The sequence below is a fragment of the Pseudoxanthomonas japonensis genome, assembly GCF_010093445.1.
Taxonomy (GTDB): Bacteria; Pseudomonadota; Gammaproteobacteria; order Xanthomonadales; family Xanthomonadaceae; genus Pseudoxanthomonas_A; species Pseudoxanthomonas_A japonensis.
In genome coordinates this window covers 1-52,863 of the sequence record NZ_PDWW01000029.1, presented here as the reverse complement: position 1 = coordinate 52,863, position 52,863 = coordinate 1, and the positions used below count along the sequence as shown (strand labels likewise).

Sequence of the window (52,863 nt, the reverse complement as noted above, 5' to 3'; positions counted from 1 at the left end):
CCCCGCCCCGATGAACCTGCCTGCCTCCCCTGCCACGGCCGCGGCGACCGCGCCCCTGTTCGAACTCGACCGTGCCACCGTCGTGCGTGGCGCCACCCGCGTGCTGCACAACCTGTCGCTGACCATTCCGCTGGGCCAGCACACGGCGATCCTCGGGCCGAACGGCGGCGGCAAGTCGACTTTCATCAAGCTGATCAACCGCGAGCTGTATCCGCTGGCGCGCGAAGGCGATGCGCCGGTGAAGGTGTTCGGCCTGCGCCGCTGGAACGTCAACGAGCTGCGCAACCGCCTTGGCGTGGTGACCAGCGACCTGACCCGCGACCTGCAGCAGATGCCCTACCTGTGCGTGGAGGATGCGGTGGTCACCGGCTTCTTCTCCAGCTTCGTGGTGCCGCCGCACCGACAGATCGACGCCGGCATGCGCACGCGGGCGCGCGATGCGCTGGAGCAGGTGCGTGCGTCCACGCTGGCCGACCGCCCTGTCGCGGAGCTGTCCACCGGCGAGATGCGGCGCGTGCTGATCGCGCGTGCGCTGGTGCACGAACCGCAGGCGCTGCTGCTGGACGAACCCACCGCCGGCCTGGACCTGGTGGCGCGGCAGCACTTCCTGGGGCTGATGCGCCTGCTGGCGCAGCGCGGGATCACCCTGGTGCTGGTGACGCACCACATCGAAGAGATCATTCCCGAGATCGACCGCGTGCTGCTGTTGCGCGACGGCGCGGTCCATGCCGACGGCGACCGCGCGGCGACGCTGACCGATGCGCATCTCAGCCATGCGTTCGGCGGACCCGTGCGCGTGCGCTGCGAGGACGGCTTCTACAGCGCGGTGCCCGGTCATGCCTGAGCTGCCCGAGGTCGAGACCACCCGCCGCGGCCTGGCGCCGCACATCGAGGGGCGCCGCGTCCAGGCGGTGACGCTGCGCCGCCCGGACCTGCGCTGGCCGATCCCGGCGGAGATCGTGCAGGACCTGCCCGGCCAGCGCATCGACGCCGTGCGCCGGCGCGCCAAGTACCTGCTGGTGGACACGGCCGCCGGCAGCGCGCTGCTGCATCTGGGCATGTCCGGCAGCCTGCGCGTGCTGCCGGCCGACACGCCGGTGACCGCACACGACCACGTCGACATCGCGCTGCAGGGCAAGGAACACCGCGTGCTGCGCTTCAACGATCCACGCCGCTTCGGCTGCCTGCTGTGGCAGCCCTCCGGTGAGATCCACCCGCTGCTGCAGGGGCTTGGACCGGAACCGCTGTCGGACGACTTCGATGGCGACTACCTCTTCGAGCTGAGCCGCGGCCGCAAGGCACCGGTGAAGACCTTCCTGATGGACCAGGCGGTGGTGGTGGGCGTGGGCAACATCTATGCGGCCGAGAGCCTGTTCCGCGCCGGCATTTCGCCGCTGCGGACGGCCGGCAAGGTCTCGCGGGACCGGTACGTGGCGCTGGCGGCGGCGGTGAAGGACATCCTGGCGTACGCGATCACCCGGGGCGGCACCACGCTGCGGGACTTCCTGAGCCCGGACGGGGCGCCGGGCTACTTTGAGCAGGAGCTGTCGGCGTACGGCCGGGGCGGCGAACCCTGCCCGCGCTGCGGCCGGCCGATGAAACAGGCCAGCATCGGCCAGCGGGCCACGGTCTGGTGCGGGCATTGCCAGCGCTGACCCCCCCTGAGGGGCTGGCCCCGTCCTCACGTCATGTGAGGTAAATGACGTTATATTCCCGCCCTTGGCTCGTGGGGAAGACGGATGGCCGACGCACCTGACATCACCTTGTGGCTGGATTCGGCCCGTGGCGGCGACCGCGCCGCGCTGGACCGCGTGCTGGCCACGCTGTACCAGGAACTGCACACCATGGCGCGCCGCCAGCTGTCGGGACAGCACGGCTACACGCTGGACGCGACCGCGCTGGTGCACGAGTCCTACCTGAAGCTGCTCGGTTCCACCGGCACGGCCAAGTTCGAGGACCGCGCCCACTTCTTCGCCTATGCCGCCTCTTCGATGCGCAGCGTGGTGGTGGACTACGCCCGCAGCCGGCTGGCGCGCAAGCGCGGTGGCGACCTCAAGCGCGTGGCCGACATTCCGGAAGAAGTCGAAGGCAACCTGCGCCTGGACGAGGACATGCTGGCGCTGAACGACGCGCTGGAGAAGCTGGCCGCCGCCGACGAGCGCCTGGCCCAGGTGGTGGAGATGCGCTATTTCGCCGGCCTGTCGGAACTGGAGATCGCCGAGCTGCTGCAGCGCTCCGAGCGCAGCATCCGCCGCGACTGGCAGAAAGCCCGCCTGTTCCTGCTGTCGGCGATGGCGGACAGCTGAGCCCGCTCCACCCGCACCGCGCCGATGGACGTCGAACGCTGGAAACGCCTGTCCCCGCTGCTGGACGTCCTGCTCGAGCTGGAGCCCGAGGCGCGTGCGGAACAACTCGAGATCCTGCGCGCGGATGATCCGGACACCGCTCAAGAACTCGAGAAGCTGCTCGCGCTGGAGGAGGAAGGCGACGGCTTCATCGACCAGCCGCTGGTCGACAAGCCCGGCCAGCTGAAGCCGGGCACCCGCGTCGGCCCCTACCAGCTGGAATCGCTGCTCGGCGAAGGCGGCATGGGCATGGTGTGGCTGGCATCGCGTGCCGACGGCCTGTACCAGCGCCGCGTCGCGCTGAAACTGCTGCGCCCCGGTCTGGCCGACCCCAACCTGCGCCTGCGCTTCACCCGCGAACGCGAAATCCTGGCGCGGCTGGAACACCCCAACATCGCGCGCCTGCTTGATGCCGGCGTCGGCAGCGAGGGCCAGCCCTACCTGGCGCTGGAGTACGTGGAAGGCGTGTCGATCACCGACTACTGCCTGGCCAACAACATCGGGCTGGAAGCGCGGCTGGCGCTGTTCCTGCAGGTCTGCGAAGCGGTCAGCCATGCGCATGCGAACCTGATCGTCCACCGCGACCTCAAGCCGTCCAATATCCTCGTCACACCGACCGGCGACGTGCGCCTGCTGGACTTCGGCATCGCCAAGCTCCTCGACGACCCCGAGCCGGTGGCGGTGCATCCACGCACCGAGGTGCGCGCCTTCACCCTGCACTACGCGGCACCGGAACAGGTGCGCGGCGAGCTCGTCACCACCATGACCGACGTGTATTCGCTCGGCGTGGTGCTGTACGAACTGATCGCCGGCACCAAGCCGTACCGCCTGCGCCGGCAGACCGACGCCGAGTGGGAGCAGGCCATCCTGGCGGTGGAGCCGCTCAAGCCCTCGGTCGCCACACTGCGCACCACCGACGGCAGCCGCAACCAGGATCCGGATGCGCGCCGCACGGCGCGCAAGCTGGCGGGCGACCTGGACAACATCACGCTCAAGGCCCTGCAGAAGGCGCCGGAGCAACGCTACGCGTCGGTCGAGGCGCTGTCGCTGGACCTGCAGCGGCATATCGAAGGACGCCCCGTCCACGCGCGTCCGCAGAGCGTGGGCTATCGCGTGCACAAGTACCTGGTGCGCCACCGCTGGGCGCTGGCCATGGGTGGCCTGGCCACCACCGTGCTGGTCGCCGCGCTGGCGGCCAGCGTGTGGCAGGGACGCCAGGCGATGCGCGAGACCGCGCGCGCGCAGGCGATGCAGGACTTCGTGATCGGCCTGTTCGACAACGCCAGCGCGTCGCAGCAGGGCAGCACCTTCGATGCGCGCGAACTGCTGGCGGCGGGCGAGCGCCGCGGCGAACGCGAACTGGCCAACGAGCCGCGCGCGCAGGCGGAACTGCTGGGCGTGATCGCACGCCTGCGGCTGGGCCTGGGCGATTACCACGAATCGCTCGCCCTGCTGGAGAAACAGGCGCGCGTGCTGGCGGCGACCGACGATGTCCCCGACAGCCTGCGCCTGCAGGCGGCCACGCAGCACGGTCGCGTGCTGCGTCTGCTCGGCCGCTCGCGCCAGTGCGTGCAGGCCATGGTCCCGATGGAGGCACGCCTGGGCGCGCTCGAATCGCGGCTGCCCTTGCGCGTGGCCGAGTTCCAGTCGCAGAACGGGCGCTGCCGCGCGGATGCCGGCGAGAAGCAGGTCGCGCGCCAGATGTTCGACCGTTCGCTGGAGATCCGTCGTGGCCTGAAGGACGAAGCCGGGGTCGCCGAGAACATGCGCGATCTGGCGCAGCTCGATGTGGAACTGGGCAATGCCGAGGCTGGTGCCCGCGGCTACCGGGCGGCGCTCGCGCACCTGCAGGCGCATGGTCACGCGCGGCACCCGCTGGCCGTGGAGATCCTGCGCAGCCTGGCCATCCTCTATCGCAACCGCGGCGAGACCGACGCCGCGCTGGCGAATTTCGAGCGCGCGCGCGACCTGGCGCAGGACATCCACGGACCGCAACACCCGATCACCCAGGCCGTGCGCCGGCAAGTGGCGGCCATCCATGTCGATCTCGGGCAGCTGCACCGCGCCGAGGCGGAAATGCGCGAACTGCACGCGCTGACGCTGCAGACGGTAGGCCCGCAGCATCGCGATGCCGCGGCCAGCTGGAACTCGCTGGGCATCATCGCGTGGGAGCGTGGCGACTACCAAGCCGCCACGCGCGACGTCGGTCACGCCGTCGATATCCTGCGCCGCCTGGACAACGAGCAGCTCCTGCCGAGTAGCCTGTTCAATTACGGCATGGTGCTGCACGGCGCCGGTCGTGACGCCGAGGCGCTTGCCGCCCTGGAAGAAGCACGCCGGATCCGCGTCCGCACGATCGGCGCCAGCCATGCGCTCGTCGGCGAAACCGATCGCATGATCGGCGAAGTCCTGGCCGCGCAGGGCAAGCTGGAATCAGCGACGGAGCATTTCGATCGCGCCGTGCGGCTCACCCGCGTCGGCTTCGGTCCGAACCACCCACGCACCTGGTTCGCGGAACTGTCGATGGCACGCCACCTCACCCGCCTGGGCCGGCCGGCGGATGCCCTCGCCACGCTGCAGCGGCTGGCTCGCCACGAAGGCGGCGGCAGCGAGGCACCGAAGCTGCGCTGGCAAGCGCGCGCCTATCTCGGCGAAGCGCACTGCCGCCTCGGCGGGCGCGAACGCGACCGTGGCCGCAACGAGCTCGATGCCCTGGTGGGCGAGTTGCGCGCAGCGCAGCCGGATGGCGGCGTCATTCCCCGCGAAGCCGCCGACATCCGCGCCGCCTGCCACTGAGGCGGCTTACGCCAGCGGCAGCGACTGCTGCTGGGACTCGATGCGGCCTTTCCCGCGCGCGATCTTCTTGAACTCGGCACGGCTGACCGACACGTAGCGCTCGTTGCCGCCGATCTCCACCTGCGGCCCGTCCTGCACGGCCAGCCCCTGCTCGTTGACGCGCACGGTCATGGTCGCCTTCTTGCCGGTATGGCAGATCGTCTTGATCTCGCTCATCTCGTCGGCCCAGGCCAGCAGGTACTGGCTGCCCTCGAACAGTTCGCCGCGGAAATCGGTGCGCAGGCCATAACACAGCACCGGAATGCGCAGCGCATCCACCACGTCGCTGAGCTGCCACACCTGCGCACGGGTCAGGAACTGCGCTTCGTCCACCAGCACGCAGTCGAGCTTGCCGTGCGCGGCGATGTCGTCGCGCACCCACCGCTCCAGATCGTCATGCCGGTCGAACGCCACCGCTTCGGCGCGCAACCCGATGCGCGACGCCACCACGCCGCTTCCGGCACGGTCGTCCAGCCGCGGCGTCAGGATCGCCGCGCGCATCCCCCGCTCGCGGTAGTTGTGCGCGGACTGCAGCAGCGTGGTGGTCTTTCCGGCGTTCATCGCCGAGTAGTAGAAGTACAGTTTGGCCATGTCGTCATTGTAAGCGCGCTCCCCGGACCAGGCGCCTACTCGCCGGCCTGTCGGGGCACCTTCTCGATCTCGCCCACATCGACACGGCCCTTGGGCGGATCCTTCCACTGCGCGTCCTGCCAGGCCTGGTACTTTTCCGGTTCCCAGAACGCGGGGGCGTAGTACCGGCTCCCCTCGATGCGTGTCGGCACACCGTGCTCGTCGTAGATGACCACCCAGCGGGGGGGAGCCGCCGTCCAGGCCGAGCGCTTGATGTCCCATGCATGCCGCCGCATCTCCCTGGCCAAACGCTCCTTCGCCACCGCATCGCCGTAATCCGCCATGCGCCGCGCGCCTTCCTGCGCCACACGCTCCTTCTCCTCCTCGCTCAACTGGCGCCAATAGCGCTCGCGTACCGCGACGAACAGGACATAACCGCGCTGTGCCGCAAGGTCGGCCCACATGTATGCCGATGCCCGGTCGGCATCGGCGCCCTCGCCTTTCCACTCCATCTCCGCCAGCATGCCCTGCGACGGCTTGTCCCCGTACCAGGCAGCCTTCAGGAACTCGGCTCGCGCCAGGACGAAATCTCCGGCCGCATACGCATCCCATCCGAGCTTCCGATGTTTCATGTCGGGATGGGCGTTGAGGAACGCCCTGCTACTGAACGCGAACTGCTGCTTGCGCGTGAACGGGCCGCTGGCGTCCTGCGCCCTTGCGACCCCGATGCTTGTCAATGCCAGGCCCGCAGACAGCAAGGCGCAGCACGAAGAACGTCCGATGCCCATGCATCCCTCCTGGATCCGTTTGCAGACCGCGCCAGCGTATCAATTCTCGGGAGCATCCACCGTTTCGACTTCCCCCACCCGCACCCGCCCTTCGAGCGGCGCTTTCCAGATGGCGTCCTGCAATCGCCAGTACTGCTCGGGCTGCCAGTACTTGGCGGCGTAGTACTGTTCGCCGGTCAACGTCATGCCGGTGCCCGCCAGCGGGCCCGTGTTGGGGATGATGGTGAGATTGCCGACGTAGCCGACGCGGCTTCCCGTGACATTCCGCTGCCCGTGGCGGAGAACCTTCTCCAGCCGCGGCTTGGCCATGTCGTCGCCGTAGTCCGCCAGGACGGCCTGTCCCCGCGTGATCGCGTCGCGCCGCTCCTCTTCGCTCAAGTCGGCCCACATGCCTTCGCGCCTCACCAGGAAATCGTGGTATTGGCGTTCGGCCGCAATATCCATCCAGGCATAGGCAAGCGGCCGATCCATCTCGACGCCGGTGCCGCTCCAGTACATCTCGGCGATCATCGCCTGGGACGCCTTGTCGGCGTAGTGGGCCGCACGCTTGAACTCCGTCAATGCGACGGCGTATTCCTTGCGGTCGTACGAGCGCACCCCCTCGGCCCGCCAACGCAGGTCCGGATGCGCGGCCAGGAAACCTTCGGTCAGCACGGCGGGATCGATCTCCGCGTCCCCGGCAAAGGCCTGCCCCAGCACCAGCATGGCGCCGAGAGCGGCGGCGGCGCAGCGTAAGAAGACGTTCATGGCGATCGACCTGCGTCCTGTGGCACCGGATGACGCATGCTAGGAGAAGCGCAACGCGGTTGTCTGTAAACTGATGGCCTACGCAGAAGTACGTCCCATGCACGGTCTCAACCCCCCCCAACGCGCCGCCGTCCTGCACAGCAAGGGCCCCCTGCTGGTGCTCGCGGGCGCCGGCAGCGGCAAGACGCGGGTGATCGTGGAGAAGATCGCGCACCTGATCGCGGGCAACCACTTCCCGGCGCGCCGGATCGCGGCGATCACCTTCACCAACAAGTCTGCCAAGGAAATGCGCGAGCGCGTCTCCAAGCGGATCAAGGGCGATGCGGCCGAAGGGCTGACCATCTGCACCTTCCACGCGCTGGGCCTGAAGTTCCTTCAGATCGAACACGCCGCGGTCGGCCTGAAGCGCGGCTTCTCCATCTTCGACGCCGACGATGCCCACGCGCAGGTCAAGGACCTGATGTACGGTGCCAAGCCCGACGACGTCGAGGCGGCGAAGAACCTGATCTCACGCGCGAAGAATGCCGGACTGTCGCCCGAAGAAGCGCTCGCCGAAGCGCGCACGAACCGCGAGAAGGGCGCGGCGCTGCTGTACCAGCGCTACCAGGACCGGCTGACCACGTTCAATGCGGTGGACTTCGACGACCTGATCCGGCTGCCGGTGCAGATCCTGGAAGGCAATCCGGAGATCACCGCGGCGTGGCGCGAGCGTATCGGCTACCTGCTGGTGGACGAATGCCAGGACACCAACGATGCGCAGTACCGCCTGCTGAAGGCGATCGCCGGCGAGCGCGGCGACTTCACCTGCGTGGGCGACGACGACCAGAGCATCTACGCCTGGCGCGGCGCGAATCCCGACAACCTGCTGCAGATGGCGAAGGATTATCCGGCCCTGCAGATCATCAAGCTGGAACAGAACTACCGCTGCAGCAACCGCGTGCTGCGTGCCGCCAATGCCCTGATCGCCAACAACCCGCACGAGCATCCGAAGGCGCTGTGGAGCGACCAGGCCGACGGCGAGCGCATTCGCGTGTGGGAATGCCGCGACAACGAGCACGAGGCGGAGAAGGTCGCCGCCGAGATCGCCTTCGTGCAGGTATCCAAGAGCGCGGCCTGGAGCGACTTCTGCATCCTGTTCCGCGGCAACCACCAGTCGCGTGCGCTGGAGAAGGCGCTGCAGCTGCTGCGCATCCCCTACCACCTGACCGGCGGCACCGCCTTCCTGGAACGCCAGGAAGTGAAGGACGCGATGTCGTGGCTGCGCCTGCTGGTGAACCCGGACGACGATGCGGCCTTCCTGCGCGCCGTGCAGTCGCCGAAACGTGAGGTCGGCGCGACCTCGCTGGCGAAGCTCGCCGAGATGGCCCAGCACGCGCACCTGCCGCTGTCGCGCGCGGCCGAATCGATGGGCGCATTGAAGGCCTTGCCGCCACGCGCGGCCAATGGTCTCAGCGCTTTCGTCGACATCGTGCGCGACCTGCGCCGGCATGCCGAGGAACTGCCCCCGGCCGACCTGGTCCGCCGCCTGAGCGAACGCTCCGGCCTGCTGGCGGACCTGCGTTCGCAGTGCAAGGACGAGGCCTCGTTCCAGCGCCGTCGCGCCAACCTCGACGAACTGGCCGACTGGTTCGAGGGCGGGCCGCGCGGCAGTTCGGCCGGCGACCTCGCCGCGCAGCTGGCGCTGCTGTCGCGCAACGACAAGGACGACGGCGGCAACCAGGTACGCCTGATGAGCCTGCACGCGGCGAAGGGACTGGAATTCCGCTACGTCTTCATCGTGGGCTGCGAGGACGGCACGCTGCCGCACGAGACCAGCGTCGAGGAAGGCAATCTGCAGGAAGAGCGGCGCCTGATGTACGTGGGCATCACCCGGGCGAAGGAACAGCTGTGGCTCAGCCACAACCGCGAGACGCGCCGCTTCGGCGAGCGCATGCGCCTGCAGCCGAGCCGCTTCCTCGACGAGCTGCCGGCGGACGAACTGCAACGCGACGGCGCCGATCCGGTCGCCGATGCGGAACGCAAGAAGGAGCGCGCCAGCGCCGGCCTGGCGGCGATCCAGGCGATGTTCGACTGACCCACAACGGCGGCGGTTGCGCTACGCTGCGCGGCATCGCACTCCGGTGGACCTGGGCATGACGCGCGACAGCAAGGCTTGGCGGTGGATCGGCTTCCTGATCGCCCTCGTCGGCGTTGGCTTTCCGTACTGGCAATTGCCGCCGGAACTGGCCGGCCTGCCGCGCGCACTCTATGGCCCAGGACTCGTCGCCGTCGGCGTGATCGCGATGCTGCTGCGGGCCTTCGGCACCGGACGTTTCCTGACGCTGTGGCTGCTGATCGCGCTGGCGGTGCCGGCCGCGGTACTCGTGCGGCTCGCGCTGGATGCCGCGCGCGGCGTCGCCGGTCCTGGACTGGCGGTCGCGGACGTGGTGGTCGGGTTCGGGCTCGGCCTCGGCGCATCGCTCGCGGGCATGCTCGTCGGCAGCCTGTTCCTGTTGCGTAGCAGCCGGCGGCCGAAGTGACGGCAGAAGGAGACGTAGCGATGGAGCCCCACCTCTCCCACATCCACCAGATCGCCATCACCGTCGGCGATGTCGATGCCGCGCTGGCGTTCTACCGGGACGCACTGGGACTGACTTTCCTGTTCCAGCCCGCGCCGACGCTCGCCTTCCTGCGAGCCGGCGATGTGCGCCTGATGCTGACCACGCCGCAGGGCGTAGGCGCCGTCGGCGCGAACTCGATCCTCTACTTCACCGTGAACGACATCGTCGCCACGCAGGCCGCGCTGGTCGCACGCGGCGCGACGGAAGAGCGTCCGCCGCAGCTCGCGGCGCGGATGCCGGACCACGAACTGTGGACCGGTTTCCTGCGCGATCCGGATGGCAACCTGGTGGGATTGATGGAAGAGAAGCGGTAGCGCGCCCGTGTCCGCTCAGCGCACCGGCACGGGGGACTCGCGTGCGGGCTCGACAGGTGACGCTTGCGGCAGCGTCATGTGCAACGGCTGCCCTTCGCGTGCCGCCAGCGCGCGCTCGACATCGGCCTGGAACTGACGCGCCCACGGACCGCTCAGATACTCCGAGACAACGGCAGACATCGGATCGCTTCCCATCACCGCCGCCGCACGCGAGGCCTGCTCCACCAGATCGTTGAGCCCGGGCCACGTGGAGCGGTCTCCCGCATCGGGCTGCATCACCTTATCCGGCGCCGGCGGTGATACCCCGGAGCGGCGTTCGAATTGCGCGTCGAGCGCTTCATCGATCGGTTCCTTGCGATTGCAGTCGTCCACCACGCCACGCCGGCAAAGCCGCTCCGGCGCCAGTGTGTTCACCTGGTCGCGGATGCCGTCGCGGTCGTAGCCGCGCGTGCCGTACAAGCCACCCATGTGCTGGTCGGAGCGGTGGATGACGTATTGCTCGGGATCGGTTGGAAGCGGACGCTTCTCCAGATAGGGCGTGTCGCTGAGCCGGTTGAGGAACTCGACGCTCAAATTGTAGTTCTCGATACCTAATCCATTACGCAAGCGCGTGTCCGCCATGTTTCCATGAGATCCGGGGCGGGCAAGGTTGAGGCTGCGATCGTCTTCACTGAACCCCAGCGGCACGTGCAGGGTGACCTTGAATAAATCACGACGCTCGTTTTCTGCCGTCAGCTGGAACGTTTTCAGGGTCGAGGGAGGCAAGCGGCGATCATGCTCCCCGACGCCCGTTTGAACGGGATCGATCAGCAGCGCCACTTGCGGCGTCAGGCCTGGCTGCACGAGCAGCGGTCGGTCGGCGTACTCGATGCGGGTGATCAGGTTCTCCCCATTCAACCGATACTCCGCGTCATCCGGATCGCGTATCCCACGCACATCAATCATGCGCTCCAGCGCCGCTATCTCTTCCGCGCCACGACTGAACCCGATACCGGCGACGCGGATCTGCGCTTCGGGATCCTCCCTAAGCCGTTCCTTGGCCTGCACGCAGAACTTGAAGTAAGCCGTCTCGACCCGCTCGTCGAAGGTGTGACCGAATGGCCCGTCAAACAACTTCTCTGGCGTCCTGAGCAATCCATTCTGCGTAAACGTACCTTCCACATAGCCCGCCGCCACTCCGGGCGGCCTGGCCTCTTCAATCCGCTTGTAGATCTTCGCGATCGTGCTCCATTGCGCGGGATCATCGTCAAACATGCTGTTCCCGGTACCGTCCATACCAGCGATATACAAACGCTCGTGTGGACTTCCGTCGCGGAGAAACAGGGGAACCCTCAGCTTGGCAAGATAAGCTTCGGCTTGACGAAAATTTTCGCGACCCGCGTCCCCGGTTCGCTCCACCTCGATCTTGCCGTCCCGATCCCGCGCCTCTTCACTCGACTGCATGGTGAGCACTCCTTGCTCAGTAGTTCCGACTGAATACCTTGATCAAATCGTTCCGGAAGTCGCTGTGCCGATTCCCTGGCGTTTGCAACTGCCTGGTGGATATGTGTGCCCTCATGTAGACGCTGATGGCGCGATCGTTGACCTCGAGGATGATGGCAGGCAGCGATCCCGGCCCCGGTCCTCGCTCAGATACTTCGTCTTCCTTGAGATTGTGCCGGATCAGCTCATCCCTGAAGATCTCTCCGATATCAATCTCGGCCTCGAGCGGCGTCCCATCCTTTGAGCGCCAGGTGACGCGGGCCGGAGGCGGGAAGTTCGGGATGGGGCCGCGCCCCGCACTCAGCAGCTTGTCGAGCGGTCGTCCATACGATTCGACCGAAGGCGATGGCCTGTCTTCCGCGCCATGCCTGAAACCCCGATAGAGGATTTCGCACGATTGGGTGTCGAAGCAGTGAGCACCGAAATAATGCGCCCTGAACCTAAGCGGCCATTCGGTGCCGACGTTGGTGTAGTGGCCTTCCGGCAGTGCGGAAGAAGAATCGGACGAGTTCGATGGGGCCATGGTGGCGTGGCATCCTGTCGTGGCGATGATGACTAGTGCGCTACCGGCAATGGTCCAGGGATTGTTTCGATTCATGGCGCTATCCCAACCCCCTGTTGACCCCATGCTATCGCGGCACCGACGTTCGAATGATCCGATTCTGGGATATGAAGACTGATCGAGTGCATGGCGAGCGCTCCTTGCTCAGTAGGTACGGCTGAACACCTTGATCAGGTCGTCGCGGAAGTCACTGTGCGGGCGATCCGGAAACTGCGGTTTCTTCAACGCGATCATGTCCCGCATGTAGACGTTGATGGTCCGATCATTGACCTCGACGATGATTCGCGGCGTTCCGCTGGTTGCAGGATCCAGAGCATCTTCACGCGCGACTTGGTGCCGGATCAGCTCATCCCGGAAGATCTCTCCGATATCGATTTCAGCCTCGAGCGGCGTTCCGTCCTTCGAGCGCCACGTGACGCGAGCGGGAGGCGGGAAGTTCGGAATGGGGCCACGGCCCGCACTCAGCAGCTTTTCGAGCGGTCGCCCATACGATTCGACCGACGGCGAAGGCCTGTCTTCCGTGCCGTGACGGAAGCCCCGATAGAGGATTTCGCACGATTGGGTGTCAAAGCAGTGAGCACCGAAATAATGCGCCCTGAACTTAAGCGGCCACTCGGCGCCGACGTTGGTGTAGTGGCCTTCCGGCAGCGCGGAAGAAGGACTGTCTGAGCTCGATTGAGCCATGGTGGCGTGGCATCCTGTCGTGGCGACGGAGATCAGCGCGCTGGTGGCGATGCTCCGCATGAGGTGTCGTTCCATGAAAACGTTCCGTGCCGGGGGCGAGGCGAACGTAGCGCGAGGGATCACTGCGCGCAACGTCCCTCCGCGCGTAAGCGCATGTAGTGCCTTTTTCGTGCCGGCGAATGGCCCGCGACCCCATCCATCATCAATGTGAACCAGCGCCGGGAGCGCGCAGGAACATGACAGGCGATACCCGATTCACGCTGCTCGCGTCCTACAACCGGTGGATGAACCGGCGCCTCTACGACACCGCGGCGACGTTGCCACATGAAGCCCTGGTGGCGGATCGCGGCGCGTTCTTCGGCTCCATCCTCGGCACGCTGAACCACCTGGTGGTGACCGATACGATCTGGCTGAAGCGCTTCGCCTCCGCACCGGAGGCACCCGGGGTACTCACCGCACTCGACGACACACCGATGCCGACTGCACTGGATGCGATCCCGTATCCCACGTTGCCGCTGCTGCGCGAACGCCGGGAATGGATGGACGCGCTGATCCTGCAGTGGGCGGCGACGCTCACGGCCGAACGGCTGGGCGGATCGCTGACCTATGCGAACACGAAGGGCACGGCCTTCACCCGCAGCGTGCTGGGCCTGGCGACGCACCTGTTCAACCACCAGACCCACCATCGCGGGCAGGTCACCACGCTGCTGTCGCAGGCGGGCGTCGACATGGGCGTGACCGACCTGCTGGCGCTGGTGCCCGACGAGGGCTGACGCTCAATTGCCCCGCGCGGCTAGCAGGGCGTCGAGCTGCGCGCGGAGCGTGGCGACGTCCGCCTCCAGCGCCGCGATGCGAGCCTCGAGTTCGGGCGACGCGGATTCTCCCGCGGACGCCGACGGCGCACGCGCGGTGATCGCCGCGACATCCACCGGCCCGCTCAACAGGTGTGCATAGCGGTCCTCGCGCTGGCCCGGACCACGCGGGATCTGCACGACGAGCGCGGCATCGCGCTGGATCAGCCGGTCGAGGTGATGGCGTACGTCGTCCGCGTCGTTGAACTTGAACAACCGCTCGCTGCGCGCGAGCAGCTCGTGCACGGTCTGTGCGCCGCGCAGCATCAGCAGGCCCAGCAGCACGGCCTGCTGCCGTGGAATGCCGAAGAACGCTGCCGTGCGATGTTCGTAGCGCTCGGCGCGCGAGGAGAACACCTGCTTCGCCAGGCCCTTCTGCTCCAGTTGCCGCAGCGCATGGTTGACCGCGCCCGGATCCAGCGTCATCACCGGCTCGCGCGCGGTCTTCTGGTTGGCGGCGGCCTGCGCGGCGTTGACCGTCAGCGGATAGGTTTCCGGCGTTGTCGCCTCCTTCTCGATCAGGCAGCCCAGCAGGCGGGCCTCGGCGGCATTCAGGACGGGCGCGGTGTCTTCCATGGAGGGATCGGGATCAGGAACGGGCCGGCAGGATAACCCGCGCACCGTCGTGCCAAACGACGCGTGTAACACCGGTCGGCTAGAATTCCCGCACATTCGAAATGGGATCTTCCATGCGCGTTTCCCTGCTTGCCGCCGGCCTGGCGGCGTCGTTGCTGACCCTGGCCGCCTGCAAACGCACCGAACCCGCCGCTGCGCCAGCCGATGCAGCCGCGCCCGCCGCCGCTGAAACGCCGTCGAAGCCCACCGGCACGCACGACAACCTCAATGCCGTGGCGTGGGTGCAGACGTCGGTCGAGTACCGCGCGATCACCACGCAGACCTTCCGCGCCGCCGCAGACCACCTGGACGTCGCGCTGAAGGAAAAGCACTGGGACGCGCTGGTGCCCAGCGAACGCGGCAACGCCGCCACCGGCCTGAAGCCGGCCGTGGTGATGGACGTCGACGAGACGGTACTGGACAACTCGCCCTACCAGGCGCGCCTGATCCGCGACGGCAAGGAGTACGACGAAATCAGCTGGGACCAGTGGGTGGCCGAGAAGAAGGCCAAGCCGCTGCCGGGCGTGGTCGATTTCGCCAAGGCCGCCGCCGCCAAGGGCGTGACCATCCTGTACATCTCCAACCGCGCCGTGCACCTGAAGGACGCGACGCTGGCCAACCTGCGCGACGCCGGCCTGCCGGTTGCCGACGACAGCGTGTTCCTTGGCCTGGGTACGGTGCTGGAGGGCTGCGAGCAGAACGGCAGCGAAAAGAACTGCCGCCGCCGCCTGGCCGGCCAGCAGTACCGCGTGCTGATGCAGTTCGGCGACCAGATCGGTGATTTCGTGCAGGTGGAAGCCAACACCCGCGACGGCCGCCAGGCGCTGTTCGACGAGTACGACGACTGGTTCGGCGAGCGCTGGTGGATGCTGCCCAACCCGACCTATGGCTCGTGGGAGCCGGCGCTGTTCAACAACGCCTGGGACCAGCCGCCCGCCGCACGCACGCAGGCCAAGCGCGACGCGCTGGACTACGCACCGTGAGTGCCGTCGGCCCCGTCGCGCTCAGCGCGCGCGAGCGCCTGATCTTCGCGCTGGACGCGCCGTCCGGCGCCGACGCGCTGGCGTGGGTCGACCGGCTGGGCGATGCGGTGCAGTTCTACAAGATCGGCATGGAGCTGCTGGCCAGCGGCGACTACTTCACCGTGCTGGACGAACTGGCGCGCCGCGACAAGCGCGTGTTCGTCGACCTGAAGTTCTTCGACATCCCCGCCACCGTGGCCGGAGTGATCCGCGGCCTGTCCCGATGGCCGGTGACCTACGCCACCATCCACGGGTGGCATGCGGGGATGATGGAAGCGGCGGCCGAGGCTCGCGGCGGCGAGCTGCGGCTGCTGGCGGTGACCGTACTGACCTCGATGGATGGCAGCGATCTTCGCGCCATGGGCATCAATGGCGGCGAACCGGCCGGCATCGTCGCGCAACGCGCACTGGCTGCGCAGGCGGCCGGCATCGACGGCGTGATCTGCTCGGGTCAGGAGGCCGGCATGATCCGCGCCGCGACAGGACCCGGCTTCTCCATCGTCTGTCCCGGCATCCGGCCGGGCGGCCCGGTGGGCGACGACCAGAAGCGCACGGTCGGCGTGGCCGAGGCGTTCGCGCTGGGGGCCGATGCCATCGTGGTGGGTCGGCCGATCAGCAAGGCGCAGGATCCACGTGCCGCGGCGGAAGCTATCCAGCATGAGATCGCTGGCGTATTCAATTAATTCAATAGCTTACCTATATCTATTTCAGGTGTTGCCTTAGCATTCGGGCGCGGGTAGTCTGTGCGCATCCGGCCTCTGGGCCGGAGATGTGCCACAACACTTCGTCCTCCGGTTTCGACCGGATTTCAGGAGGTCGCGACGTCGCAAGACGCCCGGCCTCCTTTTTTATGGTCCGGCGACCGGCAACTTGCGACGGCCATGCTTGCCGCCTCCCGCGCCGGCCGCGAAGATGCGGGGCGACTGGGGAGTCACACCGCATGAAGCCGAAGCCGTCCGCGTCCGTCCTGCGCGTGCTGGCAGCCCTCGGGCTGTCGCTGCTGCTGATCGCCGCCTGCAAGAAGCGCGAACCCGTGGAACTCGCCGGCGCCGCCAGCGAGCCGGCCGCCGCCGTCCGCCAGTTGGCCTCGCACCTGCAGCGCAACGACCTGGTCGGCTTCGCCCGCGATGCCGTGCCGCCCGATGTGCACGCACGATTGGACGCCGCCTGGCGTGCCGGCCACAGCCGCTGGCCGCTCACCGAACTGCCGCTGGACGACAAACTGGTGCCGATGCTGGCCGCGCTGTCGGCGAAGGACGCGGAGAAGACCCTGCAACGCAGCTTTGACCGCCAGTTCGCCCGCCAGGACCGCGACCTGAAGGAGGCCGCTCGCACGCTGGGCCTGTTCGGCGTGCAATACGTGAAGAACGAAGGCGACTACACCCAGGAGGAACGCGACCACTACGCGCAGGTGATCGCGGCCCTCGGCGACTGGGCGCAGCAGGCGCCACTCGGCGATCCCGCACTGGCCAAGGCCTCGCTGGCGCGGCTCGCGCCGGCCGCGCGACGCACTGGGCTGACCACCGAACAGGCGCTCAACGACGCCGGCATGACCGATAGCCTGCGGCGGCTGACGCCGTTCTTCATCGAGGCCAAGGCCACGTTCACGCGTTATGGGCTGCCGCTGGATGCCACCTTCACCGACCTGCGCACCGGCCTGGTCGAACAGAAGGGCGACACCGCCACGGTGCGCATCCACTACCCGCTGGGCGAACGCGAGATCGATACCGTGGTCAGCCTGACCCGGCGCGACGGCCGGTGGTACCTCAGCGACTACCTCAGGCATGCCGACGAGGTACTGGCGGCGGCGACGCCCGCGCCGGACACGCTGCCGGCGCCGCCCGCCGAAGAAGAGACGCCATCGCCGCCGTGACGAACCGGCGGTCCTGCGCGATCACGGTCTTGGCGCTGGCCACGCTGATGGCATGCGTGTCCGCCACGCATGCGCATCCGGGCGGTCTCGACAAGCACGGTTGTCATACGAACCGGAAGACCGGCGAGTACCACTGCCATCGCGGCGGCACCCCGCCCCGCACGACGCTGACCGCACCCGCGCCCGACCAACGCCCCGCATCCTCCGGGCCCGCGCGCCTTGACGGCGCAGGGCCGGGGCGCGCCTTCCGCAACTGCGACGAAGCCCGCGCGCATGGCGCAGCGCCGGTACGGCGGGGCGATCCCGGCTACGGACCTCACCTGGACCGCGACAACGATGGCGTCGGTTGCGAGCCGTACCGGGGGCGGTGAATCCTTGCGTTTCAGACACTTGCAGGATTTCTTCCCGCCGCCCGAAGAGCCCCGGAATGCCGACAGGGGCGGCGGCGGACGCTGTAACCGCTTTCCAGCCGGCCACGGGCGTGGGCCATAATGCGGCCGATGCCTGAACAGAATTCCCTGCCGTTCCCGGACGGCCCGACCCCGACGCCGCCGGAGAAGAAACCCGCGACGTCGGACGCGCCTGCGTCCGACGCATCGGCCGACCCCGTGGCCGCCGCTGATGCACCGGTGACCGCGGGCGTACCGATGGCACCGTACACCGCCGCCCGCCAAGCCAAGCGCCCGCTGTGGGCGCGCCTGCTGGGGCGACTGGCGGACCCGTGGCTGGCGTTGAACATCGAACCCGGGGTGCCGGCCGATCTGCTCGACGGCCGTCCGGTCTGCTACGTGCTGGAAGACTACGGCCTGTCGAACGCGCTGATCCTCGACCGCGCCTGCCGCGACGCCGGTCTGCCCTCGCCGCTGGTGCCGCTGCCGGTCGGCGGCAATCCCCTCGGTCGCAAGCGCGCCTACGTGGCGCTGTCGCGCCGCAACGCCAGCACGCTGATTCCCGACCAGGTCAGCGCCAAGACGCATTCCGGCTCGCTGGCCAAGCTGCTGCAGGCGCATCGCGCCCAGCCGGACCTTGACGTGCAACTGGTGCCGGTGTCGATCTTCGTCGGCCGCGCGCCCGACAAGCAGAGCGGCTGGTTCTCGGTGCTGTTCTCCGAGAACTGGGCGATCGTGGGCCGCTTCCGCCGCCTGCTCGCCATCCTGCTCAACGGCCGCGGCACCATCGTGCGCTTCGCGCCGCCGGTCTCGCTGCGCGGCACCGTCGACGAAGGCCTGGAGCCCGAGCGCACGGTCCGCAAGCTCTCGCGTGTGCTGCGCACGCACTTCCACCGCATCCGTGAGGCCGTCATCGGCCCCGACCTGTCCACGCGCCGCCTGCTGGTCGACCAGGTGCTGGCCGCCGAGCCGGTGAAGGACGCCATCGCCGAACAGGCCCGGCGCGACAAGTCCAAGCCCGAGGACGCGTGGAAGAAGGCGCACGCCTACGCCTGGGAAATCGCCGCCGACTACTCCAATCCGGTGGTGCGCTCGGCCAGCTTCCTGTTGAGCCACGTGTGGAACCAGATCTACGACGGCGTGCTGGTCCACCACCTGGACAAGTTCAAGGAAGCCGCACCCGGCCACGAAGTCGTCTACGTGCCCTGCCACCGCAGCCATATGGACTACCTGCTGCTGTCGTACCTGCTGTACGAACGCGGCATCGTGCCGCCGCACATCGCGGCCGGCATCAACCTCAACCTGCCGGTGGTGGGCACGCTGCTGCGCAAGGGCGGCGCGTTCTTCATGCGCCGCAGCTTCCGTGGCAACCCGCTGTACTCGGCCGTGTTCACCGAATATGTGGCGCAGCTGGTGTCCGGTGGCTACTCGCTGGAGTACTTCATCGAAGGCGGTCGCTCGCGCACCGGCCGGCTGCTGCCGCCGAAGGGCGGCATGATCTCGATGACGCTGCGCGCGTTCCTGCGCCAGCCGCGCAAGCCGGTGCTGTTCCAGCCGGTCTACATCGGCTACGAGAAACTGCTGGAAGGCACCAGCTACCTGGACGAACTCAGCGGCCGGCCGAAGGAGAAGGAATCCATCTGGGCCGTGCTGTGGGGCATCCCCAAGGTGCTGCGGCAGAACTACGGCCAGGTGGTGGTGAACTTCGGCGAGCCTATCCCGTTGAACGACGCACTCGCCAGGCACGCGCCGGAGTGGGACGGCACGCCGGTCGGTGAAGAGGAAAAGCCCTCGTGGCTGTCCGACATCGTCGATGCGCTGGCCCAGCAGATCCAGGTCAACATCAACCGCGCCGCCGACGTGAACCCGATCAACCTGCTGGCGCTGGCGCTGCTGTCCACGCCGAAGCACGCGATGGGCGAGGCCGACCTGGTCGCGCAGATCGAACTGTCGAAGACGCTGCTGGCCGAGTTGCCCTACTCCGACCGCGTCACCGTCACCCCGCACTCGCCTGACCGCATCATCTCCCACGCCGAAGACATCAACATGCTGCAGCGGATCAAGCATCCGCTCGGCGACGTGCTGAGCGTGGACGACGACACCGCCGTGCTGCTCAGTTATTACCGCAACAACGTGCTGCACCTGTTCACGGCCTCGTCGTGGATCGCGTGCTGCTTCCAGAACAACCGCCGCATGAGCCGTGCCGGCGTGCTGCGGCTGGGCCGCACGCTGTATCCGTTCCTGCAGGCCGAGCTGTTCCTGCCGTGGACCGAGGACGAGTTCGCCGAGCGCATGGAGCGCACCATCGAGGTGTTCGTCCGCGAAGGCCTGCTGCAGCAGGTCAACGACGACGATGGCGGCATCCTGGCGCGCAGCGCCGGCCAGACCGACGAGGTGTTCCGCCTGCGTGCGATCGGCCACTCGCTGCAGCAGGCGTTCGAGCGCTACTACATCGCCATTTCGGTGCTGGTGAAGAACGGCCCGGGCACGCTGGGCGCGGCGGAACTGGAAAGCCTGTGCCAGCAGGCGGCGCAGCGCCTCAGCCTGCTGTACGCGCCGGCCGCGCCGGAGTTCTTCGACAAGACACTGTTCCGCGGCTTCATCCAGAAGCTGCGCGAACTGAAGCTGGTCTGGCCCGACGAGAACAGCAAACTGCTGTTCGACGAACGCCTGGACGCCTGGGCGCGCGACGCCAAGGCCATCCTCGGCCGCGAACTGCGCCACACCATCGAGAAGGTCAGCCCGGAAGCGGCCAAGCCGGCCGAGCCTGTGGCGGTGCCGCAGGACTGACGGAAACGCGGCCGCCTACTGGCAGCGTCCGTCACCGGGCGTGTAATCGACGGTGCCGTCTCGCAAATCCACACGCAGTTCGCCTTCGTCGTAGGTGACCACACGCACGACATGGCCGCCTGCAATCAACGCAGGTTCGCCACAGCGCCACCACGTGGAACTGACGGTAGCGGGCGCGGCCACGGCCGCCTTTTCGCCCAGCAAGCTCGACAAGGTGTAGCGATGCGTGGGCGTGCCGTCGGCAGCATGCACGGTGAGCACGACGCCGCGCCCCACCTGCGCCCATTCATCGAGTGCCACCACCGTGCCGTTGCCGGCAAGCACTGGATCGACTGGCGAAATCGCATGCGGGGGCACGTACGCCGTCGATCGCGTGTAGCGCTCGGCCTTGGCATCGTAGCGGCAGATCGTCGTACCTGCCGGCTTCAGACCGCGCCGACCGGGCTCCATACGAACCAGATACGCGCCCGATGCGCTGGCTTTCACCTGTACGCCGGGCGGTGCCCACGAGTCCGCATGCGCAGGGAAACACGCCAGCAGCATGGCGAATGACAGACTCAAACGCATCATGTTCAGAAGCCGGTACCGGCAGCAGCGTCGCAACTGGTACGCAGGAACTCGATGGCATACGCGACGCGCGACGCCAGAGTCTCCGCACCCAGGTAGATGCGCGAATGCGCCAAACCACCCTTAAAGAGCAGGATGACGTCCGTGCCCTCGGCCTTCACTTCCTTCACGTCACCCCAGGAGAATCCTTCCTTGTTGGTTCCCCATTTTGGGTAAGCGTCGGGAAACGTATCGGGCAGGTAATACATCTTGCTCTGGCTGGGTCGACCACTCGGCCAGCCTTCCATCGTTACCGCCGACATGTCGAAGAGGATCCTCGACCTGCAGCGCGCCAGCGCATTCGCATCGGTGATTCTCCCCGTACCCCGTATCGCGGCGCCGCCCACCTTCTTTGCTTCGTCGAGCACATGGAAGAGGTCGCCGGGCACGTATCGGTTGTCGGGCAAGGTCAGCGCAATGAACTTCTGCGCGTTCTCCACCGTCTGGGCGCCCTCCTGCGCATGTAGACCGACGCATGGCAACAGGAGTAGAGCAGGAACAAGCAGGTGTTTTCTCATGGACGATCTTCCGAGGTTGGGAGGCTTCAGTAGCCACCGGATTACCAGCCGCAGACTGTCACCGAACGTACGTCAACGATGGCAGTCTCGGGCTTGCAAGCCAGAGGTGGATTGAGCTTCTGGGTGTCTCCGTAACAGGAGTTCCCTCCGACGAAATTGGCGAACACCATGTTGATGCCCTGGCCTTGCGGTACGCCGGGACAACGCGCCTCGTACTGGACGGAGATGCAGTTGGCGATGCGCGGCGAGACCGCGGGGCGCGTGCCGGTGACGGTGTCCTGCCCGCCGCACTTGAGCGCGCGCAGGCGGATGCCGGCCCGCTCCGCCGCCAGGTGCTTGCGCAGGTCGTCCTCGCGCTTCTTCTTCGCTTCGGCTTCAGCCCGCTCGCGTTCCGCCCGCTCGGCTTCGAGCGCTTCGCGGCGCTTGCGCCCGGCGGTCGCGGCATCGTCCGGCTGGCCCGAGGCCGCGGGGTCCGGCGGCTTGGCGCCACCGCGCGCCTTTTCCGCCGCCAGCCGCATATCGGTCAGCCGCTCGGCTTCCGCGCGCCGGTGGGGTGCCATGCCCAACCGCGCCATCTCTTCATTGATCATCGTGTCACGACGCGCCTGCGCGCGGCGGGCCTCGGCCGCCTTCTCGTCGCGGGCGCGCCTTTCGGCTTCGGCACGCGCCTTGTCCTGCGGGCTGCTGCAAAGGTCCAGCCGGTCCGCGCTGCAACTTGGCGCGGAGATGATGATGTAGCTTCTTTCGTCCTGCTGCGCTTGAACGACAGGCGCAGCCGCCACCATCACCGTCATGGCAACCAGCGCGCATGGTGTCCATCGCCGTTTCATCAGAACCCCGTTCCCGACGTGGCGTCGCACTGGGTGCGCAGGAATTCCATCGCATAAGCCACGCGTGTGGCCAGCGGCTCCGAGGCCAGGTTGAAGCGCATGGCGGGCTTGATCCCGCGCACGACCACACTGCTGCCTTCCTGCCTGACCTCTGCCGCCTTGTCCCAGTCGATGACATACGATGGCTTGCGGTAAGGCAGGCGGACGTTCCAGTAGTTCTTCGGACCGTCATCGACCTCGATTTGCTTCGCCTGGACCTCCGGTGTGGAGATCTGCGAGGAACAACGCACCAGTTTGGTGATAGACGTCAGCTTGAAATCCGCTACGCGATGGGTCGACGTCTTGTAGTCCCCACAGCCGTACTCCCCTGCCCTGATGCCGGAAGCCGTGTCGTAGTTGTAGTAGCGGCAGTAGGACTTGTCCGCGCTCACGGTGTTCCAGCCACTCCCGCTATCGATCTCGAACGTGGTTGCGCCTTGCTCGACCACTTTCGAGAGAAACAGGTGGGCGCCCTCCACCGTCTGCTGTTGCGCATGTACCGGAAATGGCGCGGCCAGCAGTGCCAGGAGCCATATCTTGTGGGAGACATTCATTCGCTTCTTCCTTGTCGCCCGTCCGGGCCGTGTTTTGCTTGGATGTTTGCTGCTTTTCGACAGATGCCTGGACTGCGCTACACCGGACCGGCTCAATCCGCCTGTTTCGGCGCTGCCCGCAGCAGCTTGCTGATGTCGGTTCCGTACAGATCCATCTGCTGCCGGTACATCGCTTCTGCCGCGTCCTTCGCGAGCCGCTGCGTCTCGCCGGACGCCGCCATGTAGCCCGCCACCGCCTCCCGGCACGGCCGGGCCGCGGTGATCTTGTCGAAGTCATGCAGCGAGCCGTCGTCGAAGCCCTTGCACTGGGCCGCGACAAACGCGAGGTTGTGCGCCTCGACCGCGCCCTTGCGATCGCCGGACGCGAACAGTGCCTTGCCGAGTGCGTTGTTGAGCTCCGCGAACCGGATCGCGTTGGTGCCCTCGAATGGCATGGACCAGCCCTCCGCGTCGCCGCGCTGCAGCCACTGCAACGCGTTGCGGTACGCCACGATGGCGTCAGCGCGCACCGCCTTCGCGCGCGGGTCGCCTCCCAGCGCACTGGAATGGGCGATCAGGGCGTTGCCATAGTCGGTTTCCAATGCTTCGCTGCGTACCACGCCCTCGGCGATCAGCGCCATCGTTCTTTCGTTGTCGCGGGAGGTGTCGAGCCGTTCGTAGTAGTGGGGCACCACCTGGCGCGGCAGGTCCACCACCGCGTCCGCATTCTCCAGGTCGCCGGACGCGACCAGCGCCTTCAGGAAATGACCCTGCAGGCGCAGGTTGTCGATCACGGTATGCGCATGCTTGCCGCCGTCCAGGTGTTTTTGCATCTCCTTGTGCCCGGCGTACAGCACGGACAATGCACGTGCTGTATCGCCCGCCTCCACGAGATTGCCGCCGTACGCGGCAACCGCATTCAGGCGGTACTTGAAGACTTCGTGACGGACACCCTCATCGGCGTCCGGCGCCGCCATCGCCGCATCGTAGTGGCGGATCATCGCCTCGCAGTCGGCGTCCTTCTTCTCGCCGAAGCACTCGTACGAGAGTTCGTTCGCCGCTTCGACGGCGCGACGCCATTGCGGCTTTTCCTCGGCACCGGCAGGCGCCACGGCGGCGGCCAGCATGGCCAGTAGCGCCATGCCCGCGCGTTTCCGGCGGGATCGGGCGACAGGTTGGAATGGCATCACGGGCGGAGTCCTCGCTTCAGACTGCTGGGAGACGTGGCTTCAGGGAGTGGGGCGGTTGTGCGGACTCAGGGCGCGAACCGGCATGCCGGCGTTCGGATCGCCGAGGGTTTCCTCGCCTTCGTTTTCATCAGCATCCCGTCACCTCCGTCACCCGCACCGTCACCTGCTCTACCGGGCACGACAGCGGCGAACCGGGAATGGCGATCGCATCGCCCACGCCCATGCAGCTGCCGCCGATGTAGTTGTGCTGGCTGCCCTGCACGCCCGCGCCCTGCCCAACGCCGGGGCATCGCGCTTCGTAGTGCACCGTGACGCAGCCGTTGACGGTGGTCTTCGGGCCGATAACGTAGTAACGGCCGCTGCCGCCGAGGCAGCTGTCCGCGCGCAGGCGCAGGCTGTTGCGGGCCAGCAGCAGGCTCTGCTGCCACGCCTGCTGCTGGCGCTGCTTCGCCTGCTCTTCGGCCAGCCTCCGCGCCTCGTCCTGGCGCTTCCGCTCGACGTCTTCCTGCTGCTTCCTGCGCGTCTGGTCGGCAGCCTGCTGCTGTGCCACGCGTTGCCGTTCGGCTTCCTGCGCCGCCTGCTGCCGTGCCTGTTCGGCCACCTGCGCATTGGCCTGTTGCTGTGCGAGGGCGCTCTGCTGGGCCTGCTGGCGGGCGCGCAGTTGCTCCGCCTGCTCGGCCTGCTGTCGCGCCTGTTCGCGCGCCTGCGCTTCTTCCATCGCGCGCCGCGCGTCGGCTACGCGCTGGTTGGCGCGATCGACCTCGGCCATGTCCTGCTGGATGGTCGCCGCGGCCGTATTGAGGCCGCCCATGAACGCCGCGAAGTTGGCCTCGCGCTGCGCTTCCTCTTCGCGACGGCGCCGCGCGTCGATCTGGCGCTGGTAGTCGTCCTGCACCATCCAGTTGGCGTGGATGCCGCGATACTCCTGCGCCAGCGCCGGCGTCACCGGCATCAGGTCGTAGGTCCGGTCGAACGTGTCCGACCGTCCGCCGAGCATGCCGGCCGTCCAGCCGTAGCTGCGCCATTTCGGCGTGCCGTCCGGCGCCACCCAGAAATCGACGTTGCGCACCCAGCCCGTGTGCGGCGCCATCGTCACCTTGATGGCTTCGGTCAACAGGCTTTCGTAGTACTTCTTGCGGGTGGTGAATTCCAGCACCTGGCCGTCGTCCTTCCAGCGCGCGCCGGTGCTCACGTAATACTCGCCCTTGCGCGACGTGATATGCGGCTTGAGCTCGTTGGGCTGCTTGCCGCCGGGCATGGCGACGTAGGTGAAGTCGCACTCGCTGCCGCCGTCGGCGGCGAAGAAACACACGCGCAGCCCATCGCCTTCCTGGTGGAAGCGGATGTAGCAGTTGTTGCCACCCACCTGCGAGGGCTTGCACCAGGTGAAGGTCTGGCCCGACAACGCCGCCAGCGGCCCCAGGCCGGTGATGACCGGCGCGGGTGCGGGCGGCGGTTCGGGCAGCGCCTGCGTGGACACGGGCGCGGGCACGAGTGTCGTCGCCATCGCTTCGGAGCCGGAGGCCGGCATCGTCGCCACCGGTGTCCCGGCATGAACGTCGGCCGCATCCGCGACGACGGGCGCGCTGTCGCTGGGTGCCAGCGGCTTCAGCTCATGCGCGTATTTCACGTCCGTCACCTGCTCGTCCTTGAGCTTGACGCCCTCGTACATCACCTTGTCATCGCTCGCGAGGCGCAGCCGGTAGGGCAGCTTGATCATGCCTTCGCGCGCCCAGACCACCTCGCCCGGCGACGCGATGCGCCCCTGCCACTTGAGATTCATGCCGAGCAGCGACGAGGTCAGCAGCAGTCGTCCCGGCGCATCGCCAGGACGGATGACGTTGGTCTGCACCACCTTGCCGTCGTGCGGGTTGATCCATTGCTCGCGGAGCTCCTGGCCCGGCGACAACCAATGCCAATCCACGCGGTACCCATCGCCAAGCTGCCAGCTGTGTTCCGCCAACCGGAGGTAGGGCCCCCATGCAGCGGCGTCGATGGCAGGCTCGGTGGTGGCGGCTTCCTGCGCGCGCGCGCCGGGAATGCCGATGGCCAGGCATGCAAGGACGAGAAGGACACGGGACAGGGACATGATCGGATTCCGGACGGGACGGTCGGGTGCGACGGCGCCACGCGATGCCACGGCGCAATCCTTCGCAGCCTTATCGGCACCTCGCTCGTCATCCTTGAGCCCGCGCATCTCCCGGCCGCCATCTCCCCATGGCACCGTGCGATCCGCCGCACGCGGCGATCACGCCCCCTCCGCGGACGATAGCCGCCTGCGACAGATGCGCGCACTCCCGTTCCGGACTTGACGCGAGGGCGCGTTTCGCGCTTGTGCCCGGACGCATTTCGTAATTAACTGCGGTGAAGATGGGCCGGACACGATCCGCGCACCAACACGGGGGACAACCGATGAACGACGACCACGCTCTGGCGCGCGTGCTCGAGCCGCTGTACGAATCGATCCTGGACCCGGACCGACTGGACGATTTCAATGTCCTGCTGGGCCAGGCCACGCACAGCCATCTCACCGGAATCCTCGGCCACGACCTGGGCTGCGGACGCGGCAGCGTGACGCGGGTGGCCGGTGCGGATCCCGAGCGTATGGCGGCGGAAATGCGACCGCTCAACCTCAACGTGGACCCTTGGGTGAGCCGCGCGATGCCGCAGCTCGCCACCGGGCGCGTGTTCAATACCGAAGACCTGCTGCCCAATGCACAGATGCGCCGCACCGACGTCTACAACGCCTACTACCGCCAGTTCGGCGTGGAGCAGCAGGTGGCGGCGGTGGGCCACTACGACGGGATGAATTCCATCACGCTGTCGATCTGCCGCGACGATCGCCACCGCCTGTTCGACGAGGACGAGCTCGGCCTGTTCCAGCGCGTGGTGCCGCACTGGGTGAACGCCTACGCCATCATGCGCCGGCTCGAGCTGCTGCAGCGGCGCGTCGATTCGCTGGAGACGGCGCTGGAGCAGTCGCCGATGGCGATGTTCACACTGTCCGCCAACCGCAAGCTGCTGCGTGCGAATGGAGCTGGCGACCACCTGCTTGGCCTGGGTGTCCTGCAGCGCACGGGAGGAGGACAGTTGGCCGCGCCGGGCTGGCAGGATGCCGCCCTGCAACAACTGCTTGCGCGCGCCACGCTGGCACGACCGGATGGCCGCGGGGGCGATGTCGAGAAGCTGGTGGTGCAGGCGCCCGGCATCGGCGCCGTGGCGATCACCGCGCATCCGCTGGCGCCGCCGCTGCTGGCCGGCGATGCGGCATTGCTGGTCTTCGTGCAGCCCACCGCGTCGGCAAGCCCTGTGCGACTGGAACAGGCCCTGCAGCACCTGTTCGGCCTCACTGATGCCGAGCGCCGTCTTGCCGTGGCGATGCTGCAGCATACCGACCTCGCACTCGCGGCGCAGGCCTGCGGCATCGCGGTATCGACGGCACAGACACGGTTGAAGGTGGTGTTCGACAAGACCGGCGAACGCAGCCAGACGGCGCTGGTCCGGCTGCTCGCCGCGCTCAACGCCGTCTGCTGACGGCGCTCAGGCTCACGACATCGCGTGGAACTGGCGCGTCAGCCACGCCTTCGACGGCAGCGCGCGCGCGGGCTCGCGGATCAGCCGGTGCAGCGGTGATCCGCATTCGGACAGATACGGTTCGTCCTCCATCACCAGCACCATGCGCAGCAGGTCAACGCCGCCCGGCAGGATCGCCGGGGGCAGGTATTCGCGGAAACCGTAGTGCTCGAACACGCCATGCAGGAACGGCTCGCACGCCAGCAGGCAGAACTGGATGCGCGACTCCTGCGCCCAGCGGTAGGCTTCTTCCATCAGGCGATCCACCACCGGCTTGCTGCGCTGGTCGGCCTGCACCGCGAAGCGCGTGCCCACCGCCACCTGCGACAACGGCCAGGTGCGCGCGAACTCGTCGATCCGGAACAGGCTGCCGTACTCCACCTGCACCGCCAGCGGCGAGAAGTCGTGCAGGCGCAGCGTCGCGATCGCCTGCTGGCCCTTCTCCACCGCCAGCGTGGTGCCGCAATCGTCCAGGCCATCGGTGACGCGCTTGCTGCGGTCGCCGAACTGGCCCTGCTCGTGGAAGTAGACCTCGCGGCGCAGGCGCGGCACGTCGCCCAGCGGCTCCCCGGGCTGGATGCGGTGCATCCGTAGTCCGATGCCGGCCAGCGCCGCCTCGGCCGACGCCGATGCGATACGCGCTTCGCGGGCGGACATCGGCACCCGGTGGTTGAACGTTTTGTCCTGCTCCATGCCACTCCCTCGCCACGGCGCGGCAGCGCGCGAGGCCTGTGCTTCGGGAACCGCGGCGCCGGCAGGACGGCAGACGGTCAGTCGGTAGGGGACATCCCCACGCGGGCTATCAAGCAAGCATCGGGCCAACTGTGGATTGCACGCGCATGTGGCCCGCCGCCACGCGTCTGCCGCGCATTGCGCGGTCCCGGCCGTGGCGCAGGGGACTGCGCCGGAGTGACGCGCTGCGTCAGATTGCGTCGCCCGACAAGGACATCGCGCAGCCGCGTCTCGGCCGTGCCGTCATGGCTATACTCGCCCGCGGCATCCGGTGGGGACCGGGCGCCACAAGGAACGTCACACCACACAGGGGAACTCAATGCACGTCCATCATTTCGCCCGCATGGCCGCATGCGTGGCCGCGCTCGCGCTGCTCGCGGGCTGCGCACCCAAGTCGTATTCCGTCCGTCACCCGGCGCCCTCCGAGCAGCTGGTCTTCGGCACCAGCGCGCCTGCCACGACGCTGGCCCTGGTCGATGCCCGTCCCGGCGCGGGCCGCGCCTTCTCCAGCGGCATCCTGCCCGCCGCCCTGACGGTGGACGGCGCGCCGCTCGATGCCGCCGGCTACCTGGCCAGCAACCTGCAGGCCGAGCTGGTGGCGCGCGGCCTGCCCACGCAGGTCGACCTGGGAGGCACGGGGCTGCCGACGCTGGAACTGACGGCATTCCGCATGCAGAACCATCGCGCCAACGGCTTCAGCCCGTTCGTCACGCTGACCTTCCTGGGTGGCGAGCTGGTGACGTCGGAAGGCAAACAGCGCCTCGGCGTGTTCGTGAAGCGCGGCAAGGTCCCGGTCTGGAGCTTCGATGAAGTCGTCGAGCCCACGTTCAACCAGCCGCTGTCGCTCGCCATCAAGGAACTGGCGGCGAAGATCGCCGCCCGCCTGCACGGCGCGCGCAGCAGCGATGCCGATGTGGACCGTCTGGTGAAGAAGATCGCCACGCGCGGCGACGACAGTTATCTGGACGTGTACGCGCTCGGCTTCACCAACAACCCGACGGCGATCGGCCCCATGGCGGTGCTGGCGCGCGATCCGGACGAGTACGTCCGTCTGGCAGCCATTTCCTCGCTGGGCACGCTGGGTGCGGTCGACCAGCTGGAGCTGCTGACATCGATCTACCGCGACGGCACGCTCTGGCAGGACCGCGCCATGGCCCTGAAAGCCATCGGCGACCTGGATTCGCCTGCCGCCGATGCGTTCCTTGCCGCGGAACATGCCGCGCTGGAGGCCAGGGCCGGCGACAAGGAAGTCGACTGGACGCTGCAGGTCGTCCGTCTCTACCGATAGGCCTTCGGCCCGCTCACCTGAAGGCCCGCTCCGGCGGGCCTTCGTTTTCCCTGCCGTCAGGCGGGCTCGTCCGGGATCTGCGCGCTCTCGAGCCGCGCGATGCAGTCCTTCAGCCACAGCTTGCGCTTCTTCAGGCGCTTGATCGCGACCTCGTCGGCGTCCGCGTCGTCGACCAGCCGCACGATGGCTTCGTCCAGGTCGCGATGCTCCACCCGGAGCGCGGCGATCTTCTCGGCGATGTCGGCGGGGTTGTCGATGTCCACGCCGCGAGCGTACACCGCCGGCGGCGAGGGCGTCACCGCACCCCGGTACAATGGCGCCATGAGTACCGTCCTGCCCCTGCCCGACCCCGTCCTGCGCCGCCCGGCGGTCGATCCCCGCCGTGTCGCGCATGAGCAGGGCAAGCTGGCCAAGCGCCTGCGCCGCCAGGTCGGCCAGGCGATCGCCGATTTCGGCATGATCGAGGAGGGCGACAAGGTGATGGTGTGCCTGTCCGGCGGCAAGGACAGCTACACGATGCTGGACATCCTGCTGCAGCTGCAGAAGAAGGCGCCGGTCCGCTTCGAGCTGGTGGCGGTGAACCTGGACCAGAAACAGCCCGGGTTTCCCGAGCACGTGCTGCCGGAGTACCTGGAGCGCGTCGGCGTGCCGTTCCACATCATCGAGCAGGACACCTATTCGGTGGTCAGCCGGGTGATCCCGGAAGGCAAGACGATGTGCTCGCTGTGCTCGCGCCTGCGCCGCGGCTCGCTGTACAGCTACGCCGAAGAGAACGGCTTCACCAAGATCGCGCTGGGCCACCACCGGGACGACCTGGTGGCGACGTTCTTCCTGAACATGTTCTTCCACGCCAAGCTGTCGGGCATGCCGCCCAAGCTGCTGTCGGACAACGGCAAGCACGTGGTGATCCGCCCGCTCGCCTACGTGCGCGAGGACGACATCGCCGAATACGCCGAGGCCAGGGGCTTCCCCATCATTCCCTGCAACCTCTGCGGCAGCCAGGAGAACCTGCAGCGCAAGCAGGTCAAGAAGATGATGGATGCGTGGGAACGCGAGACGCCCGGCCGCATCGAGACCGTCGCGCGCGCGCTGGGCGACATCCGGCCCTCGCAGCTTTCCGACCCGAACCTGTTCGATTTCCTCTCGCTGGGCCATCGCGACGGCGCGGCGTTGCCCAACGCCCATGCCTGGCTGGCGGGCGAGCCGCACGCGATGGCCGACGACGACGCTTGACCGCACGTTTACCCAACGTCGTCATTCCCGCGGAGGCGGGAACCCAGCGACGTTCGACAGATTCCCAGGCGCCCGTGAAAGGCACTGGGTTCCCGCCTTCGCGGGAATGACGAGCAAACACGAACCACCCCTTCCCAACCCGGTCCTTTCATGTTCTTCCGCAACCTGACCCTGTTCCGCTTCCCCACCTCGCTCGATTTCTCCCAGCTCGATGAACTCCTCCCCGAGGCCGCGCTCAAGCCCGTCGGTCCGCTGGAACTGTCCTCGCGCGGCTTCATCTCGCCGTTCGGCCGTGGCGAAGAGGCCCTGTCCCACCGTATCAACGACGCCATCTGGCTGAGCGTGGGCGGCGAGGACAAGATCCTGCCCGGCGCCGTGGTCAACGACCTGCTGCAGAAAAAGCTGCTGGAGATCGAGGCGAAGGAAGGGCGCAAGCCCGGCGGCAAGACCCGCAAGCGGCTGAAGGACGACCTGCTGCACGAACTGCTGCCGCGCGCGTTCGTGAAGCCGTCGCGCACCGATGCGCTGATCGACCTGGAACACGGCTTCATCGCCGTCGACGCGTCCTCGCGCAAGACCGGCGAGAACGTGGTGTCGGAAGTGCGCCGTGCGCTCGGCAGCTTCCCCGCGCTGCCGCTCAACGCCGAAGTGGCCCCGCGCAACGTGCTGACCGGCTGGATCGCCGGCGAGCCGCTGCCGGAAGGCCTGTCGTTGGGCGAGGAATGCGAGCTCAAGGACGCGATGGAAGGCGGCGCGGTGGTGAAGTGCCAGAACCAGGAGCTGCAGAGCGATGAAATCGCCAAGCACCTGGAAGCCGGCAAGCAGGTCACCAAGCTGGCGCTGGTGCTGGACGACCACGTGTCGTTCGTCCTCGGCGAGGACCTGATCGTGCGCAAGCTGAAGTTCCTCGACGGCGCGGTCGACCAGCTGGAGAACACCGACCACGACGACCTGCGCGCCGAACTGGATGCACGCTTCGCGCTGATGGCGGGCGAGCTGAAGCGGCTGTTCCTGGTGCTGGAGCACGCGCTCAAGCTCAGCAAGGCCGACTGAGCGCACGCGGCCGCGGCGGCCCATCCGCTAACATCGCCCCATGCCGTCCCTGCTCCAGCGCCTGATCACCCGCACGCCCCGCAGCGTCGAGCGCGACACGGTGACGATGCAGCTGGAGGACGGTCGCACGATCGACATCCAGCGCGTCCGCGATCCGCGGGCGAAGCGCTTGAAGCTCAGCATCGACGAGCGTGGCGCACGGCTGACGCTGCCGTGGCGCGCCAGCCTGGTGTCGGGCGATCGCTTCCTGCACCAGCATCGCGGATGGCTGGCCGAGCAGCTCGCGCGCCACGCGCCGGACGACGATGCGCCCGCGTTCGTCCCGGGGGAGACGACCCACCTGCCGTTGCGCGGCGAGGACGTTCCCCTGCGGTGGCACGAGGGCCGCTTCGCCCGCATCGAGCGGCTGGATGACGGCATCCACATCCACCTGCCTGCCCGCGTCAGCGACGTCACCCTGCGGCGGACGTTGCGCGCGTTCTACGAAGCCGAGGCGCGCGCCGACATCGGACGATGGCTGCCGGGCTACCTCGCCGGCCTGCCCCGCGCGCCACGCCAGATCCGCCTGAAGGTGATGTCCTCGCAATGGGGCTCGCTGGCGCCGGACGGCACGCTGACGCTGGACCTGGCGCTGGTGCTGGGCCGACCGTCGGCGTTCGAGTACGTGCTGGTCCACGAACTCTGCCACCTGCTGCAGGCCAACCATTCACCGGCCTTCTGGCGGGAGGTCGAAATCCGCTTCCCTGCCTGGCGCGATGAGCGGGCGTGGTTCCACGCCGAGGGACGCCGGCTGAAAGCCCGGCTGCACCGGCTGCTCAACACCCCGTAGGGCGCCGCTGGGCAGCGCGCGCCGCCCATGTCCTGAATGAGACGCGCGTCACGAATTGAGGGCAAGCCGGATCCGGCGGGCCGGCAGGGAGCGCCGGGCCGCCGGCCGGCCCCTTCCTTCCGTCGCCTGTCCGCCATGACCCAGCGTCCGCCCACGCCACATCCGCCCTTCCCGTCCAATGTCGCGACCCTTCCGCGCGCGCCCGGCGCCGGCAACGCCTCGCGGGAGTTCTCGCTGTACAACCTCCCGGCCACCGAAACGGCGACCAGCCTCAACGCGCGCCGCGCGCTGATGAGCCGCAAGAGCCTGTCGGTCGAGGAAGCCGGCGCACGCGCCCGCGAACGACGCCGTGATGCCAGCCGCATCCAGCGCTTCGACCGCCTCGGCAAACTGCTCGCCCTGCTGTTGCCCGCCGCCGCCGGCGTGGCGTGGCTCGGCAGCACGCACGACTCCATTCCCGTGCTGCTCGCCGGCTACATCCTGTCGGGACTGGCGGCTGCGGGACTCATCGCCCGCCTGACACGGACACCGGCCGCGGCGCGCGCACCGCTGGAGCACTACTACCTGCCCAACGAACAACTGGCCAGTGCGGAAGACATCGCACTCCTGCGCCGCCTGGCACAGCAGGACCGCGAGCTGGACGCGGTCACCACCGCCTGGTGGCGGAGCAGCGCGCCCATCCGGAAGGGCGACGTGGCGCTGGCCATGGACTTCCATGCCGCCAAACGCGGCGGATCAGGACGCCAGGAAGCCTGAGACCACCGCGGCGACGCCGGCGGGATCTTCCATGTGCAGGTGGTGGGTACCAGCGATGACATGCAGCCTGCCGTCAGGCAGGCGCGCGGCACGCTGCGAGCGCAGCGGTTCGGGAAAGTAGGGCTGCGGCGGATCGGCGTAGACCACCGTGGTGGGACAGGTGATGCCGGCCACCAGGGCCGACAGCTGCGCCTCGTCGAGGCGTTGCGGCGTGGGCAACGTCAGCCGTTGATCGCTGCTCCAGACGAAGCCGCCGTCCACCGGCCGCACGCCGCGCTCCACCAGCAGCCGCGCCGCCGGCTCGCTCAACTGGTTGGCCAGCATGCGGGCGCGCACCGGCGCGGCGAGATCGGCGAACACGCGCAGCGGCTTCCCGGGCAGCGCACGCGCGGCAGTGATCGCCTCGCGCCAGCGGTCGGCGGTGCGTTCGACGGTTTCCGCCAGGCCACCGAGCGCTTCGATCACCACCAGCCGCCGCACGCGCTGCGGCACTGCCGCCGCCATCAGGCTGGCGATGCCGGCGCCCATCGAATGACCGAGCAGCGAGAACGTGTCCCAGCCCAGCGCATCGGCGATGTCGAGTACCGCATTGACCGCCACCCCGCTGGTGTACTCGGCGCCGGGCGCAAGATGCGCGCTGCGGCCATGGCCCGGCAGGTCGGGCGCCACCAGCTGCACGCCCGGCAGGTGATCCGCCAGCGGGACGAAGCTGGCCGCGTTGTCCAGCCATCCGTGCAGTGCCAGCACCCGCGACCCGTCGTCGCCCCCGCGCAGTCCCGTGATGCGGCCCAGCGGAATGTCGACGGTGAACTCGCGCAGCGTCATGCGCCCGTGCCGGCCGCGCGTTGCGCAAGCGCGACCAGCGCGTCGGCGTGCAGCCCATCGTCGTTGAGGCAGGCGATGTAGCGCAGATCGCCGCCGGCGTGGGCGAACTGCTCGGCGAAACCGATCCCGACTTCCTCCAGCGTCTCCAGGCAGTCCACCGCGAAACCGGGACACACCACGTCCACCTTGTGCACCCCTCGCGCGGCGAGGGCCTGCAGCGTGGTGTCGGTGGCAGGCTCCAGCCAGCGCTCCTTGCCGAAGCGGGACTGGTAGGTCAGCGTCCATTCGTCGTCGCGCAGGCCCAGCGCCTGCACGATGGCGCGCGTGCTGGCCTCGCACTGCTGCGGATACGGATCGCCGTTGCGCGCCAGCCGCTGCGGCAGGCCGTGGTAGGAGAACAGCAGGTGCTCGCCCGCACCGTGGCGCTCCCGCCACTGCCGGATCGACGCCACTACGGCGGCCACCCAGCCCGAATCGACCGAATAGTCGTCGATGAAGCGTACCTCGAGCCCCGCCGACGCTCGCGCAACGACATCGCGCACCGACTCGGTGGTGGTCGTGGAGTACTGCGGATACAGCGGCAGCACGACCACGTGACGGATACCCTCGGCGCGCAGCGCCTGCAGCCGCTTCGCCAGAGAGGGTTCGCCGTAGCGCATTGCATCGAGCACGCGCCAGTCCGGCAGCCGCGACTGCATGGCGGCGGCCAACCGGCGCGTATGCACCGCGAGCGGCGAGCCGTCGGGCAGCCAGATGCTGGCGTACTTGGCAGCCGCCTTCGGTCCGCGCAGCGGCAGGATGACGAAGTGCAGCAGCGGGCACCACAGCCATCGCGTCAGCTGCACCACGCGATGGTCGTGCAGGAATTCGGCCAGGTAGCGGCGGACCGCGCGCGGGGTGGGCGCTTCGGGCGTGCCGAGGTTGACGACAAGCAGAGCGGTGGGAGGGGTGTCAGGCATGCGTGTATTGTGTCAGAGCGCCCGCGGCGCGCCGAATCGATCGGATCCATGATCGCGGTAGGCGCCTGCTGTCAGCACCGATTCATCCGACCCCGCCTACTTTCAGGCAGTTGCAGCCTCCTGCTGCGAAACCCCCTGATGGAGCCGCCATGAACCGCACGTCCCGCCGTCTGCTGCCGCCCACCGCGCTCGCGCTGGCCGCCGCCCTGTTCGCCGGCCAGGCCATCGCGGGTCCCAAGGAAGACGAGCGCGCCACCAACGCGGTGCGCGTGCTCAACGAGATCCAGCGCATTCCCGAGAACGGCATCCCCGACAAGCTGCTGGACGAAGGCCGGGCGATCGTCGTCATCCCCGATACGCTGAAGGCCGGCCTGGTGATCGGCGGCCGTCGCGGCCACGGCCTGATGTCGGTGAAGAATCCGGACGGCAGCTGGTCGCAGCCGGTCTTCATCAAGCTCACCGGCGGCAGCATCGGCTTCCAGGCCGGCGTGCAGTCGTCCGACGTGGTGCTGGTGTTCCGCAACGACCGCTCGCTCGACTCCATCGTCAACGGCAAGTTCACCCTCGGCGCCGATGCCGGCGTGGCGGCCGGCCCGGTCGGCCGCAATGCCAGCGCGTCCACCGATGGCCAGCTGAAGGCGGAGATCTGGTCGTGGTCGCGCGCGCGCGGCCTGTTCGCCGGCGTGGCGCTCGACGGTGCCGTGCTGCAGATCGACGACGATGCGAACACCGCCGTCTACGGCAGCGCCGCCACCCCGCGCGCGATTTTCGAGAGTCGTGCGGGCCAACCGTCGAGCGCGGTGGTCGGATTCCGCGACGAACTGGAAGAGGTCACCGAGCTCGCCCGCGGCAATCGGGGCACCGGCGGCGCGCACACCCAGGCTCGCGCGCCGGCACCGGCCGTCGCGCCGGTGGTGGTCGAAGCCCCGGCCCCCACGCAGACCCAGGGATTCGAGCCGGTGCAGGACGGCGAAGTGCGTACCGAGCCGCTCGACAGCACACCCTGACAGAAGTAATGGGCGGTGGATCGCCATCCCGGCGGTCCGCCTGCGCTATCCTGAGCGCCCCAACTTTCCTGCGAGCACACCATGGGCGGTTTGAGCATCTGGCATTGGATCATCGTGCTGGTGGTCGTGTTGCTCGTCTTCGGCACCAAGCGCCTGCGCAACGCCGGCCAGGACCTGGGCGAGGCGGTCAAGGGCTTCAAGAAGGGCATGAAGGACGACGACGCGCCGGCTGGCCAGCTGAACGACCAGTCGCGCACCGATGAGTCCAGCGCCGCCAAAGAGCGCGACCGCGACGCCAACTGATCGCGCGGCATCGCGGCCGCGGCCATGTTCGATATCGGTTTCAGTGAACTGCTGGTCATCGCGGTCGTCGCGCTGATCGTGCTGGGTCCCGAACGCCTGCCCAAGGCGGCGCGCTTCGCCGGCCTGTGGGTACGCCGCGCGCGCGCGCAGTGGTATTCGGTGAAGGACGAACTGGAACGCGAACTCGCGTCCGAGGAATTGAAGCGCAACCTCAAGGACGCCCAGGACGCCCTGCGCGATACCGAGCAGCGCATCCGCGACAGCACGCGCGAGACCGAGCGCCAGTTCGAGGACCTGCGGCAGGCCGCGCGCGACGACGCGAAGGCGCTGCGCGACGACGTGGAATCCGCCATCACGCCGCCTGCGCTGGCGAAACCACCGGCGGTGGATCCCGCACCGGACTCCGCTTATCCCGTGACGGAAGACGAAGGTCGTCTCGCCTCGAGCACCGACGCGCACGGCGATGCGCCGCAGGACGCGACGCCCGCGCCCGAGTCCGGCACGACCGCCGACCTGTTCCCGCCGAAGGACGCACGATGAACCGCGCATCCCCGGGACAGGAAGCCGAAAGCAGCCTGATGGAGCATCTGCTGGAGCTGCGCACGCGGCTGATGCGCGGGCTGGCCGGTACCGGCATCATCCTGCTCGCACTGCTGCCGTTCGTGCGCCAGCTCTACGACCGCCTTGCCCAGCCGCTGATTTCCCAGCTGCCCGCGGGCCAGGCCACGCAGATGATCGCCAGCGATCCGACCTCCGGATTCTTCGCGCCGATCAAGTTGGCGTTCTTCCTGGCGCTGTTCCTGTCTTCGCCGTGGCTGCTGTTCCAGGCGTGGAGCTTCGTCGCACCTGGCCTCTACAAGCACGAGAAGCGGCTGGCGATGCCGCTGCTGGTGTCGGCCATCCTGTTGTTCTACGCGGGATGCGCGTTCGCCTACTTCCTGGTGCTGCCCAGTGTGTTCCACGCGCTCACGGTGTTCACGCCGGACATCGTGACGCTGGCGCCGGACCCGGCGAAGTACCTCGACTTCGTGATGGTGATCTTCCTGGCCTTCGGCGTGAGCTTCGAGCTGCCGGTGGCGCTGGTGATCATGGTGTTGCTGGGCTGGGTCACGCCGCAGCAGCTGCGCGAGGGCCGCGGCTATGCCATCGTCGGGGTGTTCGTCATCGCCGCGCTGATCACCCCGCCCGACGTGGTGTCGCAGCTGATGCTCGCCATTCCGATGTGCCTGCTGTACGAACTGGGCATCGTCGCGGCGGGATGGCTCAAGCCGCGCACGCGCGCCGACAACGCCTGAGCGATGCGCCGAACGCGCCGCAGCGCGCCCGGACGGCCAACCATCGCGCACCAGCCACGCGATCGCCTCACGGGGCGGGCCTTGGCCCACCGCTCGTGACGCTCAAGCCGTCGTCACGCAGCTCAGCAAACCATGAAGCGGCTCGACCGCAGATGATCGCCTGTCGTAGAGCGGAGCTTGCTCCGCTGCTCTGCGGCCGACCTTGGTCGCGGCTCAGTCGAGCAAGCTCGACTCTACGGAATGCGGCGCCCGGGCCGGTCTCGGCTGGCACGCTCAAACAGAAGGAACGACCCGCTTGGTAAGGTGGGCCTCGGCCCACCGTCTGCCCTGCCCGACGCTCAGACTTCGATCCGGGTCGGCGCCACAGAGCCACCCGGCGCAGCCGACGCCTCGCCCAGCATCTGCCGCCACGCCGCATACGCCGCACCCGCCAGCACCGGCATGACCAGCGCCATCAGGGTGAACTGCCACAGGCCCATCGCAATGGCGCCGCCCACGACCAGCGCCAGGATCGAGGCGACCAGCAGCGAGCCCATGCCCACGGCGAAGATGGCGATGCCGGCCAGCAGGTAGAACACCAGCATCGCGGTCCAGTTGTGCACGCAGGCGCGCAGGCTGTTGCGCATGGCGTCCATGACGTGCGTGCCGGAGAACAGGATCTGCGGCGACGCGATGAACGTCATCCACTCCACCGCCACGAAGACGACGGTCACCAGCAACAGCCACAGCAGCAGGCGGCCGGCCGGCAGGCCTTCGACCAGTGAAGGATCCGGCTGGCCACCGGCAGCGGCGATGGTCTGCATCTTCTGGTAGACATCGGCCAGATGCTGCAGCTGTTCGGTGCCGACGAGCACGAACAGCAGTGCGCCCATCACCAGCGCAGCCAGCAGTTGCGGCAGCAGCGTGGCCAACAGTGCCGGCGCATGGCCGTCGCGGACGGGCTGCAGCAGGTTCGACGGCTGCGCCGCGCGACCCTGGTCGACTTCGCGCACGGCCCACAGCATGCCCGCAAAGAACAGCGGCCCGGCCAGCACCAGCAGGAACTGCATGGCCAGCGTCATCGCCGGCAGCGTCACCGCCACCAGCGCCACGACCATCGACAGCAGGCCCCACAGCACCGCCAGCGTCGCCAGCGGCACCGGTGCGCGCTTCAGCAGGGCGAAACCCGCCAGCAGCCATTCTGCGCCGGCACTGGCCGGCACCTTGTTGATCGTCGACATCGGGGTTCTCTGGGAGAAGTACAGCAGGAAGGCTCAGCGCGCGTGCAGGCCACGCGCATGGCGGACGAACCGCCGCAATAGTTTGCGGGCTTGCGGCGCCGCCGTCACGCTGCGGGCGATGGTGCCGGGGCAGCGGCCCTCGCTGCGCAGGTGGTCGGCACGCGCGTGCACGTAACCGCGCATGTGGTGGGTGGCGAATTCGGGGTGGAACTGCACGCCCCAGGCGCGGTCGCGCCAGCGGAACGCATGGCAGTCGTCCTGCTCCGACCGTGCCAGCACGGTGGCGCCTTCCGGTGGCCGCGCCACGGTCTGCACGTGGGTGGCGTGCGCGGTGAACTTCAGCGGCAGCGCCGAGAACAGCGGATCGTCCTGCGCATGCGGGTGCAGGTCGATGTGGACGGTGCCGGATTCGCGCCCGGCCGGATTGTAGGCGACCTCGCCGCCCAGCGCGTGCGCCAGCAACTGGTGGCCGTAGCAGATGCCCAGCAGCGGCAGGCCTTCGTGGGCGGCATCGCGCAGCCAGTCGGCGCTGCGCTCGCTCCAGTCGGCGCGGTCGGTGACCATCGCGGCGGAGCCGCTGACGATGACGCCGGCAAACCCCTCGCGCGAAGGAAGCGCATCGCCGCGCTCGACGTTCGCCACCACGGTCTCGTCCGCCTCCAGCCCGGCGGCCACGCGGATCCAGTGCGGGAAGCCGCCATAACGCCGCATCGACTGCACCGGCTGTCCGGTTTCGACGATGAGGAAGGGGGCTTTCACGGAAGTATCCACGACGGCGGCGAACGGGCGAAAAGCGGCGGAAGGACAAGGGCTTGCCCGTATACTAGCCCGCTTTTCCGCAGTGCACGATAACGCGATGGCCGGACAAACCATTTCACCGGTAACCACCTTCCAGGGCCTCAGTTTCCAGGCCCTGATCCAGACTCTGAACCAGTACTGGGCCGAGCAGGGCTGCGTGCTGATCCAGCCGCTGGATCTCGAAGTGGGCGCCGGCACCTTCCACCCCGCCACCTTCCTGCGCGCCCTCGGTCCCGAGCCGTGGAATGCCGCCTACGTGCAGCCCAGCCGCCGCCCCACCGACGGCCGCTACGGCGAAAACCCAAACCGGCTGCAGCGCTACTACCAGTACCAGGTGGTGATGAAGCCGAACCCCGACAACATCCAGGAACTCTATCTGGGCTCGTTGAAGGCGCTGGGCATCGATCCGCGCGTGCACGATCTGCGCTTCGTCGAGGACAACTGGGAATCGCCGACCCTCGGGGCCTGGGGTCTGGGTTGGGAAGTCTGGTTGAACGGCATGGAAGTCACCCAGTTCACCTACTTCCAGCAGGCCGGTGGCCTGGAATGCCGCCCGGTGCTGGGCGAGATCACCTATGGCCTCGAGCGCCTCTGCATGTACCTGCAGAACGTCGACAACGTCTACGACCTGGTGTGGACGGTCGGTCCGCAGGGCGTGGTGACCTACGGCGACGTGTACCACCAGAACGAAGTCGAGCAGAGCACGTACAACTTCGAACACGCCAATGTCGACGAACTGTTCAAGCGCTTCGACGCGTACGAAGCGGAAGCCTTCAAGCTCGTGGAAGCCGGCCTGCCCCTGCCCGCGTACGAGCAGGTCACCAAGGCCAGCCACAGCTTCAACCTGCTGGACGCGCGCCGCGCGATCTCCGTCACCGAGCGCCAGCGCTACATCCTGCGCGTGCGCAAGCTGGCGCAGGCGGTGGCCGAGGCGTACTACGCGCAGCGCGAGAAGCTGGGTTTTCCCGGGCTGAAGAAAGAAACCGCTTGAAGCCCCTCTCCCCTCGGCGACCGCAGGAAGTCCCTGTGGGAGAGAGGGGTTGGGGAGAGGGTCCGGCGGAATCCGGATGGTTCACCGCCACGGACTCCGCCGCACCCTCATCCGCCCTTCGGGCACCTTCTCCCGCAGGGAGAAGGGAACAACTCAAGGTTGCATGCACATGAGCGAACAAAAATCCCTGCTGGTCGAACTGGGCACCGAAGAGCTGCCGGTCAAGGCGCTGCCGGGCCTGGCGCAGGCTTTCTTCGATGGCGTGATCGCGGCGCTGGAGAAGCGCCGCATCGGCTACGAACGCGGCGACGCCAAGCCGCTGTACACGCCGCGACGCCTGGCGGTGCTGTTGCCGGCGGTCGACGTGGAACAGCCGGAGCAGAAATCCGAAGTGCTCGGCCCGTACCTCAACATCGCGCTGGACGCGAACGGCGCGCCGACCAAGGCGCTGGAAGGCTTCGCGGCGAAGGCCGGTATCGACTGGACGCAGCTGGAGCGCACCACCGACGGCAAGGGCGAGCGTTTCGTCCACCGCGCGGTGAAGCCCGGCGCGAAGACCGCCGACCTGCTGGCCGACATCGTGCGCGAGGCGCTGGCCGGCATGCCGATCCCCAAGCCGATGCGCTGGGGCGACCACGACTACGCCTTCGCGCGGCCGGTGCACTGGCTGGTGCTGCTGCTCGGCAACGATGTGGTGCCCGCCGATGTGCTGGGCGTGACGTCCGACCGCATGAGCCGCGGCCACCGCTTCGAGCACGACAAGGCGGTATGGATCAACAATCCCGACGACTACGTCATCGCCCTGGAAGGCGCGAAGGTGCTGGTCGATCCCGACGCGCGCCGCGCACGGATAGCCGCGGAAGTGCACAAGGCGGCCGAGCAGGCGGGTGGCAGCGCGCGCATCACCGACGACAACCTGGAACAGGTGGTCTGCCTGACCGAATGGCCGGCGGCGGTGCTGTGCAGCTTCGAATCCGCGTTCCTGGCCGTGCCGCAGGAAGCGCTGATCGAGACCATGGAGATCAACCAGAAGTTCTTCCCGGTGCTGAGCGATGGCGGCAAGCTGACCGAGCATTTCATCGGCATCGCCAACATCGAGTCGCAGAACGTCGACGAAGTGCGCAAGGGCTACGAGCGCGTGATCCGTCCGCGCTTCAGCGATGCGAAGTTCTTCTTCGACGAGGACCTGAAGCAGGGCCTGACGTCGATGGGCGATGGCCTGAAGACCGTCACCTACCAGGCCAAGCTGGGCAGCGTGGCACAGAAGGTAGAGCGTGTTGCCGAGCTAGCCGAATGGATCGCAAAAGAGATCGGCGATGAAATCGGCGTTTATCCAGCATCAGCACGTCGTGCTGCTGAGTTGAGCAAAAACGACCTGCAATCGCGCATGGTCAACGAGTTCCCCGAGCTGCAGGGTATCGCCGGCCGTCACTACGCCCTCGCCGCCGGCGAACCGAAGGAGATCGCGCTGGCCATCGACGAGGCCTACCAGCCACGTTTCGCCGGCGACGACATCTCGCTCTCGCCGCTGGGCAAGGTGCTCGCGATTGCCGAGCGCCTCGATACGCTGGCCGGCGGTTTCGCCGCAGGGTTGAAGCCTACCGGCAATAAGGATCCGTTCGCACTGCGGCGAAATGCGCTTGGGCTTGCGCGAACGATCATTGAATCGGGCTTGAATATTCGCCTCAAGCCTCTCTTGGCGCTTTCCAGCTTTTTTTCGAACACAATGGTCGTAATTGCCACTTTGCCTAACAAGGCCGCAGTAGCTGAAGTCGCTGGCGCCCTGAGCACCGCAGCCGTGCAAGATCTGAAAAACGAGCTCTTCGGGCCAGAAGTTGCTCAGGACCGTTTCTTGAAAGTGCTGGAGCTGACCAAGGATCAATCTCAAGAACTCTACGACTTCATCCTCGACCGCCTGCGCAGCTACTACGCCGACAAGGGCGTGCCTGCCGCGCACTTCAATGCCGTCGCGGAACTCAAGCCCGCCTCGCTGTACGACTTCGACACCCGCCTGGACGCCATCGGCACCTTCGCCACACTGCCGGAAGCCGACGCGCTGGCCGCCGCCAACAAGCGCATCGGCAACATCCTGAAGAAGGCCGACATCCCCATCCCGCACGCCATCGATCGCGCGCTGCTGACCGACCCGGCCGAAAGCGCGCTGGCCGAAGCGGTGGAAGCGGTGCTGGGCGAGACCGACGAAGCCCTGCACCACCACGACTACGTGACCGTGCTGAACCACCTCGCCCGCCTGCGCCCGCAGGTCGACGCGTTCTTCGACAGCGTGATGGTCAATGCCGACGACCCGGCCGTGCGCGCAAACCGCCTGGCCCTGCTCAAGCGCCTGGCCGACCGCTTTCGCGCGGTGGCGGCGATCGAGCATCTCTCGGGCTGACGCCCTCGCATTGCGCCCCCTCCTCCGCTTGCGGGGGAGGGCTGGGGTGGGGGAAGGCGCGATGCGTGGGTCGCTTGGATGGACATCACTCGCGTCATGTTTCTCTCGCCCCCATCCCGACCTTCCCCCGCATGCGGGGGAAGGAGCGCATCGCGGCGATCGCATGTTTCCGTGAACGATGCGCTTCGTGATCGCGCCCACCCTTCACCCCGCTTAACCCGCACCGGGTATCCTGCGCGCATGCGTCGATTCCCCCGCCTCGCCACCTTCGTCGTCCTGCTCGCCGCCACGGCTCCGGCCTGGGCTGCCGCCATCGTCGACAAGGTGCAGGTCGAAGGTCTGGACGACGAGTTGATGATCGAAAACATCAACGCCGCGCTGTCGCTGAACGACTCGCTGGGCAAGCGGCTCGGCGAGTCGCGGCTGGAGTACCTGCTCGGCGAGGCCGTGGCCGAGGCGCGCGAGGCGCTGGAGCCGTTCGGCTACTACTCGCCCACCGTCACCCTCGACGCGCCCCGCACTGAAAGCGCCGAAGACGAACGCCTGACCGTCACCGTGCGCGTGCAGCTGGGCGAGCCGGTGCGCGTGCGGCGGCGCGACCTGTCCATCGAGGGCGAAGGCGGCGACGACCGCTACCTGAAGGAAGACCTGGCGGCGTTCGCGCCGAACGTCGGCGACGTCTTCGACCACACCACGTACGAAGCAAGCAAGCTGGCCATCGTGCGGCGCCTGGCCGACCGCGGCTACTTCGATGCCGACTTCACCCATCGCCGCGTCGAGGTCACGCGTGCCGACCACGCCGCCGACATCGCGCTGGGCTGGGTCAGCGGCATCCGATACGACATGGGTGCCACCACCTTCCACCAGGACAAGTTCGACCCGGGCCTGCTGGAGAAGCTGGTGTACTGGGAGGAAGGCAGCTACTTCCACCAGGGCAAGCTGGACCGCCTGCGCGAATCGCTGTCGGGCCTGGACTATTTTTCCAGCATCGACATCCAGGCCAACCCCGACAAGGCGGTCGACGGCCGCGTGCCGATCGACGTGAACCTGGAACTGGCCAAGCGCGACATCTACACCGCCGGCCTGGCGTACGGCACCGAGAGCGGCCCCGGTATCCGCCTGGGCCTGGACCGCCGCTACGTCAACTCGCGCGGGCACAAGCTGTCCACGTTCCTGGACTACGCGCAGAAGCGCAAGACGCTGGTCACGCAGTACCGCATTCCCGCGTTCAAGTGGCTGGACGGCTGGTACACCGTCGGCGTGCAAGCCAGCGACGAACAGACCGACTATATCGACCTGCGCCACGTCGAGTTCACCGGCAGCCGCAGCGGCCAGGTGAGCGAGGACTGGACGGCGGTGGCGTCGATCCACGCGCTGCGCGAGCGCTGGCGCTACGTCGAGGACGATCCGCTCACCGGCCTGCCCGACACTACCGTCGAGTACGCCACGTTCACCTACCCGTCGCTGCGCGCCGACTACACCAACTCGCCGGTCGGCTCGAACCGTCCCGACCAGCTGGCCGGTTCCATCCTGCTGCGCGGCGGCGTGGATGGCGCGGGCTCCGATGCCAACTTCCTGCAGTTCCACATGCGCGCACGCTGGTCGCAGCGCTACAAGACGAACAGCGCGCTGATCGTGCGCGGCGAATACGGCCACACCTTCACCAGCTCGCTGGTGGCGATGCCGCCGTCGCTGCGCTTTTTCGCCGGCGGCGACCGCAGCATCCGCGGCTACGCCTGGCGCGAGGTCGGCCCGCGCCGCGGCGACTACGCGCTGGGCGCGAAGAACGTGCTGACCAGCAGCGTCGAATACGAGTTCTATCCGAAGGGCGGTCCGTACGGCGGCGCGGTGTTCGTCGACACCGGCAGCGCCTTCGATGGCACGCGCCCGGACCTGAGCACCGGCGTGGGCGTGGGCTTCCGCTGGCGTTCGCCGGTCGGACCGGTACGCCTGGACGTGGCGCACGGCCTCAACGATCCGGACTCCAGCTTCCAGATCTACCTCAACATCGGGACGGATCTGTGAGGAAGTACAAGCTCCCCGACGACCTGACGCCGGAAGAGCGCGAGGCGCGCATCGCCGAACTGCGCGCGCGCCGCAAGGCACGCATGCGCACGCTGGCGATCCGCAGCGCGATCGGCACCGGCGTGCTCACCGTGCTGCTGTGCATCGGCCTGTACTGGCTGCTGCAGACCGTCGCCGGCCGCGACGTGCTGCTGGCGCAGATCAAGGCGCGGCTGCCGGCGGACGCGTCGTTGGACTATCGCGAGGTGGAAGGACCGATCGCCGGCCCGCTGACCCTGCGCGGCGTGGACTTCCGCTGGGACAAGATCCACTTCACCGCCGACGAGGTCTACCTGGAGCCGGACCTGCGTCCGCTGCTGGGCAAGCGCCTGCGCCTGGACGTGCTGAAGCTGCGCGGCGCGATGCTCGACGTGCCGGAGAGCGACGAACCGTTCGAGTTGCCGCACTGGCCCGACCTGCTGCCGCAGATCGAGATGCCGTTGGCGATCCAGGCCGATGCACTGGGAATCGATCGCTTCCTGATCCGCCAGGGCGGGCAGCCCGTCATCGACATCACCCATGCCAGCGGCGGCATCGACATCGGCAATGGTTACGTGATCGCGGAGAAGCTGGCCATCGCCAGCGACCGTGGCGCCTTTGGCGTACATGGAAGCTACGCGCCACGCGATGGCTACGCGACCGATCTCACGGCCACCGGCGTGTTCCCCGCATCGCTCGGGCGCACACCGGCGCGCATCGGACTGGTAGCCCGCGGCAACCGTGCGCGCATGAATGTCGGCGTGTCCGGTGCCGCACCGGCACCGCTGCGCGCCACGCTGACGCTGCGCGGCGAGACCAAGCCGACCTGGAACTTCGCGGCGAAGACCGAAGCGCTGGATCTCTCGCTGCTGGGCGTGATGGACGACAGCACGCCGGTATCGTTCGACCTGGTCGCCAAGGGCGCCGGCGGTGCGGCCGACCTGCAGGGCACCGTGCAGCAGGGCGACATCGCGGTGGTGATCGAACCCTCGCATGCGCGCATCGATGGCGAAGTGCTGACCGTCGAGCCGCTGGCGATCCGCGCGTTCGATGGCTACGCCTCGCTGCGCGGCCGCGCCGATTTCACCGTGCCGGAGAATCCCGAGTTCCGCTTCGCAGTCAACGCGCGCGGACTGCGCTGGGGCGCGGAAGCGGACAGCATGATCGGTGCCGAAGGCGACTTCGGCGTGGCCGGCAAACTCGAAGCGTGGGCCGCGATAGGCAAGGCCACGCTGACCCGTGGCGACGACAGCGCACTGCTGGAATTCGATGGCAGCGGCAACGCCGAGCGCGCGCAGCTGAAGACGCTGCGCGCCACCATGCCGACAGGCACGCTGGACGCCACCGGCACCGTCGGCTGGTCGCCGGCACTGGACTGGGACGTCACCGCCACGCTCGCCGGCTTCGATCCCGGCTACTTCGCGGCGGGCTGGAACGGCAACGTGTCCGGTCAGCTCGCATCGAAGGGCAAGCAGCGCGAAGACGGCCTGTTCCAGGGCACGCTGGACATCCCGAGGCTCAACGGGCGCCTGCGCGACCGCGCACTGGATGCGCGCGGCACGTTCGCCCTCGATGGCAACAACGGCTCGGGCGATCTCGCGCTGTCGCTCGGCGGCAGCCGCGTCACCGCCAAGGGCAAGGTCGGCGATACGCTCGACATCGACGCCGCGTTCGACCCGCTCAACCTGGCGGACCTGCTGCCGGACGCCAGCGGCACGCTGGCCGGCACGGTCAACCTGACCGGCGCCCGCACTGCACCGAACGTCGATGCCGACCTCGGCGGCCAGAACCTGCGCTGGAACGACTGGAGCGCCGGTACGCTCAGCCTGCGTGGTCGCCTGCCGTGGCGCAGCGGCGACGGCAACCTCGCCTTGCAGGGCAGCGCGATCGATGTCGGTACCGTACTGGACAGCGTCAGCGTGACGGCGCGCGGGGCGGTGGAAGACCTGCGCTTCGACGGCGACGCGCGCAATGCGATGGGCGCGGTCGCGCTGTCGGGCACGGCGCAGAAACGTGGCGCCAACTGGCAGGGCACGCTGGATGCATTGCGCATCGCGCTGTCGAAAGGCAGCCCGTGGACGCTGCGGCAACCGGCACGCTTCGCGCAGAACGGTGCCAACTGGACGCTGTCGGAAAGCTGCCTCGGCTCGGACATCGGCGGCGCGCTGTGCGCCAGCGCCAACTGGCCGCGGCAGGGGCTGGAGATCCGGGGCGAAGCGTTGTCGCTCGCCCTGGTGCAACCGTGGCTGCCGCCCAGCGACGGCCGCCCGCTGACGCTGCGCGGCGAGTTCACCCTCGATGCGACGCTGCGTCCCGCCGGCAATGCGTGGCAGGGTGAAGTGCACCTGGCCTCACTCGACGGCGGCCTGAAGATGGGCACGACCGCGCGTGGCGAGATCATCCGCTACGACAACTTCACCCTCGATGTGGACTTCACCCCGCAGCGGATCCAGGGCCGCTTGGGCACCGGCTTCAAGGGCGACGGTTACGTCGATGCCACGTTCAACACCGGCTGGGATGCGTTCGCGCCGCTGAAGGGCGACCTGTACTTCCACAACTCGCGCCTGTTCTGGCTGGAACTGTTCTCGCCGGACCTGGTGCGTCCGCAGGGCAAGCTGGCGGGCCACATCGGCGTCGCCGGCACGCGCGGACACCCGCTGCTCAGCGGCGAAGCGACGTTGACCGAGTTCACCGGCGAACTGCCCGCGCTCGGCGTGTCGCTGGCCGACGGCGGCGCCGAACTGGTCGCACTGTCCGACGGCAGTGCGCGCATCAGCGGCAGCATGAAGACCGTGTCGTCCACCGGCGGTACCGGGACCGGTGGCGTGCTCAACGTCACCGGCACGCTGGGCTGGAACAACGACACCACGCCGCTGCAGTTCCAGGTGCGCGGCGACAACGTGCTGGTCTCCGACACCACCGACCTGCGCGCGGTCGCGTCGCCGAACCTGCAGGTGGGCTTCGCCGACAACACCATCCAGGTGCGCGGCGAGGTCGGCATCCCGTCGGCGACGATCGACGTCGAAAAGCTAGACGATGGCGTCTCCGCATCGGAAGACGTGGTGGTCCTCGACCCCGTCGATCCGGAGCGCGCGCCCAGTTCGCGGCTGGATCTCGATCTGGCCCTGAAGGTCGGCGACAAGGTCGAACTGAAGGGCTACGGTCTGGAAGGCACGCTGGCGGGTACCATGCACGTGCGCTCGCAGCCGGGCCGCGAAATGCTGGCGACCGGCCGGCTCGACGTCGACGGCCGCTACGAAGCCTACGGACAGAAGCTGCGCATCACCCGCGGCGAACTGACCTGGAGCAACAACGCCGTCTCCGATCCGCGCATCAACATCCGCGCCGAGCGTGAGGTGGTCAGTGCGGGCGTCACCGCCGGCATCGACGTCACCGGCCGCGCCAGCCAGCCGCGCGCGCGCGTCTGGTCGAATCCGTCGATGTCCGAGTCCGAAGCCCTCGCCTACCTCGTGCTGGGCCGTTCGCTCAACACCGCCAGCAGCGACGAAAGCCAGCGCATCAACGCGGCCTCGTCCGCACTCGGCGCCGGCGCCGGCCTGCTGGCCTCGCAGCTGGGCGCGAAGATCGGCCTGGACGATGCCGGCGTACTGGAGTCGCGCACGCTGGGCGGCTCGGTCTTCGGCGTGGGCAAGTACCTGTCGCCGAAGCTGTACGTCAGCTATGGCGTGTCGATGGTGGGCTCCGGCTCGGCGGTGACGCTGAAGTACCTGCTGCGCAAGGGCTTCGACGTGGAAATCGAGTCCAGCACCATCGAAACGCGCGGCTCCATCAACTGGCGCAAGGAAAAGTAGCCGTGCCGCCGTCGTTGACGGCACGGCGCCTGCGCGCACACGGCATCAGCGCACCCGTCGCGGCCTCGCCGGCCGAGGCGGTGCGGCACATGACCGCCATGCAGGCGCAGGACTACCACGCCGCGCTGTGGGCGGTCGGCCTGCGGACGAAGGGGTCGTCGCTGGCGCAGGTCGAAGACGCCATCGCGCGCGGCGAGATCGTGCGCACCTGGCCGATGCGCGGCACCCTGCACCTGCTGGCGCGCGAGGACGTGCGCTGGATGGTCGCCCTGCTCGCGCCGCGTGTGCAGGCGGCGAATGCCACACGTCTCGCGCGCGATTTCGGCCTCGACGCTGCGACCCTCGCCCGTGGCCGGTGGGTGATGGAACACGCCCTGTCCGCCGGTGCGCCGGTCGCGCGCACCGAGCTGTACGCGCAGATGGAAGCCGCCGGCATCGCCAACGCCAACCAGCGTGGCTTGCACCTGCTGAACTGGCTGGCGCACGAAAGCGTGATCTGCCAGGGATCGCGCCAGGGCAAGCAGTCGACCTTCGTGCTGATGGATGCCTGGGTGCCGCCAAGCGCAGCACTCGATCGCGACGAAGCGCTGCATCGTCTCGCGTTGCGCTACCTGCAGGGCCACGGGCCCGCGACTGCCGCCGATCTCGCGTGGTGGTCGGGACTGACGCAGAAGGATGCCCGGCTGGCGCTGACGTTGGCCTCATCCGCGCTCGAACAGGAGACGCATGACGACACGACATGGTGGTGGCGATCCGACGCGCCTGCACCGTCGCGATCCCGTGCGGTGCACCTGCTGCCCGCGTTCGACGAATACCTGATCGGCTACCGCGACCGCACGCCGGTGCTGGATACCGCGCAGACGCGACGCGTCTTCAGCGTCAACGGACTCGTGGCGCCCACGATGATCGTCGGCGGACGTGTGGCGGCGACGTGGAAGCGCGGCAGTGCGGGGGACGACGATGTCGTACTCGATCCCTTTCGCGTGCTGGACGACGCTGAACGTACCGGCATCCAGCGCGCGGTGCAGCCCTGGCGACGCTTCCTCGGCGATCCGCACTGACGAGGCGACACAGGCCGTCATTGCCGCACCGGGACGGGCCCGATATCGTTTCCGTCTCGTTTGCAGGATTACGACCATGCGCCATCGACGTTCGACGACCGCCCTCGCCCTGGGCATCGCCCTGTCCCTGCCCGCCCACGCCGATGAAGGCATGTGGATGCCGTCGCAACTGCCGCAGCTGGGCAAGACGCTGCGCGAGGCCGGCTTCAAGGGTGATCCGAAGACCTTGGCCGACGTCACCGCCGCGCCGCTGAGCGCCGTCGTGCGTGCCGGCGGCGGCACCGGCGCATTCGTCTCGCAGGACGGCCTGATCCTGACCAACCACCACGTCGCCTATGGCGTGATCCAGTACAACAGCAAGCCCGGGCACAACCTGATCGACGACGGTTTCATCGCCGCCGACCGTGCGGGCGAACTGCCGGCGAATCCGGACTTCCGCGTGCTGGTGACGGTCGGCTACGACAAGGTCACCGACACAGTGCTGAAGGAGACCACCGGCAAGACCGGACGCGCCTACTTCGATGCGGTGGATCGCGCCAGCAAGGCCATCGTCGCCGAGTGCGAGGCCAAGGGTGGCGTGCGCTGCAGCGTCGCCAACATGTACTACGGCACCGACTTCTACCGGATCACCCAGCTGGAGCTGCGCGACATCCGCCTGGCCTACGCGCCGCCGCGCGCGATCGGCAACTATGGCGACGAGATCGACAACTTCATGTGGCCGCGCCACACCGGCGACTTCACCCTGCTGCGGGCCTACGTCGGCAAGGATGGCAAGCCCGCGGCCTACAGCGCCGACAACGTGCCCTACCGTGCACCGGCGCACCTCGCACTGGCGAAGGACGGCCCGAGGGCCGGCGACTACGCGATGCTGGCCGGCTACCCGGGCATCACCTACCGCCATCGCACGGCGGCCGAGTTCGAAGAACAGATCGCCTGGACGCTGCCCACGCGCGTAGCGGTGTTCGACCAGCTGATCGGGGTGGTGGAAGCGGCTGGCGCCAAGGATGCCGACGCCAAGACGCGCTATGCCGCCCAGTTGCAGTCGCTGAAGAACCAGCGCAAGCGCGCCGCCGGCGAACTGGAAGGCCTGCGCCGCAGCGACGCCGTGCGCGTGCGCGCGGAAGACGAGCGCGGCATGCTCGCCACCAATGCCGCTGCAAAGGAACGCGCCGACATCGATGCGCTCGCGGCGTCGATCGCCGGCGGTTCCGCGATGCGCGAGCGCGACCTGCTGCTCAACTTGTTCGGCGCGCAGTCCCAGCTGATGCGCACGGCCATCACGCTGGAACGCCTGCGCCTGGAATCCGCCAAGCCGGATGCCGAACGCGAGAACGGCTTCCAGGCGCGCGACCACGCCATGATCGAAGGCGTCCTGAAGCAGGTGCAGCGCCGCTATTCGCCCGAGGTGGAGAAGGCGCTGCTCACCATCCTGCTGACGCGTTACCAGCAGCTGCCGGACGCGCAGCGCCTGCCCGCCTTCGATACCGCGTTCGGACGCACGCCTGCCACGCTCAGGCAGGCCCTCGACACGCTCTACGCTGGCACGAAACTCGGCGACGAAGCCGAGCGCCTGTCGCGCTTCGCGGCGGCTCGCGAAGGCAAGCCGCTGGCTGCCGATCCGCTGATCGACCTGGCGGCGACGCTGGTGCCGGTGCAACTGGCGCTGGAGAACGAACGCAAGACGCGCGAAGGCGAGCAGTTGCGCCTGCGCCCGGCTTACATGCGCACGCTGTTCGCCTGGCGCCAGCAGCAGGGCCGCGCGCTGTACCCGGATGCCAACGGCACCCTGCGCGTAAGCTTCGGCAAGGTCGACGGCTTCTCGCCACGCGACGGCGTGCAGTACACGCCGGTGACCACGGCGGCCGGCATCGTCGAGAAGAACACCGGTACGGCGCCGTTCGACGCACCGAAGCCGCTGCTGGACGCCATCGCCAAGCGCGACTTCGCCGGCACGGAAGATCCCGTGTTGCAGACGCAGACGGTCAACTTCCTCACCAACCTCGACACGACCGGCGGCAACTCCGGCTCGCCCGTGCTCAACGCGCGCGGCGAACTGATCGGCCTGAACTTCGACAGCAACTGGGAATCCGTCAGCGCCAGCTGGATGTTCGATCCGCGCTACAAGCGCGCCGTCCACGTCGACATGCGCTACCTGCGCTGGCTGATGGGCAAGGTGTATCCGGCGCCGCACCTGTTGAAGGAAATGGGCGCACCGTGACGCCCGACGACGACCCGCGCCCCCTCGAACCCGAAGCGCCGCTGCCCAGCGACTGCTGCAACAGCGGCTGCCCGATCTGCGTGCACGACCTGTATGCCGAGCAGTTGCAGCACTACCGCGAGCAGCTGGCGGCGTGGAAGGCGCGGCATCCCGAAAGTTCACTGTAGGAGCAACTGTCTTTTAGCTGGTTCGCCACTCGGTCTGTTCGCGGACCATGGCATTGAGGCGGATGAGCAGGACGCGCATGCAGGCGGTGATGGCGACTTTGGCGGCCTTTCCCTGCTGGCGT

General features: G+C 68.1%; 49 protein-coding genes. 30 read left to right on the top strand and 19 right to left on the bottom strand.

Features of this window, described 5'->3' with window-relative positions:
- The first annotated feature begins 10 nt into the window (after positions 1-10).
- The 4 genes from CSC78_RS16470 to CSC78_RS16455 all read left to right on the top strand — a co-directional run bounded on the left by CSC78_RS16470 (position 11) and on the right by CSC78_RS16455 (position 5,141).
- Positions 11-844 (top strand): ABC transporter ATP-binding protein, encoded by an 834-nt coding sequence (locus tag CSC78_RS16470; RefSeq protein ID WP_162338955.1) that lies wholly within the window; start codon positions 11-13, stop codon positions 842-844.
- Entirely contained in the window at positions 837-1,655 is an 819-nt protein-coding gene (gene mutM / locus CSC78_RS16465; protein ID WP_162338951.1) for a bifunctional DNA-formamidopyrimidine glycosylase/DNA-(apurinic or apyrimidinic site) lyase, read from the top strand. Before CSC78_RS16470 ends, mutM begins: the two co-directional genes overlap by 8 nt.
- Positions 1,656-1,739: 84 nt before the next feature.
- Positions 1,740-2,306, top strand: coding sequence for an ECF-type sigma factor (locus CSC78_RS16460; RefSeq protein ID WP_162338950.1), 567 nt, complete (start codon positions 1,740-1,742; stop codon positions 2,304-2,306).
- 24 nt (positions 2,307-2,330) lie between these two features.
- Complete coding sequence (locus CSC78_RS16455) at positions 2,331-5,141, top strand: serine/threonine-protein kinase (RefSeq protein ID WP_162338949.1); 2,811 nt, start codon at positions 2,331-2,333, stop codon at positions 5,139-5,141.
- A 6-nt stretch (positions 5,142-5,147) separates the two neighbouring features.
- Here CSC78_RS16455 and CSC78_RS16450 read toward each other — a convergent pair whose 3' ends face one another.
- The 3 genes from CSC78_RS16450 to CSC78_RS16440 form a co-directional block, all read right to left on the bottom strand.
- Positions 5,148-5,771 (bottom strand): thymidine kinase, encoded by a 624-nt coding sequence (locus CSC78_RS16450; RefSeq protein WP_162338948.1) that lies wholly within the window; start codon positions 5,769-5,771, stop codon positions 5,148-5,150.
- A 35-nt stretch (positions 5,772-5,806) separates the two neighbouring features.
- A complete protein-coding gene (locus tag CSC78_RS16445; RefSeq protein WP_162338947.1) occupies positions 5,807-6,382 on the bottom strand; it encodes a sel1 repeat family protein in 576 nt (191 codons plus the stop codon).
- A 195-nt stretch (positions 6,383-6,577) separates the two neighbouring features.
- Entirely contained in the window at positions 6,578-7,285 is a 708-nt protein-coding gene (locus CSC78_RS16440) for a sel1 repeat family protein (protein WP_162338946.1), read from the bottom strand.
- A gap of 97 nt (positions 7,286-7,382) precedes the next feature.
- Between CSC78_RS16440 and CSC78_RS16435 the strand changes: the two genes are divergently transcribed.
- The 3 genes from CSC78_RS16435 to CSC78_RS16425 are packed head-to-tail and all read left to right on the top strand — an operon-like array spanning position 7,383 to position 10,199.
- The gene (locus CSC78_RS16435) at positions 7,383-9,359 is read left to right on the top strand and encodes a UvrD-helicase domain-containing protein (protein WP_162338945.1); all 1,977 of its coding nucleotides are present in this window, start codon (positions 7,383-7,385) and stop codon (positions 9,357-9,359) included.
- Between the two features lie 58 nt (positions 9,360-9,417).
- Positions 9,418-9,804, top strand: coding sequence for a hypothetical protein (locus CSC78_RS16430; protein WP_162338944.1), 387 nt, complete (start codon positions 9,418-9,420; stop codon positions 9,802-9,804).
- Positions 9,805-9,824: 20 nt separating this feature from the next.
- Positions 9,825-10,199, top strand: a complete 375-nt coding sequence (locus CSC78_RS16425; RefSeq protein ID WP_162338943.1) for a VOC family protein — start codon at positions 9,825-9,827, stop codon at positions 10,197-10,199.
- Between the two features lie 15 nt (positions 10,200-10,214).
- Here CSC78_RS16425 and CSC78_RS16420 read toward each other — a convergent pair whose 3' ends face one another.
- The 3 genes from CSC78_RS16420 to CSC78_RS16410 all read right to left on the bottom strand — a co-directional run bounded on the left by CSC78_RS16420 (position 10,215) and on the right by CSC78_RS16410 (position 13,002).
- Complete coding sequence (locus CSC78_RS16420) at positions 10,215-11,642, bottom strand: phospholipase effector Tle1 domain-containing protein (protein ID WP_162338942.1); 1,428 nt, start codon at positions 11,640-11,642, stop codon at positions 10,215-10,217.
- A gap of 16 nt (positions 11,643-11,658) precedes the next feature.
- Complete coding sequence (locus CSC78_RS16415; protein ID WP_162338941.1) at positions 11,659-12,279, bottom strand: hypothetical protein; 621 nt, start codon at positions 12,277-12,279, stop codon at positions 11,659-11,661.
- 108 nt (positions 12,280-12,387) lie between these two features.
- The gene (locus tag CSC78_RS16410; protein WP_162338940.1) at positions 12,388-13,002 is read right to left on the bottom strand and encodes a hypothetical protein; all 615 of its coding nucleotides are present in this window, start codon (positions 13,000-13,002) and stop codon (positions 12,388-12,390) included.
- Between the two features lie 161 nt (positions 13,003-13,163).
- Here CSC78_RS16410 and CSC78_RS16405 point away from each other — a divergent pair, with 161 nt between their 5' ends.
- Positions 13,164-13,700 carry a DinB family protein gene (locus CSC78_RS16405; protein WP_162338939.1) on the top strand — a complete coding sequence of 179 codons (537 nt, stop codon included), beginning with the start codon at positions 13,164-13,166 and terminating at the stop codon, positions 13,698-13,700.
- Between the two features lie 3 nt (positions 13,701-13,703).
- Here CSC78_RS16405 and CSC78_RS16400 read toward each other — a convergent pair whose 3' ends face one another.
- Complete coding sequence (locus CSC78_RS16400; protein WP_162338938.1) at positions 13,704-14,354, bottom strand: YceH family protein; 651 nt, start codon at positions 14,352-14,354, stop codon at positions 13,704-13,706.
- A gap of 113 nt (positions 14,355-14,467) precedes the next feature.
- Between CSC78_RS16400 and CSC78_RS16395 the strand changes: the two genes are divergently transcribed.
- The 5 genes from CSC78_RS16395 to plsB all read left to right on the top strand — a co-directional run bounded on the left by CSC78_RS16395 (position 14,468) and on the right by plsB (position 20,467).
- Positions 14,468-15,376 carry a 5'-nucleotidase, lipoprotein e(P4) family gene (locus tag CSC78_RS16395; RefSeq protein ID WP_238391319.1) on the top strand — a complete coding sequence of 303 codons (909 nt, stop codon included), beginning with the start codon at positions 14,468-14,470 and terminating at the stop codon, positions 15,374-15,376.
- The gene (gene pyrF, locus CSC78_RS16390; protein WP_202924204.1) at positions 15,373-16,098 is read left to right on the top strand and encodes an orotidine-5'-phosphate decarboxylase; all 726 of its coding nucleotides are present in this window, start codon (positions 15,373-15,375) and stop codon (positions 16,096-16,098) included. The genes CSC78_RS16395 and pyrF overlap by 4 nt, the downstream gene beginning before the upstream one ends.
- A 257-nt stretch (positions 16,099-16,355) precedes the next feature.
- Positions 16,356-17,288 carry a hypothetical protein gene (locus CSC78_RS16385; RefSeq protein ID WP_162338935.1) on the top strand — a complete coding sequence of 311 codons (933 nt, stop codon included), beginning with the start codon at positions 16,356-16,358 and terminating at the stop codon, positions 17,286-17,288.
- Positions 17,289-17,335: 47 nt separating this feature from the next.
- Entirely contained in the window at positions 17,336-17,659 is a 324-nt protein-coding gene (locus tag CSC78_RS19225; RefSeq protein ID WP_162338954.1) for an excalibur calcium-binding domain-containing protein, read from the top strand.
- A gap of 120 nt (positions 17,660-17,779) precedes the next feature.
- Entirely contained in the window at positions 17,780-20,467 is a 2,688-nt protein-coding gene (gene plsB / locus CSC78_RS16375) for a glycerol-3-phosphate 1-O-acyltransferase PlsB (protein ID WP_162338934.1), read from the top strand.
- Between the two features lie 15 nt (positions 20,468-20,482).
- Here plsB and CSC78_RS16370 read toward each other — a convergent pair whose 3' ends face one another.
- From CSC78_RS16370 to CSC78_RS16345, 6 genes are all read right to left on the bottom strand, one after another.
- Positions 20,483-21,034 carry a hypothetical protein gene (locus CSC78_RS16370; RefSeq protein WP_162338933.1) on the bottom strand — a complete coding sequence of 184 codons (552 nt, stop codon included), beginning with the start codon at positions 21,032-21,034 and terminating at the stop codon, positions 20,483-20,485.
- Between the two features lie 5 nt (positions 21,035-21,039).
- Positions 21,040-21,591, bottom strand: coding sequence for a hypothetical protein (locus CSC78_RS16365; protein ID WP_162338932.1), 552 nt, complete (start codon positions 21,589-21,591; stop codon positions 21,040-21,042).
- Between the two features lie 41 nt (positions 21,592-21,632).
- Positions 21,633-22,385: a hypothetical protein gene (locus CSC78_RS16360; RefSeq protein WP_162338931.1), complete on the bottom strand. Its 753-nt coding sequence runs from the start codon at positions 22,383-22,385 to the stop codon at positions 21,633-21,635.
- Positions 22,386-22,420: 35 nt separating this feature from the next.
- Positions 22,421-23,014 (bottom strand): hypothetical protein, encoded by a 594-nt coding sequence (locus tag CSC78_RS16355; protein WP_162338930.1) that lies wholly within the window; start codon positions 23,012-23,014, stop codon positions 22,421-22,423.
- Between the two features lie 92 nt (positions 23,015-23,106).
- A complete protein-coding gene (locus tag CSC78_RS16350) occupies positions 23,107-24,135 on the bottom strand; it encodes a hypothetical protein (RefSeq protein ID WP_162338929.1) in 1,029 nt (342 codons plus the stop codon).
- 175 nt (positions 24,136-24,310) lie between these two features.
- Positions 24,311-26,272: a flagellar export protein FliJ gene (locus CSC78_RS16345; protein ID WP_162338928.1), complete on the bottom strand. Its 1,962-nt coding sequence runs from the start codon at positions 26,270-26,272 to the stop codon at positions 24,311-24,313.
- 323 nt (positions 26,273-26,595) lie between these two features.
- Between CSC78_RS16345 and CSC78_RS16340 the strand changes: the two genes are divergently transcribed.
- A complete protein-coding gene (locus CSC78_RS16340) occupies positions 26,596-27,717 on the top strand; it encodes a helix-turn-helix transcriptional regulator (protein ID WP_162338927.1) in 1,122 nt (373 codons plus the stop codon).
- A 12-nt stretch (positions 27,718-27,729) separates the two neighbouring features.
- Here CSC78_RS16340 and CSC78_RS16335 read toward each other — a convergent pair whose 3' ends face one another.
- Positions 27,730-28,449, bottom strand: a complete 720-nt coding sequence (locus CSC78_RS16335) for an N-acyl amino acid synthase FeeM domain-containing protein (protein WP_162338926.1) — start codon at positions 28,447-28,449, stop codon at positions 27,730-27,732.
- A 358-nt stretch (positions 28,450-28,807) separates the two neighbouring features.
- Here CSC78_RS16335 and CSC78_RS16330 point away from each other — a divergent pair, with 358 nt between their 5' ends.
- Positions 28,808-29,776, top strand: a complete 969-nt coding sequence (locus CSC78_RS16330; RefSeq protein ID WP_162338925.1) for a HEAT repeat domain-containing protein — start codon at positions 28,808-28,810, stop codon at positions 29,774-29,776.
- Between the two features lie 56 nt (positions 29,777-29,832).
- On the opposite strand, the gene CSC78_RS16325 is transcribed toward CSC78_RS16330, so the two are convergent.
- On the bottom strand, positions 29,833-30,099 hold the full coding sequence (locus tag CSC78_RS16325) for a YdcH family protein (protein WP_202924203.1): 267 nt from the start codon (positions 30,097-30,099) through the stop codon (positions 29,833-29,835).
- Here CSC78_RS16325 and ttcA point away from each other — a divergent pair.
- The 4 genes from ttcA to CSC78_RS16305 all read left to right on the top strand — a co-directional run bounded on the left by ttcA (position 30,098) and on the right by CSC78_RS16305 (position 33,647).
- Positions 30,098-31,009, top strand: a complete 912-nt coding sequence (gene ttcA, locus CSC78_RS16320; RefSeq protein ID WP_162338924.1) for a tRNA 2-thiocytidine(32) synthetase TtcA — start codon at positions 30,098-30,100, stop codon at positions 31,007-31,009. The genes CSC78_RS16325 and ttcA overlap by 2 nt on opposite strands.
- Before the next feature lie 150 nt (positions 31,010-31,159).
- Positions 31,160-32,062, top strand: a complete 903-nt coding sequence (locus tag CSC78_RS16315; protein WP_162338923.1) for a recombination-associated protein RdgC — start codon at positions 31,160-31,162, stop codon at positions 32,060-32,062.
- Between the two features lie 40 nt (positions 32,063-32,102).
- On the top strand, positions 32,103-32,891 hold the full coding sequence (locus CSC78_RS16310) for a M48 family metallopeptidase (RefSeq protein ID WP_162338922.1): 789 nt from the start codon (positions 32,103-32,105) through the stop codon (positions 32,889-32,891).
- Positions 32,892-33,026: 135 nt separating this feature from the next.
- Positions 33,027-33,647 (top strand): hypothetical protein, encoded by a 621-nt coding sequence (locus CSC78_RS16305; RefSeq protein ID WP_162338921.1) that lies wholly within the window; start codon positions 33,027-33,029, stop codon positions 33,645-33,647.
- Here the strand turns inward: CSC78_RS16305 and CSC78_RS16300 are convergent.
- Positions 33,627-34,472: an alpha/beta fold hydrolase gene (locus tag CSC78_RS16300; protein WP_162338920.1), complete on the bottom strand. Its 846-nt coding sequence runs from the start codon at positions 34,470-34,472 to the stop codon at positions 33,627-33,629. The genes CSC78_RS16305 and CSC78_RS16300 overlap by 21 nt on opposite strands.
- A complete protein-coding gene (gene hemH, locus CSC78_RS16295) occupies positions 34,469-35,431 on the bottom strand; it encodes a ferrochelatase (RefSeq protein ID WP_162338919.1) in 963 nt (320 codons plus the stop codon). The genes CSC78_RS16300 and hemH overlap by 4 nt, the downstream gene beginning before the upstream one ends.
- 149 nt (positions 35,432-35,580) lie before the next feature.
- Here hemH and CSC78_RS16290 point away from each other — a divergent pair, with 149 nt between their 5' ends.
- The 4 genes from CSC78_RS16290 (at position 35,581) to tatC (ending at position 38,036) form a co-directional block, all read left to right on the top strand.
- A complete protein-coding gene (locus CSC78_RS16290; protein WP_162338918.1) occupies positions 35,581-36,438 on the top strand; it encodes a lipid-binding SYLF domain-containing protein in 858 nt (285 codons plus the stop codon).
- 81 nt (positions 36,439-36,519) lie between these two features.
- Positions 36,520-36,741, top strand: a complete 222-nt coding sequence (tatA, locus tag CSC78_RS16285) for a Sec-independent protein translocase subunit TatA (protein WP_162338917.1) — start codon at positions 36,520-36,522, stop codon at positions 36,739-36,741.
- A 24-nt stretch (positions 36,742-36,765) separates the two neighbouring features.
- Entirely contained in the window at positions 36,766-37,281 is a 516-nt protein-coding gene (gene tatB / locus CSC78_RS16280) for a Sec-independent protein translocase protein TatB (protein ID WP_162338916.1), read from the top strand.
- Positions 37,278-38,036, top strand: a complete 759-nt coding sequence (gene tatC, locus CSC78_RS16275) for a twin-arginine translocase subunit TatC (protein WP_162338915.1) — start codon at positions 37,278-37,280, stop codon at positions 38,034-38,036. Before tatB ends, tatC begins: the two co-directional genes overlap by 4 nt.
- A 338-nt stretch (positions 38,037-38,374) precedes the next feature.
- Here the strand turns inward: tatC and CSC78_RS16270 are convergent, their stop codons facing one another.
- Positions 38,375-39,256, bottom strand: coding sequence for a BPSS1780 family membrane protein (locus tag CSC78_RS16270; protein ID WP_162338914.1), 882 nt, complete (start codon positions 39,254-39,256; stop codon positions 38,375-38,377).
- A gap of 33 nt (positions 39,257-39,289) precedes the next feature.
- Positions 39,290-40,015 (bottom strand): glutamine amidotransferase, encoded by a 726-nt coding sequence (locus tag CSC78_RS16265; RefSeq protein WP_274379370.1) that lies wholly within the window; start codon positions 40,013-40,015, stop codon positions 39,290-39,292.
- A 97-nt stretch (positions 40,016-40,112) separates the two neighbouring features.
- Here CSC78_RS16265 and glyQ point away from each other — a divergent pair, with 97 nt between their 5' ends.
- From glyQ to CSC78_RS16230, 7 genes are all read left to right on the top strand, one after another.
- Positions 40,113-41,045 (top strand): glycine--tRNA ligase subunit alpha, encoded by a 933-nt coding sequence (glyQ, locus tag CSC78_RS16260; protein ID WP_162338912.1) that lies wholly within the window; start codon positions 40,113-40,115, stop codon positions 41,043-41,045.
- Positions 41,046-41,214: 169 nt separating this feature from the next.
- Positions 41,215-43,440: a glycine--tRNA ligase subunit beta gene (gene glyS / locus CSC78_RS16255; protein ID WP_162338911.1), complete on the top strand. Its 2,226-nt coding sequence runs from the start codon at positions 41,215-41,217 to the stop codon at positions 43,438-43,440.
- Positions 43,441-43,680: 240 nt separating this feature from the next.
- Entirely contained in the window at positions 43,681-45,465 is a 1,785-nt protein-coding gene (locus tag CSC78_RS16250; protein WP_162338910.1) for an autotransporter assembly complex protein TamA, read from the top strand.
- Between the two features lie 83 nt (positions 45,466-45,548).
- Positions 45,549-49,295, top strand: coding sequence for a translocation/assembly module TamB domain-containing protein (locus CSC78_RS16245; RefSeq protein WP_162338952.1), 3,747 nt, complete (start codon positions 45,549-45,551; stop codon positions 49,293-49,295).
- Between the two features lie 2 nt (positions 49,296-49,297).
- Positions 49,298-50,356, top strand: a complete 1,059-nt coding sequence (locus tag CSC78_RS16240; RefSeq protein WP_162338909.1) for a winged helix DNA-binding domain-containing protein — start codon at positions 49,298-49,300, stop codon at positions 50,354-50,356.
- A 76-nt stretch (positions 50,357-50,432) separates the two neighbouring features.
- A complete protein-coding gene (locus CSC78_RS16235; protein ID WP_162338908.1) occupies positions 50,433-52,574 on the top strand; it encodes a S46 family peptidase in 2,142 nt (713 codons plus the stop codon).
- A complete protein-coding gene (locus CSC78_RS16230) occupies positions 52,571-52,741 on the top strand; it encodes an oxidoreductase-like domain-containing protein (protein ID WP_162338907.1) in 171 nt (56 codons plus the stop codon). Before CSC78_RS16235 ends, CSC78_RS16230 begins: the two co-directional genes overlap by 4 nt.
- Positions 52,742-52,863: the final 122 nt, after the last annotated feature.

Coding starts and splice junctions, on each gene's coding strand:
- CSC78_RS16270 (WP_162338914.1), bottom strand. CDS start 39,256: ATGTCGACGATCAACAAGGTGCCGGCCAGTGCCGGCGCAGAATGGCTG.
- CSC78_RS16315 (WP_162338923.1), top strand. CDS start 31,160: ATGTTCTTCCGCAACCTGACCCTGTTCCGCTTCCCCACCTCGCTCGAT.
- CSC78_RS16435 (WP_162338945.1), top strand. CDS start 7,383: ATGCACGGTCTCAACCCCCCCCAACGCGCCGCCGTCCTGCACAGCAAG.
- glyS (WP_162338911.1), top strand. CDS start 41,215: ATGAGCGAACAAAAATCCCTGCTGGTCGAACTGGGCACCGAAGAGCTG.
- CSC78_RS16305 (WP_162338921.1), top strand. CDS start 33,027: ATGACCCAGCGTCCGCCCACGCCACATCCGCCCTTCCCGTCCAATGTC.
- hemH (WP_162338919.1), bottom strand. CDS start 35,431: ATGCCTGACACCCCTCCCACCGCTCTGCTTGTCGTCAACCTCGGCACG.
- CSC78_RS16415 (WP_162338941.1), bottom strand. CDS start 12,279: ATGAATCGAAACAATCCCTGGACCATTGCCGGTAGCGCACTAGTCATC.
- CSC78_RS16395 (WP_238391319.1), top strand. CDS start 14,468: ATGCGCGTTTCCCTGCTTGCCGCCGGCCTGGCGGCGTCGTTGCTGACC.
- CSC78_RS16355 (WP_162338930.1), bottom strand. CDS start 23,014: ATGAATGTCTCCCACAAGATATGGCTCCTGGCACTGCTGGCCGCGCCA.
- CSC78_RS16235 (WP_162338908.1), top strand. CDS start 50,433: ATGCGCCATCGACGTTCGACGACCGCCCTCGCCCTGGGCATCGCCCTG.
- CSC78_RS16430 (WP_162338944.1), top strand. CDS start 9,418: ATGACGCGCGACAGCAAGGCTTGGCGGTGGATCGGCTTCCTGATCGCC.
- CSC78_RS19225 (WP_162338954.1), top strand. CDS start 17,336: ATGGCATGCGTGTCCGCCACGCATGCGCATCCGGGCGGTCTCGACAAG.
- mutM (WP_162338951.1), top strand. CDS start 837: ATGCCTGAGCTGCCCGAGGTCGAGACCACCCGCCGCGGCCTGGCGCCG.
- CSC78_RS16345 (WP_162338928.1), bottom strand. CDS start 26,272: ATGTCCCTGTCCCGTGTCCTTCTCGTCCTTGCATGCCTGGCCATCGGC.
- CSC78_RS16400 (WP_162338938.1), bottom strand. CDS start 14,354: ATGGAAGACACCGCGCCCGTCCTGAATGCCGCCGAGGCCCGCCTGCTG.
- CSC78_RS16290 (WP_162338918.1), top strand. CDS start 35,581: ATGAACCGCACGTCCCGCCGTCTGCTGCCGCCCACCGCGCTCGCGCTG.
- ttcA (WP_162338924.1), top strand. CDS start 30,098: ATGAGTACCGTCCTGCCCCTGCCCGACCCCGTCCTGCGCCGCCCGGCG.
- CSC78_RS16365 (WP_162338932.1), bottom strand. CDS start 21,591: ATGAGAAAACACCTGCTTGTTCCTGCTCTACTCCTGTTGCCATGCGTC.
- plsB (WP_162338934.1), top strand. CDS start 17,780: ATGCGGCCGATGCCTGAACAGAATTCCCTGCCGTTCCCGGACGGCCCG.
- CSC78_RS16360 (WP_162338931.1), bottom strand. CDS start 22,385: ATGACGGTGATGGTGGCGGCTGCGCCTGTCGTTCAAGCGCAGCAGGAC.
- CSC78_RS16250 (WP_162338910.1), top strand. CDS start 43,681: ATGCGTCGATTCCCCCGCCTCGCCACCTTCGTCGTCCTGCTCGCCGCC.
- CSC78_RS16330 (WP_162338925.1), top strand. CDS start 28,808: ATGCACGTCCATCATTTCGCCCGCATGGCCGCATGCGTGGCCGCGCTC.
- tatA (WP_162338917.1), top strand. CDS start 36,520: ATGGGCGGTTTGAGCATCTGGCATTGGATCATCGTGCTGGTGGTCGTG.
- CSC78_RS16450 (WP_162338948.1), bottom strand. CDS start 5,771: ATGGCCAAACTGTACTTCTACTACTCGGCGATGAACGCCGGAAAGACC.
- CSC78_RS16410 (WP_162338940.1), bottom strand. CDS start 13,002: ATGGAACGACACCTCATGCGGAGCATCGCCACCAGCGCGCTGATCTCC.
- CSC78_RS16335 (WP_162338926.1), bottom strand. CDS start 28,449: ATGGAGCAGGACAAAACGTTCAACCACCGGGTGCCGATGTCCGCCCGC.
- CSC78_RS16425 (WP_162338943.1), top strand. CDS start 9,825: ATGGAGCCCCACCTCTCCCACATCCACCAGATCGCCATCACCGTCGGC.
- CSC78_RS16470 (WP_162338955.1), top strand. CDS start 11: ATGAACCTGCCTGCCTCCCCTGCCACGGCCGCGGCGACCGCGCCCCTG.
- CSC78_RS16460 (WP_162338950.1), top strand. CDS start 1,740: ATGGCCGACGCACCTGACATCACCTTGTGGCTGGATTCGGCCCGTGGC.
- CSC78_RS16455 (WP_162338949.1), top strand. CDS start 2,331: ATGGACGTCGAACGCTGGAAACGCCTGTCCCCGCTGCTGGACGTCCTG.
- CSC78_RS16325 (WP_202924203.1), bottom strand. CDS start 30,099: ATGGCGCCATTGTACCGGGGTGCGGTGACGCCCTCGCCGCCGGCGGTG.
- CSC78_RS16340 (WP_162338927.1), top strand. CDS start 26,596: ATGAACGACGACCACGCTCTGGCGCGCGTGCTCGAGCCGCTGTACGAA.
- tatB (WP_162338916.1), top strand. CDS start 36,766: ATGTTCGATATCGGTTTCAGTGAACTGCTGGTCATCGCGGTCGTCGCG.
- tatC (WP_162338915.1), top strand. CDS start 37,278: ATGAACCGCGCATCCCCGGGACAGGAAGCCGAAAGCAGCCTGATGGAG.
- CSC78_RS16370 (WP_162338933.1), bottom strand. CDS start 21,034: ATGCGTTTGAGTCTGTCATTCGCCATGCTGCTGGCGTGTTTCCCTGCG.
- glyQ (WP_162338912.1), top strand. CDS start 40,113: ATGGCCGGACAAACCATTTCACCGGTAACCACCTTCCAGGGCCTCAGT.
- CSC78_RS16385 (WP_162338935.1), top strand. CDS start 16,356: ATGAAGCCGAAGCCGTCCGCGTCCGTCCTGCGCGTGCTGGCAGCCCTC.
- CSC78_RS16440 (WP_162338946.1), bottom strand. CDS start 7,285: ATGAACGTCTTCTTACGCTGCGCCGCCGCCGCTCTCGGCGCCATGCTG.
- CSC78_RS16300 (WP_162338920.1), bottom strand. CDS start 34,472: ATGACGCTGCGCGAGTTCACCGTCGACATTCCGCTGGGCCGCATCACG.
- CSC78_RS16405 (WP_162338939.1), top strand. CDS start 13,164: ATGACAGGCGATACCCGATTCACGCTGCTCGCGTCCTACAACCGGTGG.
- CSC78_RS16445 (WP_162338947.1), bottom strand. CDS start 6,382: ATGAAACATCGGAAGCTCGGATGGGATGCGTATGCGGCCGGAGATTTC.
- CSC78_RS16245 (WP_162338952.1), top strand. CDS start 45,549: ATGCGCACGCTGGCGATCCGCAGCGCGATCGGCACCGGCGTGCTCACC.
- CSC78_RS16310 (WP_162338922.1), top strand. CDS start 32,103: ATGCCGTCCCTGCTCCAGCGCCTGATCACCCGCACGCCCCGCAGCGTC.
- CSC78_RS16350 (WP_162338929.1), bottom strand. CDS start 24,135: ATGGCGCTACTGGCCATGCTGGCCGCCGCCGTGGCGCCTGCCGGTGCC.
- CSC78_RS16420 (WP_162338942.1), bottom strand. CDS start 11,642: ATGCAGTCGAGTGAAGAGGCGCGGGATCGGGACGGCAAGATCGAGGTG.